Origin of the sequence: Mesorhizobium onobrychidis (assembly GCF_024707545.1) — a bacterium.
GTDB lineage: Bacteria > Pseudomonadota > Alphaproteobacteria > Rhizobiales > Rhizobiaceae > Mesorhizobium > Mesorhizobium onobrychidis.
In genome coordinates, this window is sequence record NZ_CP062229.1 from 4,333,625 (window position 1) to 4,388,489 (window position 54,865).

The window sequence follows — 54,865 nt, forward strand, 5'->3', positions numbered from 1 at the left end:
TTATGCGGGCAGCGGTTTCAAATTGTTAAGCTACGTTCGAATGATTAACCAACGGTTTGCCATATGAGCCGTTCGTGGTCGCGGCGACCGCGACAGCGATACGTCACGCCGCGGCCGCGAAGCCTTTGGCGCCGGCTGGTGGACTATGCACTGACGGTCATCGTCCTCGGTCTGCTGATCCTTCTGGCGGCGCGCCTTGACCGGATCGAGACGCGCAAGACGGAGGGTGCCGCCGTCGTCAATGACGGCGATACGATCACGCTCGGTATCGAGCGCATCCGTATGCGCGGCATTGACGCGCCCGAATATTCGCAGGTCTGCCGCAAGGGCGGCGCCGGCTATCCCTGCGGCAAGCTGGCGCGGCAGTCGCTGGTGCGTCTGATATCAGGCAAACCCGTCTCCTGCACCGGCTGGCAGCGCGATCGCTACGGCCGGCTGCTCGGCGACTGCAACGCCGGCGGCAAGGATCTCAACCGCGCCCAGGTCGAGGCCGGCTGGGCAGTTGCCTATGGCGATTTCGAAACCGAAGAAGCCGCTGCCCGCTCCGGCAAGGCCGGCATCTGGGCCGGCACTTTCGACGAGCCGCACGATTGGCGCGAGAGCCACGATCACGAAGTGACCGAAAGGAAGCACGGCACTTTGGCTTCGATTGGCGATGCCTTGCGAGAAATTTTTCGCTTCCGGTGATGGTCAACCCTATAGTTTGTTGCAACAGACCTGATCAGAGCGACGTGCGTCCATTAGGACGCACAAGGCATGCGCTGGGATTCTTGATTCGCATCATGCTTTCCGGAAATCGATTCCGGTTTTGGGCCGATCCGATAGGAGGAATGGAATGAAACTCTTCGACGGCGGCCGGGCGCCCAATCCACGGCGGGTTCGCGTCTTCCTTGCCGAAAAGGGGCTTGAGGTTCCTCTGGTGCCCGTCGACATGGGCGCGCTGGAGCACAGAAAGCAGCCGGTCAGTTCGCGCAACCCGCTGCAGCGCCTGCCGGTGCTCGAACTCGACGACGGCACCGTCATCACCGAATCCGTCGCCATCTGCCGCTATTTTGAGGAACTGCATCCGGAACCGGCTTTGTTCGGCCGCGGCGCGCTCGGCAAAGCGCTGGTCGAGATGTGGCAAAGACGCATGGAGCTCAACTTGCTCAGTTGCGTCACTGCCGCGTTCCGGCACATCCATCCGGCGATGAAGGATTGGGAGATTCCACAAATCCCCGAATGGGGCGAGGCCAACAAGCCGAAAGCCGTCGGATTCCTGAAACTCCTCGACGACGAGTTGGCGAACCGGGAATTCGTCGCCGGCGAAGCCTATTCGATCGCCGACATCACCGGGCTGATTGCCATCGACTTCATGAAGCCGGCGCGTATCAAGGTGCCGGAAGACTGTGCCAACGTGCTGCGCTGGCATCAGGCGATCTCCAGCCGGCCGAGCGCTGCCGCCTGAGAATGAGTTCCCGAGAATGAGCGAAGAGCTGGAAAACTTCGCGGCGAGGGTACGCGCCTGCCGTATCTGCGTCGAAAACCCGATCGGCCGCCCGTTGCCGCACGAGCCGCGCCCGGTGCTCAGGCCGTCGTCGAGCGCCCGCATCCTGATTGCCAGCCAGGCACCGGGCACCAAGGTGCATATGTCAGGCATGCCGTTCACCGACGCCTCCGGCGATCGGTTGCGGAACTGGCTGGGCGTCAGCAGCGAAGAATTCTACGACACGACAAAATTCGCCATCGTGCCGATGGGCTTTTGCTTTCCCGGCCAGGATGCCAAGGGCGGCGATCTGCCGCCGCGCCGCGAATGTGCACCAGCCTGGCGTGCGCCGCTGATGGCGCTGATGCCGCGCATCGACCTGGTGCTGACGATCGGCAGCTATGCACAATCCTGGCACATGGGCGCCGCGCGCCGGCCCTCGCTGACGGAAACCGTGAAGGATTGGAGCACCATCTGGGATGCGCCCAGCAACCCGAAAGTGCTGCCGCTACCGCATCCGTCGTGGCGCAACACCGGCTGGTTGAAGCGCAATCCGTGGTTTGAAATGGATTTGCTGCCGTTTCTGAGATCGGAAATCCGCTATCGCCTCGGCTGAAGCGTAAGCAAGAAATCACTCGCTTTTGCGCCATCTGGCAGAATTTCTTTCTTGTGAATGGCCTAAATAAGAAGGACTATAGCCAATCTATTCCTAGTCTATCCCCGTGGGAGCACCGAAATGGACCGCCTTGACAGAAAAATCCTCCGCCTCTTGCAGGAGGACGCGACGCTTGCGGTCGCCGATGTCGCCAAGAAAGTCGGACTGTCAACCACCCCCTGCTGGCGGCGCATCCAGAAGCTCGAGGAGGAAGGCGTGATCAAGCGGCGCGTCGCCATCCTCGATCATGAAAAGGTCAATGTGCGCGTCACTGTATTCGTGTCGATCCGCACGAATTCGCACAGCCATGAGTGGCTGCGGCGCTTTTCGGAGGTCATCCAGGAATTTCCGGAAGTGGTCGAGTTCTACCGCATGAGCGGTGACGTCGACTATCTCCTGCGCGTGGTAGTGCCCGATATCGCTGCTTACGACGCCTTCTACAAGCGGCTGATCGCCAAGATAGAGATCCGCGACGTCTCGTCGTCGTTTGCCATGGAGCAGATCAAGTACACCACCGAAATGCCGCTGGACTACATGGTTCTGGACAAGGAATCGGGCGCCCACGCCGCTTGAGGATTTTTTTGATTAGTTCTTCTTTTTGTTGAGAAAACGCCACGGCGAGTTTGCCGGCTGGGTGATGGTGTCCGGCACCACGTCGACATCCGCCACTGCCGCCTTGCGCACCGCGTAGCCCGATTGGATGACGCTGGCGCCGTCGAGGATGAAGAGCTGTGTCTTCTCCATGCCTGGCTCCAATGCGCCGGTCACGGAGACCGGCTGGTAGGCCTCCGACATCCTGTAGGGGTGCGCGGGCGTGACGAGGACGATCTGATTTGGCGGCGGCGTCGGCATGTGGCTGCACGCACCCGTCCAAGGTACCAGCAGGAACTGGTAGACGAGATCGCCGTCGCGATCGACCGGCAGCGCATACCCCGCCAATTGGACGGTCTTGTCTCGCAAATTGAGAGACAGCGTCTCGCCACGGTCAGGCATTTTTGCCGCGACCATCGGCAATCCGACACTTTCGGCAGCGGGCTGGGTCGCCGGGCGCAGGTCCTTCCAGAATATGCGCGCGGTTTCGGCGGAAGCGGTGGCAATGGAAAGGCCCAGTGTCACAGCTAAGGCCGCGCCTGATTTGAGACGATTGTTCATTGGCTTCATTCTTCGCCAGTCCGTGGCTGGATCGGGTAAGCCCGTCGTGATCTCTGAAGTACCGGTAGCGGAGTGATCCACTTGTTATCGCAGAATACAACATCGAGTGCCATGACCGTGGGACCAAACCGTCGTTGGGCCTTCCAGCCACACTGAAGGGCGGAGCGGCGCCGGCGCGGGGAGTTCGATCCGAAGAAATGCAGGGAAATCGCCGAAAGCGTCTTGCCCGTTCGCCTCAGCGACGCAGAATAAGCCGACCAAGCGACGCCAGAAGACAGACCCCATCTTCGAATATCGCCAAAGTCTGGAGAAGTTCAATGCCGGCCAGCCATGATCTCAACGGGCTGATGAAATTCCTCAGCCGTGACGAATGGCGCGAACGTTTCGCGGAAGTGTTCGACGATCATTTCGGCCCGATCCTCGCCGACGGGGACATGGAATTCGAAGAACTCGCCGAAGTCCTCGGTGCCGACAGAGCAATGACCCTTTGGGGCTGCGCCTTCGAGGATTTCCTGACCCAGGATTTCGAGGGCGAACCCAGCAACATCGTCGATGAGTATCTCAAGCGCAGAGGCTGGAAGGAAAATGCGCAAACGAGAGCCTATATGGGCGCGCTGCGTTCCTCCGTCATGAGCTTGTATGAGGTAAGCGACGTCGTTCCGGGACAATCGCTTATGGCGCGCGATCTTCTCCGCGGTGGCGAACCGATCGCCGTCAAAGAGGGCACCGCCACCAAGACGTTGAAGCAGTGGGACAAGATCGCGGCCAGGATCGTGCCTGTCCTCGGGAAGAATATCCTTGCCGGCAGTCTTCTTCACTTCACCCGAGAGGCCACCGAATCCTTGTTTGATGGCCTGTTGGGCGTGTGCGGCAAAAGGAACGCAAGAAAGCTGCCTGCCATCAAGGATGAAGACCTGCGGGCGGTGGCGTCCATGTTCACGCTCGCATGGGTGTTCGACGCCCTTGGTAAGGCGATGGACATGCAGATGCTCCAAAATGCCGAAGGCGACGTATTCATGTTTCATGATGTCCGCTTTCCCTTGGCCGCCGGCGTGACGCAGAAGGACATCGCCGCCCGGCTGAACGGCATAGCGGGCATGTCGCAGGAAAATGCACAGTTCTGGAACTGGCTGGAATACATGCCGCAAGGCGAGGACAGACCTAAAGAGGCGGGCACGCTTTCCCTGGACACCGTGATGGACAACGGTTTGCGCGTGTTGGGCAATGTCGAGTTGAAAGGCGGTTTCCTGTGTCTATCCGCCAATTCCGCCGAGCGGGCGGAAAAAGGGACGGCCCTGATCCGGCGAGCCTTCGGCGATCTGGTCCGAACACCTCTCACGGAAATCCGTACCATACAGCAGATGATGGCCGAACGGCCAGCCAAGGATGGCAAGACGCCCTCATCGGAGATGCCGCCGGAACTCGCTGAACAGGTCATTCACGAATACCTGGATCAACACTATAGGGAAACCCTCGATCAGCCAGTCCGGATGCTTGGGGGTAAGACACCGCGTCAGGCCGTCAAGAGCCAAACCGGCCGGCAAAAGGTCGCCGAGTGGCTCAAATATTTGGAAAACCAGACCGCGAGGCAGCCTGACCGCGCCAATCCCACGGCCGCTTACAGTTTTGAGTGGATGTGGACGGAACTTGGTGTTCACGACCTACGCCGGTAGCGTCTGGCATCCTCAACGCTCCAAGCGCATCACATGCCAGCGAGAGCCCGCCATCTCGCGAAAATCCCATGAAATTGTGGCTCGGCGATGCCTGGTTGACCAGATAGGCCCTTGATCGTCCTGGCGCATTTGGCCAAGGCGTGGTCTATGGCCGCGTCGAGCAGGGCGGCCGCCACGCAAGGCCCTCCGCACGCAGAGATCCCGTCAGCCTTTCCTGGCGAGCCGCTCGAGCGTTTTGGCGTCGGAAAGTTCCCTTGCAGCGTCCTTGCCGATCCAGCGCGCCGTCTTGTCGGTCGAGACGGCCAGCTTTTGTGCCAGGGCAAGGGCAGCGCCGTGCAAATTCAGCGATCGCTTGCCGATCGAACGAAGCGCCCAGTTCACCGCTTTCTTCACAAAATTACGGCCGTCGGTGGCATGCGCTTCGATGATCGAGAGGAAGTCGAGGAAGGTCGCCTCTGGCTCCTTCTTCCGGTGGACCACCGACCAGGCCATCATGGCAAAGGCTGTCCGTCGAACGAATTCCCGTTCGTCGGCTGCGAATTCGGCGATCAGTTCCCTCCAGGAATCCGTATCGACAAAGAGATCGGAGACGCCGTCGACGATATCCCATGAGTCGAAAGTCGCCGCCCATCGTCTTGCATCCGCGGCAGAGAACCGCTTCGGATCGGCCGTGACGGAAGCGATGAACTGCGCTTCCATGATACCTGTCTGCCATAGCTCGAAGGCCCGCTCATGGTTGCGCGTGATTTTCCTGGCAATCTGCCGTTGCACGCCATGCGAGATGCCGAGCGCACGTTCGATCTTGATGCCGTAACGCAACATGCCGACGCGGTTCTCCTCCGAGCCGATCGAGCGCAGATGGTCGATAATTTCCTCGGCGCTGGATTGAGGGGACAGCTCGGCCAAGACGAAACCTACTTTTCCAATCGCGCCAGCAAAGAGGACGTATCCCAGCGTTTGCCGCCCATCCCCTGCACATCCTTGTAGAATTGGTCGACAAGTGCCGTCACCGGCAGCTTGGCGCCGTTGCGGTCGGCCTCCGCCAGGCAGATGCCGAGATCCTTGCGCATCCAGTCGACGGCGAAGCCGAAATCATATTTGCCGGCATTCATCGTCTTGTGGCGGTTCTCCATCTGCCATGAGCCGGCCGCGCCCTTGGAGATCACCTCGATGACTTTTTCGATGTCGAGCCCGGCCTTCTTGCCGAAATGGATGCCCTCGGCCAGCCCTTGGACAAGACCGGCGATGCAGATCTGGTTGATCATCTTGGTGAGCTGGCCGGAGCCGGCCGGACCCATCAGCCCGACCATGCGGGCATAGGCATCGATGACGGGCTTTGCTTTGTCGAAGGCTTTCTGTTCGCCGCCGACCATGACGGTCAGCACGCCGTTTTCGGCGCCGGCCTGACCGCCGGAGACCGGTGCGTCGAGGAACGAGAAACCGCGCACTTGCGCCTTCTCAGCCAGTTCGCGCGCAACTTCAGCCGAGGCCGTGGTGTTGTCGATGAAGATGGCTCCCTTCTTCATCGACTGGAACGCACCCTCGGCTCCAATCGTCACCGCGCGCAGGTCGTCATCATTGCCAACACAGGAAAAGACAAAGTCCTTGCCGTCAGCCGCTTCAGCCGGCGTGTTGGCGACACTCCCGCCATGCTGGGCAACCCATTGCTCGGCCTTTGCCTTGGTGCGGTTATAGACGGTGACGTAGTGGCCGCCCTTGTTCCTGAGATGTCCGGCCATTGGATAGCCCATGACGCCAAGACCGAGAAATGCCACCGATGCCATGTTTTCGAATCCCTTCAAGCCTGTTTTCCGGCCTTCTTAGCGGATCAGGCAAAGCTATGGGAGTCAGCGGTGCAGATGTATGGTAATGCGCCGTTCTATCCACTCGACCGCGTGGCGGAGTATCTCGACAATGATCAGATAGATGATCGCCGCCCAGATATAGGACTGGAAGTCGAAAGTGCGCGAATAGGTGAGCTTCGTAATGCCCATCAGATCATAGACGGTGATGAGGGCCACGATGGCGGAGCCTTTGATCATCAGGATGATCTCGTTGCCATAGGGACGCAGCGCCACGATCAGCGCCTGTGGCAGGATGACCTTGCGCAGTGTTTGCAGTTTGTGCAGGCCAAGCGAGGCAGCGCCTTCCCACTGACCTCTGGGGACGCTCTCGATAGCGCCGCGCAGGATCTCAGCCTGATAGGCTGCTGTATTGAGGGTGAACGAGAAAATGGCGCAGTACCAGGCTTCACGAAAAAAGCCCCACAGGCCGACAGCTTCAAGTGCCGGTCGAAACGAACCCACTCCATAGTAGATAAGAAAGACTTGTGTCAAAAGCGGAGTGCCGCGAAAGAAATAGACATAAGCGTAGGCAACGCTGGACAGGATCCGGTTCCTGGACATCCGCGCGTAGGCGACAGGAACTGAAAGGACGGCTCCCAACACGATCGACACAGCGACAAGCGTGAGCGTCACGCCAAGGCCAGAGATGTAGCCCGGGGCGTATTTTTGGAAGAGTTCGGAATTCCAAGCCTCGACCAAGTATACAATCATGCCGATGCCGAGCACGATCCAGAGACCGACCAACGCATATCCCAATACACGTTGCCGGGACCAGCCGCGCGGGATTGCTGGCGGTTTTTCGACCTTGGTCGCCACGTCGGCCGCTGCCGCACTCATCGTTGCACCTGTTGTCGGCCAACCCTGCGTTCAATGGCATTGATGCCGAAGGACGAGATGACGGCGAGGAGCAGATAGATAAGAGCAGCGACCCCAAAAAACAGGAATGCATGCTTGGTGACGCGGGCGGCGACGCCCGCTTGCCGCAATATGTCGGCAAGACCGATGGCGGATACCAGCGCTGTATCCTTGAGGAGGATGAGCCACAGATTGGCAAGACCCGGCAGGGCAATACGGATAAGCTGCGGCAGCACCACCAGTCGCATCGTCTGCCAGCCCGACAGGCCAACCGAATAGCCGCCCTCATACTGTCCCTTCGGAATGGCGCGGAACGCGGAGAGGAAGACCTCGCTGGCATAGGACGAGAAGACGACGCCGAGCGCGATCATGCCGGAAACAAATGCGTTCACTTCGACCGCAGCGGTCGGGTCATACAGACGCATCAATTGCTGGATGCCGATTTGCGCGCCGTAAAAGATCATGAACAGGGTCAGCAGCTCGGGCAATCCACGAAAGATCGTGGTGTAAATATTGCCGGCCAGCCGCAGCGACGGCTCGTTGGATTGCTTGGCCAGTGCGACCAGGAAGCCGATCACCAGACCGACAGGCAGGGTCGCGGCTGCAAGCGAAACGGTGATGAAAACACCATAGGCGATGTCGTCGAGCCAGCCTTCGGGTCCCCAACTGAGCAGCGTCCAAACGCTTTGCATCCGCCTGCCTGTTCTCCTCTATGGCTTTTTGAGAGCGCGGCGTCGCGCCTCGCGCGCCGCTCCTTGCGCAAACGGCGGGGATGTCCCGCCGTTCGCTGTCAACCCGGAAGGATTAGGACTCGCCGCCGTAGACGTCGTACTTGAAGTACTTGTCGTTGATTTCCTTGTACTTTCCGTTGGCGCGGATGGCGTCGATCGCCTTATTGAATTGATTGACCAGTTCGGTCTCGCCCTTGCGTACCGCGATGCCGGCGCCCGGACCATGGATCTCGATGTCGGGCGTGATCGAACCGATCAGCTTGCAGCAGGCGCCGTCCGGCGTGGCAAGCCAGCCTTCGAGAACAGTGATATCGTCATTGACCGCATCAACGCGGCCATTGGCGAGATCGAGCTGATATTCCTGGGCGGTCGGGTACGGCTTGATTGTACTGTCGGTATAAGCCTTGGTTGAATAATTGAAGTGGGTGGTGGACGCCTGCACGCCGATCGTCTTGCCGGCGAGATCTTCCTTGGTCACGCCCTTGATGTCGCTGTCCTTGGGCGCGGCGATCGCCGGCGGCGTGTTGTAGTATTTGTTGGTGAAGTCGACCTTCTCGGCACGCTCCGGCGTGATCGACATCGAGGCGACGATGGCGTCGAACTTGCCGGCCTGAAGCGCCGGGATAATGCCGTCCCAATCCTGCGCGACGAAAGTGCATTTCACCTTCATCTCGCCGCAAAGCGCCTTGGCGATATCGATATCGAAGCCCACGAGCTGGCCATCAGCGGTCAGGTTGTTGAACGGCGGATAGGCTCCCTCCGTGCCGATCCTCAAAGTTTTCTCCTGAGCCTGGGCAACACCCAATGTCAGCAGCGCGGCCGATGCGGCGAGCGCAATACGCAGTGCAGTACGCATGATGGTCCTCTCTGTATGTTCCCGGCCGTCGTTCCAAACGGCTCTGTGGGCGGTTCTTTTGACCGCCCGCTGGCGCGATACTCCCATTCTTTCCCAAGAAAAAGCAACTGTAAAACCGTTGCTTGCGGGTTTCGCATTCCCAGACAATGCTGACGTTGCGGCAGGCATACCAACGAGGAAATAGGGGGCGGCCGATGCTCCTTCGGCAGTACCCTCAGCGCGTCAAACCTGTCGCGCGCTCGATGAAGTCGGCTATCGATTTCGTGTCGTCGAGATCGAAGACAGGCAGGCTTTCGTCCGCTATGGCGAAGTCGGCGGCGATGGCGACGATATGCGGATCATTTGCCGAAAGCGGTGCCAGGTCCTTAGCCTCCAGACGCCGCGTCTCGATCTTGCTGTGCGCCTCGCGCTTGTAACCTTCGACCAGCACGATGTCGGAGGTGCCGAGCCGCGACAGGATCGCGTCCAGCGTCGGCTCGTCCTCGTCGCGCAATTCGTGCATCAGGGCCCAGCGCCTGTCCGACACGATGGCGACTTCCGTGGCTCCGGCCTGTCGGTGGCGAAAGCTGTCCGCTCCCGGCTTGTCGATGTCGAAATCATGATGGGCGTGTTTCACCGTCGAGACTTTCCAACCACGCCGAACGAGTTCGGCGACCAGCTTTTCGGTTAGTGTCGTCTTGCCGGAATTCTTCCAACCGGTGATACCGAAGACGCGTCTCATCATGGCTCCATGGTCTGCAACAGACGTTCGGCCCGAACAAGGTCGTCTGAAGTATTGATGTTGAAGAAGGGGTCGTGCAGATGGCCTCCCGAGGTCAACATCGGGAATTCCACATCGAAAAAGTCATGCCGGTCGATAAAAGCGGAAACCCGCCTGATATCCTCATCGACCAGAAAACGCCGCAGAGCCTGGTGGAGCCCCAGCGGCCAGAGCGCGAATGTCGGATGCCGTTTGCCGCCGGAACAGGCGACGGCGATCGCGCCGGGACGTTCGTCGACCGCCGCGGCCAGCCGTTCAACCAGATTTTCGGGCAGGAACGGTGTATCGCCCGCAGCCGTGACAAGGGCCTCGCAAGTCGTATTCGCGGCAGCCCATTCGAGGCCGGTCAGGATCCCGGCGAGCGGTCCGGCATGACCTTTCACCGTATCGGCAAACACCGGAAGCCCGACCCCGGCAAACCGTGCCGGGTCGCCATTGGCGCTGAGCACCAGCGGACCGACCTGCGGAGCAAAGCGCGCAACGACATGGTCCAGCAGGCTGCCGCCGCCAAGCGCAAGCAGGCCCTTGTCGCCGCCGCCCATTCGCCGCGACTGGCCACCGGCCAGAATGACGCCGGCAATCTCTTTAGTCATCGTCTATCGTCCATGCGGTCACTCGCCGCGAACGGCAGGCCTATATGCCGTCCGGCGCCATATCAGGTCCAGCGCTTTCGGCGGCTGTCTTTCGCCGGCCGACGATCCGTTCGCGGTAAAGTGCGTAGAGGCCGGAGCCGACGATGACGATGGCGCCGAGGATCATCGGCAGGTCGGGGACGTCGCCGAAGATGAACAGGCCAAGCAGGATCGACCAGAGCAGGGCTGTGTAGCGGAACGGCGCGATGAACGAGATGTCGCCCACCCGCATCGCCATGATGATGAACTGGTAACCGATGACCACGAGCACTGCCGCCAATGCCAGGAACGCCGTGCTTTCACCCGTCATCGGTGTCCACCCGCCCATTGGCAAAAGCAGCGCCGCGCCGAGCATTGTCATGGCGAGTGCCGTGGTGGTCGACACCAGCAATGTCGGAATGGCTTGCGGTATCCGCTTGGTGGCCAGGTCACGCACCGCACAACAGGCGACACAGGCCAGCGCCAGCAGCGAATAGATGCTGAACCCCTCGAAGCCTGGTCGCACGATGATCAGCACGCCGGCAAAACCGATGGCGATGGCCAGCCAGCGCCGCCAGCCGACGCCTTCGTTGAACACAAGTGCTGCGCCCATCGTCACGGCCAGCGGCAGCGCCTGCAGCACGGCCGAGACATTGGCAATCGGCAGATGGGCAAGGGCGATGAGAAACGACACGGTAGCACCGGCTTCGCCGGCGACGCGCACCGCAACCATCGGTTGCAGCATCGAGCCGGGCAGGGCAAGCGCACCGCGTTGCCAGGCAAGCAGGCCCACGAAAAGCGAAGCGAAGGCACCGCGGATCAGCATGACCTGCGCCATGTTCATGGATTCCGACGAGACTTTGGTGATCGCGTCGTTGAGGGTGAAACCAATCATGGCCACCACCATGAACAGCGCGCCGCGAAGATTTGGGGAAAGAAGCAAAGGCGATACCGGTTGTGCTTTTGCATCAAGCCTGTAGCAGCCGGTCATAAGACAGCAACGTTAAAGGGCTGGGCCACAGCCTTTCGCGTGGCCCGTTGCATCCTTCTCGCAAGAGCGGCAGGATTTATTTCGGCGTTGTGACCGAGAAGATCAGCCGCCGGTGACACTCATGTGCCGCGACACCGAGGGACGGTTGGTACGGCGGTCGATGATGAAATCATGGCCCTTGGGCTTGCGGCCAATGGCTTCATCGATGGCGTCGGCGACCAGTTCATTGCCTTCGGATGCACGCAACGGCGCGCGCAGATCGGCGGCATCCTCCTGGCCGAGGCACATATAGAGCGTGCCGGTGCAGGTCAGCCGGACGCGGTTGCAGCTCTCGCAGAAATTATGCGTCATCGGCGTGATGAAGCCGAGCCTGCCACCAGTCTCGGCGACGTGGACGTAGCGGGCCGGACCACCGGTCTTGTAGGGGATATCGGTCAGCGTGAACTGCCGCTCAAGTGCTGCGCGCAGCAGCGACAGCGGCAGATACTGGTCGGTGCGGTCGGCGTCGATCTCGCCCATCGGCATGGTTTCGATGACCGTCAACTCCATGCCGCGGCCGTGCGCCCAGCGCAGCATCTCCGGCAGCTCGGCGTCATTGAAATCCTTCAGCGCCACCGCATTGAGCTTTACCTTCAGCCCCGCTGCCTGCGCGGCGTCGATGCCGTCCATGACCTTGTCGAGATTGCCCCAGCGGGTAATCTGGCGGAATTTTTCCGGGTCCAGCGTGTCGAGCGAGACGTTGATGCGCTTGACCCCGCAATCGGCGAGATCAGCGGCAAAGCGCGAAAGCTGCGAGCCGTTGGTGGTCAGCGTCAGTTCTTCCAGAGCGCCGCTCTCGAGATGACGCGAAATCTGACGCACCAGATGCATGATGTTCTTGCGCACCAGCGGCTCGCCGCCGGTAAGACGCAGTTTCCTGACGCCCTTTTCGATGAAAACCGTGCATAGTCGGTCGAGCTCTTCCAGCGACAGCAGATCCTTCTTGGGAAGGAACGCCATGTCCTCGGCCATGCAATAGGTACAGCGGAAGTCGCAGCGGTCGGTGACCGACACGCGCAGATAGCTGATCGTGCGACCAAAAGGATCGATCATGTCCATGCTGGTGCGTTTCCCGTGGCTGCGAACGGCTTCGTTATATATGGCTATGTGATACGATCCAACCTGCGATTCAAGATAAGAAGTTTCGATCCTAGGCAACATCGCGCCGCCGACAGATCGTGTCGGAAGTTTCGAAGCGGCCTTTTCCCGCTGCGCGAAGCGGCGTAGGGAAAGGACAGATGATGCGGAACTTATCACTATGACGGCGCCGAAGGAACTCAGGGTCTCGAAGGACCGCAGGCTGCTTACCGTGACATTCCCGGACCATCAGCCATTCGAACTGCCGGCGGAGCTGCTGCGGGTGGCCTCGCCATCGGCCGAAGTGCAGGGACATTCGCCCGAACAGCGCGTGACCGTTCCCGGCAAGCGCAACGTTGCGATCCTGAAGATCGAGCCGGTCGGCAACTATGCCGTACGCATCACCTTCGACGATTTTCACGATACCGGCATCTTCACCTGGAATTACCTGCATACGCTGGGTCATGAGAAGGACGCACGCTGGGCCGCCTATCTCGCCGAGCTGGAAGAGAAGGGGCTAAGCCGCGATCGTTGAATGGTTTCCGCGGGACGCTCGGTCAACGCAGGATCGCCAGTATTTCGCTGGTGTCGTAATAAAACGGCGTGCCTTCGATCAGCCGGTCATCCTTGAAGCGCAAGACTTCGGCAAACGGCTGTTTGATGGTTGCACCATTGGCCCGCGATGTCAGCGAAAGTGTGCAGCTCATGAATACCATGTCATCGTTTTGGGCAGCTTGAAGGCTCTCTACGGTCACGTCGCTCCAGATTTCCCGCATCTTGCGGAAAAGGGCGCCAACGCCGTCGAGGCCATTCCAGTCACCGGCATAGGGCAGGGACTGCGGCTCATGCACGACAACTTCCGCGTGAAATGCGCTGGCAAGCATATCGAGGCTCTCCGACCCTGATTGCAGGAAGCGCATTTCAGCCTCGAACATATTTTCAAGAAGTTCCATGGCGACGCGTCGTCCTTGAGGTTTATCCATTTTCGGTTCTCCGTGTTCGGCAGCACGATCAGTATCGTCCTATCAACGCGGCTTGCCCTTAATATTGGTGGTTCGACACCCGTTTCCAGACGGCCGAACTGACGTGCAGCAGGTGTCGTCAAAACGTCACGGATTTGGAGTAGCGCCGGCAAAGGTTCGGAGACGAAAACATGTCCGTCATCACCACGGTCGAACAGCTCGAAGCACTCTATGGCCTGCCCGGCGAGACCTCGTTGGTCAAGGAACTCGACCATGTGATCCCCGAATACGCCGCCTTCATCGAGGCCTCGCCTTTTGCCGCGCTCGCGACCAGCGGGCCGGAAGGGCTGGATTGCTCGCCGCGCGGCGATCTCGCCGGCTTCGTCCGCATCCACGATCCGAAAACCCTGATGATGCCGGACCGGCGCGGCAACAACCGTGCCGATTCGCTAAAAAACATCATTCGCGATCCGCGCGTCGGCCTGTTGTTCCTGGTCCCAGGCTCCGGCACGACGCTACGCGTCAACGGCCGCGCCCACATCACCACGGACGCCGCGCTCTGTGCCTCGTTCGGCGTCGACGGCCGACCGGCGCGTTCGGTCACGGTCATCGATGTCGATTCGGTCTATTTCCAGTGCGCTCGCGCCGTCCATCGGTCGGAACTGTGGAACCCGGCGAGGCATGTCGACCCGAAGTCGCTGCCGACACCTGGAAAAATCCTGGAAATCACCAGCCGGAAAGGCGTTGACGGCGAGGCATACGACAAGGAATGGCCGGAGCGCGCGAAAAAGTCGATGTGGTGAGCGGATCGCTCCACGAGCTCCATCCTTTGTTTGAGCATCGGATTTTCCCAAAACCGGTTTCCACTTTGGGTCCGATGCTCCAGTCACGCTTCCTTGAGCACGTCGGCAATCTTGCGCATCTGCTCGCCGATCATGTCGCATTGCTCCGGCGTCGACTGGCTCATCGCTTTCTCGATCAGCGCCATATGGACCTTCAGCGCCTGCATCAGCAGTTCCGTGCCGGCTTCGGTCAAGATCAGTCGCAGCACCCGCTTGTCTTTCTGATCGCCTTCGCGGCGCAGCAGGCCGCGTGTCTCGAGTTGCGGCAAAAGCATGGTGATGTTGGAGCGGCCGACCAGCAGTCGGCGGGCGAGATCGTGCTGCGACATGCCGGGATGGCGGTACAGGTTCATCAGCACGTCGAGTTGCGCCGGCTTCAAGTCCAGCGGCGCGAGCTTCACCGCCAGCGTGCGCTCCAGCACATGGCAGGCGCGCGCCACCGCGACCCAGTTGCGAAAACGCGGGTTGTCCCAGGGTAGCTCTTGTTTAATGTTCATGTTTGAACTATTATGTTCATGCTTGAACGAATGGATGGATCGCCACTATGGCATCATTTGGATTGAAGGTCATCCGGAGCGTGTTTGCTGCCGCCGAACACGTGGCTCCTCGCCTTACAGGGCGCGCGGCGTTCGAACTGTTCTGCCGCACGCCGAACGCCAACGTTCTCAGCGACGGCGAGCGACGCGCCGTCGACCGCGCCGCCGGCTTCATGGCCGAGGCGCGCCATCATCGGCTGAAGACCAAAAACGGGTGCGTCATGGTGCATGAATTCAGGCCAGAGCCGGGCAGGCGGGCCGCCGGCACGGTGCTCGTCATCCATGGCTGGCGTTCGCGCACCGAATATATGCGCACGCTGATCGAAGCCTATCGTGACGCCGGTTATAAGGTTGTCTCGCTCGACCTGCCGGGCCACGGCCAATCGCAGGGCCGCCGGCTCACACTGGTCAGCGCTGTCGAAGCCGCACGGCTGACCGGCGAATGGTTCGGCCCGTTCGTGGCGGTCGTCGGCCATTCCTTCGGCGGTGCCGTCGCCGCCAATGCCGTCGTCGGTTCGGTCAAGAACATTCCGCCACTGGCGGCCGAGCGGCTGGTGCTGATCGCGGCGCCGAGCTCCCTGCCGGCGATCTTCAATGATTTCAGCCGCATGCTCAGTGTCGGCCCACGCTCGCAGGCCGCAATGGCCGACCGCGTCGAACGCATCGCCGGCCGACCGCTGCACGAATTCACCGGCGACCGCCAGCTTGCCAGCACGCCGGTGCCAACGCTGGTCATCCATGCGCCAGACGACCGCGAAGTGTCCGCCGACCATGCAAGGCTCTATGCCGGCGCCGGCGACCATGTGCGGCTTTACTGGGCCGATGGGCTCGGCCATCGCCGCATTCTCGCCGATAGGGGCGTGGTCGAGCGTGCGATCGGTTTCGTCGCCGAACACCGGGAACCGTCGCTGCTGCATTGACCTGAATATCTTGTTTTTGTCCCGGGCCAACCGGGAGTCCAGCCGCCATAACGGTCGGGGTTGTCATGCCGCGTCCGTGCCGGCCATCACCTTCCACGCCGCCATGGCCCCGGCCACCGTCGCCAGAAGGGCGGTGCGCGATGCGCCGTCGCGCGCCTGGATCGACATGCCGTGCTGGACGGTCGCATAGAAGGTCGCAGCCGTGCGGCAGTCGAAATTTTCCGGCAATTCGCCTTCCGCCACGCCGCGTTTCAGCCGTCTCAGCAAGGCTGCGCGGTTTTCGGCGCGACGGCGGCGCAGGTCGTCGCAGATGGCGCCGCGGCTTGAGTCCTGATGCAGCGCGCCGAGTGCGATCAGACAGCCTTGCGGACGATCGGTTTGCGAATAGGCCTTGGCCGTCTGGCGCAGGAAGCGCTCGACCGCCTGGCGCGCCGTCGGCGACTTTTCCAGTGCGGACCAGATATCGGTGCCTTCGACCTGCGTGTAGAGCTCGACCGCTTCGAGGAAGAGCGCTTCCTTGCTGCCGAACGCGGCGTAGAGGCTGGGCGAGTTGATGCCCATCGCCGCGGTCAGCTCGCTCATCGATGCGCCCTCGTAGCCCTTGGCCCAAAACACCTCCATTGCGCGCCGCAAGGCAGCGGTTCGATCGAAGGTGCGGGGACGGCCTCGTTCGGGCATGGCATCCTTTCTGTGTTGATTGATACATAAATCTGTTGACGCACCCGGGCAAGGCTGGCAGACATTTATGTATCAATCATTACAAAAAAGGAGAAACGAATGTCATCGCAAGGCTTGAACGGCAAGGCTGCGCTCGTCACCGGCGGCAGCCGCGGCATCGGCGCAGCGATTGCGCGAAGGCTCGCGGCCGACGGCGCCAGCGTCGCGCTCACTTACGTGAATGGCGAGGAGCAGGCCCGCGCTGTCGTCGGGGAAATCGAGGCAGCCGGCGGTCGCGCCATTGCCATCAAAGCCGACAATCGCGATGCTGCCGCGATCCAGGAGGCGGTCAGCGAGGCCGTGAAGACCTTCGGGCGACTGGACATCCTCGTCAACAGCGCCGGTATCTGGCGCGCCGCGCCGATCGATGAATTGCCGCTCGCCGACTTCGATGAAACCATGGAGGTCAATGTCAGAGCCCCGTTCGTGGCCTCGAAGGCGGCAGCCGTGCATATGGGCGAGGGTGGCAGGATCATCTCGATCGGCAGCAATCTGGCGGAGCGTGTCACCGACACCAGCCTCAGCGCCTACTCGGCCAGCAAGGCGGCATTGGTCGGCTTGACCAAGGCATTGGCGCGCGACCTCGGTTCGCGCGGCATCACCGCCAACGTCGTTCATCCTGGCTCGACCGATACCGATATGAACCCGGCCAGTGGCCCGCACGCCGAGCACCAGCGACAGAAGATGGCGACGCCTGTCACAAAGCGCCCTTCGGGACCTGCCAGCCAGGCGACCATGCCGGCGATCTCTTCAGCCTTGCCGAAGCGGGGCGCCGCACTGACTATCGACGGCGGCGCCAACGCCTGACCCGTGCACTATTTTCGGGAACCGGAGCGGGCCCAATTCGCTTTGGTTGTCACGGTGTTGTGAAACTGTTCTGCAACAGGAAAGCCGAAATTTATGGAAGCTTAACGAAATCGGTATGAATCGGTGTGGTCGCGTCTTACATCCCGCCGTGCGGTGGGCGAGACCGTCAAGCGATGCGGAACGGGAACCGGTTGCAGCCGGAGCGGGTGATCCATGAAATTCCTCGGAAACAAAGCAACCGTGATGCCGCTTGCGGTTGTCACGGTAATGCTGGCCTTCGGCATGCCGCAGGCGGACGCGCAAGGGCTTTTCGAGAGGCTTTTCGGCGGTGGTATCAGGCGCGCGCCCCAAGGTGATTTCCCTCCGCCGCCGAAGCACAGACCGAGGCCGAAAGAATTCGCTGGTGGTGGCAGCAGGATCAACAGCCCGTCCTACTACACCTATAAGGCCGACCGGCTGGTGCTTGTCGATTTTGCGACACTGATGGCAGCACCACAGCCGGTGGCACCACAGGACGCTGCCTTTGTACCGTCGCTCACCAGCGACGCCTTCCGCGAAGCGATTGCCGGGCTCGGCGACTACGAGCTTTATGCCGAACCTGACATTGCCAAGGCGTTGATCGCCTATTACTCGGCCAATCCGGATTTCATCTGGGTGACCGGGACCGGCCCAAACGGTCGCGCGCAGGATGCGGTGCGGGTGCTTGGCGAGGCGACGAGCTATGGCCTGACGCCGGCCGACTATTCGGTTGAAGTGCCCGCCGCCGGCGCATCGACCGGCGGGGCCGATGCGCGGCTGCAGGAGCTCGTCCGCTTCGAGATGGCGCTGTCGGCGCGCGTCTTGCGCTATGTCCACGACGCGCAAAGCGGCCGCGTCGATCCCAATCGCATCACCGGCTACTATGATTTCCCGGCCAAGCCGCTCGACATGGAAGGCGTGCTGAAAACGCTGGTGCGCACCCAGCAAGTGCGCACCTATCTCGAATCACGGCATCCGCAGAATGCGGAATACCAGGCGCTGCGCGTCGAACTGGAATCACTTCAGGCCAGCGCCGAAGACGAGATCGTCGTTGACCCCAAGCTGTTGCTGAAACCGGGGCAGACCAGCCCCGAACTGCCGAAGCTTCTGGCGAAGATCGCGCGCAATCTCGACGATGAGATGGGCGGCGCCTATGGCGAGATATTGGCCAGGCTCGCCACCAGCGAGGTCTATGATCCGGAACTGGTGCCGGTTATCAAGGCAGTGCAGAAGAAGGCTGGCATGAAGGGCGACAGCGTCATCGGTCCGCGCACCGTCGCGGCGCTGGTCGGGACGTCCAAGGCCGACAAGATTCAAAAGGTGCAGGTCGCGCTGGAGGAGTTGCGTTGGCTGCCATCCGACCTCGGCAGTCCGCGCGTCTTCATCAACCAGCCGGCCTTCACGGCGAGCTACATCGAAAATGGCGAGGAGAAGCTGAAGACCCGCGCCGTCATCGGCAAGACCACCAACCAGACTTCCTTCTTCTACGATCAGGTCGAGCAGGTCGACTTCCATCCCTATTGGGGCGTGCCGCAGTCGATCCTCGTCAACGAGATGCTGCCCCGGCTGCGCAGGGATCCCGGCTATCTCGACCGCGCCGGCTACGAAGTGGTCAACGCGCGCGGCAAGCGCATTCCCTCCTCCTCGGTCAATTGGGGTGCCTATGGCGCGAAAGTACCTTATGGCGTGCGCCAGCTGCCGAGCGAGGCCAATGCGCTGGGCGAACTGAAGATTCTGTTCCCCAACAAGCACGCAATCTACATGCACGATACGCCGCAAAAGTCGTTTTTCCAGCGTGACATGCGCGCGCTCAGCCATGGCTGCGTTCGTCTGCAGAATCCGCGCGGCATGGCGGCGGCCGTGCTCGGCACCTCGGTCGACTACATTGCGGAGAAGCTGAAGCACGGACATTCGACCGAAAAGGTGGCGCGCACGATCCCGATCTATGTCGCCTATTTCACCGCCTGGCCTGATATGTCCGGCAAAGTCGAATATTTCAGCGACGTCTATGACCGCGACACGCGGCTGCAGCAGGCACTCGACAGCACGGAAGCGGTGCGCTCGCCGGCGAGCTGAGGACCCTAACGTAGGGAGAGCGGGCGCCGGAAGCCGGCCTCGCGCCCGGCAATCAGCCAGTAGACCAGACCGGCGACCAGGCCGGCGGCGGCGATGATGCCGATATCGGCCCAGCGCTCGTGGCTCAGGTCCTCCGGCGCGCTCGGCCAGATCAGGAAGAAGCCGGCAGCCGCTGCTGCGGCGCCGAAGACCATATGCAGCCAAAAACTGCGCAGCGAAAACAATTCGGCGATCAGCGCGAAGATCAGCGTCTGCAGGCCGGTCATCATGATCGTCAGGAAATAGATCAACATGCCGAGCGGCGGCACGACCAGCGCCGCGATGGGGGAGATCCCCATGAGATCGAAATACGCCGGTGCATCAGGCAGCGAACTCAATGCACCATACATCGTGGCCACGGCAATCAGCCCGACCAGCACCGCAACGAAATAGCCGGCGAGCATCATCAGAACGCGTTTCGCCACATGCTTTGCCGTCGCCATGCCCACCCCCGTACGGCTCAATGATCACGCCGCAGTCAGCCTTCAAAGGCGCATCGGCGCAAGGGGATGCCGTAAAGCGTGCAGGAAGTCTTAGTGAAGCTACGCCGCCGCCCCCTTCCGAGGGATCGTCCCCAGGCTGCGCTGTAACCTGCCGGAATTATTCCGGGTCCTTCAAGAGAAAGCCGGCCGCACGTATCGGCTGGGGGAAGATGGCCGTGATCTATTTCGGCTCGGCTGTCACCGGATCGTAGGTGATTTCGACCTTCGCCTTGTCGGTCGTGTAATAGGTGACGGTGTACGCGCCGCTGTCCCAGCCGACCTCGTCGACGTAGCGAAAGTCGTCGCGCTGCTCGACCTTGGCGATTATTTCGGACAGTTTCCTGGCATTCTGCGGCGGCAACGGGCTTCCGTCTGCGGCAAGGGCCGGTCCGCCGAGAAGGAGAACTACGACACCCGTCGCCAAAACACGTCTGGACATGGCTTTCCCTCACTCTTCGAGGAGTAGAAACTCGCGGCCATGCAGGTTTGTTCCGGGGTTCTGGAATGGACACTCGCGAATCGCGCCGATGCGTCGCGTTGTCGTTGCTCACGTTTACGGCGTCTGCAGATCGCCCTCCTCGGGGAAGAGATGGGCTAAGGCCGTGTCGAACGTGAGCTCCAGGGCGTCACCCGGTTCAAGGATCTTGTCTTCATCGAAGGCTGCAATGAGCTCGTGATCGTCGCGAAGTGTCAGGTCCACGACCGTCTCGCTGCCCAACCGCTCGGTATGTGCCACGATGCCATGCAGCATGCCTTCTCCAGGCTGCGCCGCCCGGAGGTACTGCGGACGGATACCCAGGATGGCCTTGCCGTCTTTCCGGAAGGAGCGCCTTCTGGTCGCTACCCTGATCGGCTCCAGGGATTGATTGCCAACCATTGCCGCTTCGCCATCGAGGTCGAGGACGTCGACATTCAGGAAATTCATCGACGGGGCTCCTAGAAAACCGGCTACGAACCTGTTGGCCGGCTCGTGATAGAGCTCCATCGGCGCTCCGATCTGCATGACTTGACCGTCCTTGAGGACGACGATCCTGTCAGCCAGCGTCATCGCCTCGACCTGGTCATGGGTGACATAGATCATCGTTGTGCCCAGTTGCCTGCGCAGCCGGCCGATTTCCATACGCATGTCCATGCGCAGTGCGGCGTCGAGGTTGGAGAGCGGCTCGTCAAACAGGAATACAGCCGGTTTCCGCGTGATTGCGCGCCCGATAGCGACTCGCTGGCGCTGGCCGCCCGAAAGCTGACTTGGGCGGCGGTCGAGCAAATGTTCCATTTGCAGAATGCGTGCGGCCTCGGCCACCTTCTGCTGCTTTTCCTGCTTGGTAGCGCCCGCGATCGTAAGACCGAACGCGATATTCTCGCGCACGGTCATGTGCGGAAAGATGGCATAGTTCTGGAACACCATCGCAACACCGCGTTGCTTGGGCTGGAGCTGGTTGACCACCCGGCCTCCGATCTCGAGGGTGCCTTCGGTTATGTCCTCGAGTCCGGCGATCATGCGGAGCAAGGTGGACTTCCCGCAGCCCGACGGTCCGACAAAGACGACGAACTCGCCATCGTTGATGTGGATATCGACGCCTTTGATGACGTCGACGCGACCGAAGGATTTCTTGACGCCCTTGAGTGAGACCTCAGCCATGAGCGATGGCTCCCGTTTCCTGATTCATGTGCGGCAATTCGGGGTCACCGATCGGTCTATCGGCCTTGAGGAATAGCCGTGCCAGCGCTTGCCGTAATGGGCAGACCGGCCGTCCCAGATCCACGGGTGTTCGAGCGCGAACCATGTATTCAGCCCTTCACGCCGGTCGAGGCGATCGACGCGATGAAGGCGCGCTGCAGCAAGAGGTAGAAGATCAGCACCGGGACGGTGATAAGGGTGAGATACGCCATGACTTCGCCCCAGGCGACGTTGAGTTGAAAGAAGTAGCCGAGGCCGACCATGACCGGGCGATAGCTTTCCTGCTGCACCACGATGAGCGGCCAGAGATATTGGTTGTACATGACGAGGAATTTCAGGATGGCGGCAGTCGCCAGAACCGGCCCTGAAAGCGGCATGACGACGCGATAGTAGACCTGCCACCAATTCGCGCCCTCCACCCGGCTTGCCTCGATCAGCTCGCCCGGCAGCCCTTTGAAATACTGCACGAACAGGAAGATCGTCAGCCCGTCGGCGATCCAGGGGATGATCTGCACCCGGTAGGTATTGAGCCAGCCCCAATGCAGCCCATCAAGCCCGATCCAGGGCAATTTCGAGACCAGGAGCAGGAGCGGGATAGCGATGGTCTCGAAAGGGATGATCAGCGTCGCGATGACGATCGAGAGCAGGACATCGCGCCCCTTCCACCGCAGGAAAGCAAAGGAGAATGCGGCCAGCGAACAGATCAGCAACGAGAGAAGGACGGTCGCCCCGGTGACCAGAACCGAGTTTAGGACGAACAGGCCGACAGGCGCCCGCCGGAACGCTCCGAAATAGTTGTTGAGGCTGATGTCCCCGACGGGCAGGAAAGCACGCAGGCTGGAGGTGTCCGCGAGGAGCTGATTGTCGGGCTTGAAGCTCGAGTTGATCATGAACACGAGCGGAAAGATGAAGATCAAGGCGATCAGGCACAGCACCAGATAGCGGACGAAGAGCCTCAGGCCGTAGTTGTCGGGATTAAAGGCCATCTTAACGCTCCCGTGTCAGCCAGCGCTGAGTGAGTGAGATCGCCAGCACGAGCGCGAACAGGATGACCGAGATGGTCGAGCCGCCCGAGATGTCCTGCTTGCCATAGCCGCGCTCGACTGCCTGGAAGACGAGGGTCTGGGTGCTGTCGAGCGGACCGCCATTGGTCATCACGTCGATCTGGGCGAAGAGGGCGAAACCCTGCATGGTGATCACGACAAGGACGAGCACGGCGGTATTGCGCAGGCCCGGCCAGGTGACATAGCGGAAGGTCTGCCATTTCGAAGCACCCTCGATCGCGGCGGCCTCATAGAGCGTGGGACTGATCATCTGCAACCCGGCTAGCCAGATGACCATGTGGAAGCCTACAGCCTGCCAGATCGACATGGCCATGACCGCGGGCAGCGCGGTCGAGGGGTTGCCCAGCCAGTCGACGGGCTGGAAGAGGCCGAAGGTGAGCCCCTGGAGGATGCTGTTCAACAGCCCGTTCTGGCCGTCATAGATGAACCGCCAGAGGAGCGAGACCACGACGATGGAGACCACCACCGGCATGAAGTAGATGGTCCGGAACAGGTTGATGCCCGTGACCTTGTGGTTGATCAGCAAAGCAAGCATCAGCGCGAGGCTGCCCTGCACCGGCGCCACGACCAGGACGAACAGGAAGGTGTTTACCAGCGCCTTCATGAACACAACGTCGCTGGCGATGACAACCATGACGTTCTCGCCGGACTGCCAGCGGAACCACTCGCGCATGCCGCGATACTGGGGATAGGCCTCGCTACGGGTGATCTCACGCAGGCGGGGATACTGGATTTCGCCGGCCTCGTTTCGGACCACTTCGCCAGCATCGTCGCGCTCTGGTTCGAGGGTCACCACCCCAAGGCCCAGGAGCTGACGATAGTTTTCCAACCCGACGAACTGGGTGGCATTCGGTGACAGCAGCCGCTGATTTGTCAATGAGAGACCGATCGCGAAGAAAAACGGCAGGACGATGAATATGACGATGAGTGCGAAACCCGGCAGGGCGAATGTCCAGCCCGTCCGGTTCGACAGGGTTAGTTTCGATGCCATTTGCGATATCCGCCAGAAAGCGTGGAGTCCGCGGCTGGCGGGGACCCCGGCGCGACAGAACTACCGGTGACCGTAGCCGCCGTTGCTTTCGATGTCGGCGTCGATCTCGTCGACCGCAGCATCAAGCGTGTCGGCCACGTCGGCGCCATTGGCGATGTCGGCCAGTGCCTTGGTGAAGACCTTGGCCTGGACCACGTAGCCCGGGGTGACCGGGCGCACCAGAGCTTGTGCTTTGGAGAGGTCGAAGAACACCGCGAGCGGGCCGCCATCCTTGTAGTTCTTCGTCATCTGTGCCGCCGAGGGCGTCGGCGGGATCAGGCCGATGCCGTCGGAAAAGGCGGCCAGGTACTTGTCCTGCGCGGCGAACTTGATGAACTCGGCAGCACCTTCCGGATGCTTGGACTTGGCCGAGACGCCGAACTGCCAGGAGCCCGCGCCGATCTTGTTGCCCGCGCCGAAATCGGGGGCTGGAAGGAAGACAACGTCATCCACGGCTTCCATCGTCGCCACCGCGCGCCAGTTGCCGTTCCACTGGAAGGCGAACTTGCCGTCGATGAAGCCGGTCTGCTGATCGGCGGGGTCCTCGCTGGTGCCAGGCGCATAGCCTCCGTTAAACAGCGATTGCCACCACTTGCCAAAGGCCTGCGCAGCCTCGCCGTTCAGCGCGCCTTCCGCGGTCTTGTAGGTCGAACGGTCGACAATGTCTCCGCCGAAGCTCTGCAGGAACGGCGAGAAGGCATAGGAGTACCACTCGGCTTGGTCGTTCATGCCGAGATCAAGGGCGAATTCATATTTGCCGGAGGCCTTGGCGGCATCAAGCGCGGCCATGAGTTCCTCTCTCGACCAGGGCTTGTCGAGGCTCGGGGTGCGCAGGCCCAGCTCGTCCAGCGTCGATTGGCGTGCAAAAAGCGCCACCGCCGCGTCCCACAGACCGACCGAATAGAGCTTGCCGTCCCACACGCCTTTGGTGCCGGGCAGGAAGTCGGCGAAGTCGCTCTCGTCGATCGGCAGCGGCTGCAGATAGCCGGCCCAGGCCCAATTGGGCATGACGGGCCCGTCCACATCCAAGATGTCGGGCAGGTTGCCCGCCAGGGCCGCCGCCGCGACGGAATCGTTGTAGCTCTTCTCTGGGAAGCTCTCGATGGTCACCGCCCAATCGGACTGGCTGGCGTTGAAGTCGGAGACGATCTGGTTGAGGGTTCGCGACTCCACCTCGTTGCCGGCGCCGTGATACCACATGGTCAACTTCGTCTGCGCCAGCGCGGGCACACACAGACAGGTCGACGCGATCACCACACCGGCAAGGTGTTTTGTCAGGTTCATCGATTATTCCTCCCTTTTGACTTCAAGGTCGCTGGCTGGATTCAAGGTCATCCCCGAGGCCCGCCAGGACACCGGGCCGGAAGACAGCGTCCTGGTTTCGGGCCGGCCGCTACGGGCCATTGATGGGTTCAGCAATGTTTGCGGAAGCCGGAAGCATTTGCAATTGCGTTGTTTCACCTAGTCGGAGCAGGAGGTCGACGGCGATTTCCCCTCGTTAGTTCCCGGGTACCGCCACGGAGATAGCAGCTCACCTAGGACGGTTTTATCGTCCGTCAACTTTCTCCCGGCCGCGTTCAATGTGCAGCTTGAGCGATTCCAAGGGTAGACAGCGCTTAGTGATGTGTACCCAGCTGCCTGGCGAATCGCATGAACCGGGTCATGGCAAACCTAACGATGAGGCGGAAGTTCGAAGCGTAGGCGGCTGCGAAGCGGATGGTAGCTTTGTACCGGAAGCGGGTATTGGTGGGCGATGCAGGGATTGAACCTGCGACCCCACCCGTGTGAAGGGTGTGCTCTCCCGCTGAGCTAATCGCCCGCTCGTTGCCCGAAGGCCAAGCGCGCCGCGATATAAGGGAGGCCGGCCGGGGAAGTCAAGGCGATGTCCGGGCGTTCCGACGAAGACCGAATGCAACTCCGCCGGGAGCGACCCGGTCGCCGTCGTTCAGTGCCCCGCAGCGGCAATCAGGCGTTCGGCCAGACCAAGCGTCAGCGCATCGAAATGCGAGATCACCGCCGACGGTTCGAATTCGCGCACATGGCGGTCGGTGTAGCCGAAATCGACCGCCACCACGGGAATGCCGGCGGCTTTCGCCGTATCGATGTCGGTCTGCGAATCACCCACCATCAGCGCGCGGTGCGGATCGCCGCCGGCCAGCACGATGGTTTCGGTCAGATGGCGCGGGTCGGGCTTGCGGAACGAAAACGTGTCCTGACCGCAAATCGCCGCGAAATGCTTCGCCAGGCCGAGCGCCTCGATCAGCGCCACCGAGTTGGCTTCGTATTTGTTCGTGCAGACGGCCAGGAGATAACCGGCTGCTTCGAATCGGGCGATCGTCTCGACGGCGCCGGGGTAGGGGCGCGATTTACCCGGGATGTTGTCGGTGTAATGATCGAGAAACAGTTTCAGCAAGCGATCATGCTCCTGGGTTTCCAGCGATCTCTGCTGCGCGGCATGCGCGCGCTCGATCATCACCCGTCCACCATGGCCGACGAAGCGCTTGAAGCCAGCCTCATCGACGGCTGCCAGTTCGCTCGCGGCAAGGCTGTGGTTGAGGCTGTCGAGCAGGTCTGGCGCTGTATCGATCAGCGTCCCGTCGAGGTCGAACACGATGATCGGTCGGGTCATGGCCTGTCCTGTGACGATTGCGCTGCCGGCAGGCGATAGCCGCTGCAGCCCATCCAGGCAAGCAGTGCTTGGTCAATCCACAGGGCAAAGTCTTTGACCGGGCGGGCAAAGATGCTAGGAGCGCCGAAACAAATTGGGGCGCGACACACGGCATGGATGCGAGACAATTGAAGGTCGAAGCCGCACGGGCAGCGCTTGCCCATGTGAGCGACGGCATGCGGCTTGGCATCGGCACCGGCTCGACGGCCGAAGAGTTCGTTCGGCTGCTCGCCGAAAAGGTCGCCACCGGCCTCACCATTATCGGCGTGCCGACCTCGGAGCGCACCGCCATCCTTTGCGGCGAGCTTGGCGTGCCGCTGTCGACGCTGGAAAAAACGCCCGAACTCGACCTTACCATCGACGGCGCCGACGAGATCGATCCGGCGCTGACATTGATCAAGGGCGGCGGCGGTGCGCTGCTACGCGAAAAGATCGTAGCGGCGGCTTCCGCTCGCATGATCGTCATTGCCGACCGTTCGAAAATGGTCGAGACGCTCGGCCGTTTTCCACTGCCCATCGAGGTCAACCCGTTCGGCCTGCGTGCCACGGAAATCGCGGTCGCCGCGGCGGCCGAAAGGCTCGGCCTTTCCGGTCCCGTCACATTGAGGATGACGGGGGGCCAGCCTTTTGTTACAGACGGCGGCCATTTTATCCTCGATGCATCTTTTGGCCGCATTCCGGATACAAGAGCGCTTTCGAATGCTCTCCATGCCATTCCGGGCGTGGTCGAGCATGGTCTTTTCATCGGGCTGGCATCAGCGGCCATCATAGCCGGCGACGGCATCCAAACCGTCCATGCCGCCCGAAAACCAGGGAGTTCTATCGATCATGATGTTGCATAACCGGGTTCGCCGTTTTTCTGCCATTCTGGCAGCTTCAGCCGTCTTTGCGTTTTCATCGCCGGCGTTCTCACAGGACGTCACCGACGGGCATCTGAAGGCGGCCCGCGCCGCGGTCGCGGCGATCCACGCGACGGACCCGTTCGACAACATCCTGCCGCAGGCCGCCGCCGCGCTTCAGCAGCAGCTTATCCAAAAGAACCCGGACATGCAGGAACTGATCGGCAGAACGGTCAGCGAAAAGGCTCTGGCGCTGGCCTCGCGCCGCGCCGATCTCGAGAAGGAAGCGGCCATGGCCTATGCCAAGGTATTTTCCGAAAAAGAGCTTACCGAAATCGCCGCTTTCTATAATTCCGATTCCGGCAAAAAGCTGCTCGACAGCGGCCCGGCCGTGACGCGTGACCTGCTCAAGGCCGCCGACATCTGGCAGAACGGCGTCGCTCGCGATCTCGCCCAACAGGTCGGCGAAACGCTGGCCGCGGCAGCAAAGGCCACAGCGCCGGCAAATGCCGCGGCTCCTGCGGCTGGTACGGAGCCGGAAGCACCGAAGAACTGAGTATATTTTCCGGCGGAGTTATCGCTGCTGGACCGGAAAGCCCGGCCTCCGTCGCGCGTCTGACAACATACGCGGCGCGGTGGTCCGGGCTTTTCTTTTGGTGGTTTGCAGCCTACCTGTCTCAAACATTTTGAAGGGCAAGGAGCGGCACCATGGCCGGTTACGACTACGATCTTTTCGTCATCGGCGGCGGCTCCGGTGGGGTGAGGGCGGCGCGCGTGGCGGCGGCACTCGGCAAACGTGTCGGCATTGCCGAGGAATACCGCTATGGCGGCACCTGCGTCATTCGCGGCTGCGTGCCGAAGAAGCTCTATGTCTATGCCTCGCAATTTCCCGAACATTTTGCCGACGCCGCAGGTTATGGCTGGACCGTGCCGCAGGCGAGCTTCGACTGGCAGACATTGGTTGCCAACAAGGATCGCGAGATCAGCCGGCTGGAAGCCATCTACAGGAAGAATGTCCAAGGCGCCGGCGGCGAGACGTTTCAGTCACGCGCCATGCTGGTCGATCCGCATGTGGTGCATCTTCTCGGCGAGGACCGCACCGTCACCGCCGACCAGCTTCTCATCGCCACCGGCGGTCGCCCGGCGCCGCACCCGGCTCTGCCCGGCCATGAGCACTGCTTCTTTTCCAACGAGGCGTTCGATCTCAAGGAATTGCCGAAGGCGATCATGATCGAGGGCGGCGGCTATATTGCCGTCGAATTCGCCAACATCTTTCACGGCCTCGGCGTCGACACAACGCTGGTCTATCGCGGCAAGGAGATTCTCTCCCGCTTCGACATGGATCTCAGGCGCATGCTGCACGAGACGATGGAAAAGAAGGGGATAAAAATCCTCTGCCATGCCGTATCCGAATGGATCAGGAAGCGTCCGGACGGGCGCCTCGACGCTGTCGTCACCGGCGGCAAGGTGCTGACGGTCGATCAGGTCATGCTCGCCATCGGGCGTCTCCCCAACACCGAAAACATGGGTCTTGAGGGCGTCGGCATCGAGATGACCAAGACCGGCGCGATCCATGTCGACCAATATTCGCGCACCAACGTCGACAACATCTGGGCGATTGGTGACGTCACCAACCGCGTGCAATTGACGCCGGTGGCGATCCACGAGGCAATGTGCTTCATCGAGACCGCCTTCAAGGGCAACCCGACCGCGCCCGACCATGATACGATCGCCACCGCGGTCTTCTCGCAGCCCGAGATCGGCACGGTCGGCCTGTCGGAAGACGAGGCCATAAAGCGTTTTTCCGATGTTGAGGTTTACCGCGCCACCTTCCGGCCGATGCGGCACACACTGTCCGGCCGCGACGAAAAGATGCTGATGAAGCTGGTGGTCGACGGCGCCTCGAAAAAAGTGCTCGGCGCCCATATCCTCGGGCCTGATGCCGGCGAGATGGCACAGCTTCTCGGCATTCCGCTGAAAGCGGGGCTGACCAAGGATGACTTCGACCGCACGATGGCCGTGCACCCGACCGCGGCGGAAGAACTCGTCACCATGTACAAGCCGACCTACCGGGTGAAGCACGGCGAGCGCGTCTGACGTTTTGCCCGTGCCGTCGCCAACGGAGCATTCCATGCACGCAAGCGATGGTGCAACTGGCCGGCAGGCCTGACTTGTGCCCTGCTGCCGGCCGTGGCGGGCATGGCAGGATCACTAGCGACGCTGGGCAACGATATTGTGTTCGCCGCTATTTCTGCCTCATGCGGCGAGGGAAGCGCAGCCATCTTTCCTCGACCGGCCTTGGGTGCTCGAGGATTGTGGTGAGCTCCACCGGCAGGCTCGGCGCCAGCGGCTTTTTGGTCGCGACGCCATCTGCGATCGTAACGATGCTGTGGTAGAATTCGGCGCCTGAAAGCGATCTTGGCGGCAAGGCCTCGTGCATGATTGAGATCACCGTGACGTCGGGACAATTGTCCTTGATCGCTTGATGGAAGGCGATCTTCCCTTCGGGATCGAGCGCGCCGGTCGCTTCGTCGAGGAACAGCAGTCCGGGCTGCTGCAGCACGATACGAGCGACAACCAGCTTCTGTTTCTGGCCGCCCGAAAGCACCTGGTCCCAGTTCATTCCCTCGCGGCTTTCATCGGCCATGTGTTCGATGAAATCGCCAAGGCCCGCTCTGTGCAGAGCCGATGCAACCTGCGTGTCGGTGTGATCGCGCTCTGAGCCGGGCAGGCAGACCAGTTGCTTCAGCGAGACCTGCTGCAGCTTGACCTCCTGGGCGGCATAGAAACTTTCGACCCCTTCCGGGAAGACGATGGTACCGCGGCCATAGGGCCACAAGCCGTTGATTGCCTTGATCAGCGATGTCTTGCCGCAACCCGATTCGCCCTTCAGGAACGTCCACTCACCGCGTCGGAAGCGCAAATTCGCAGCGCTCAGGAAGGGCGTGGCGTCCTCGCCCTGATGGGTCAGCTCCAGCTTCTGGATGGTCAAACCGAAAACCGGGTTCTGGCGGTCGTAGCGGAAATCGGAGCAGCCGGTGAGGCTGTAGAATTCCTGCGGGTGCTGGACGTTTTCGATCGCGTTGGCGAGTTCGGTGACGCGTTGGCTGTTGGCCCGCAGAGCCGCAATGGAAGGCATGACATGGATGAACCACGAACACTGACTGATCAGCGAGTTGACCATCTCGGAGCCGGTTATGTAGCCCTTGAGATCGAAACGGTTGTGGATGTAGGGCACGAGGCCGGGCCCGTAGGCGACAATGCGGGCGCCGATGAAATTGTAGACCAACTCGAACGAACGGTAGCCGGTGTTGACAATGTTCAGCCGCGCCCAAGTGCGGTCGATGTCGACATAAAGCCGGTCGTGCATCGTCTTTTGCACGTTCTCGCCCTGTGATGCGGCGACGTGGAAACTGCGACGCAGGAACGTCGTCAACTCGCCGCGATAACTGCCTTCGGACTGCTGCATCCGGATGTTGATCCGCTCCAGCAGTCTGCCGAGCTTCACCGCGATCCAGGTGTTCAGCGGCACGTATATGGCGACCGCCAGGAAAGCCAGGACCGCGCTGCCATAGCTGCCGAGGAACTCCAGCCCTTTCACCTCCGCCGAGGTTTCAAGCAGTTTCCGGCCGACGAAATAAAGCGATGTGGCGACAGCCATGACCCCCATGGCTAGGCCGATGGCTCCGCCGGTCATGTCCTTGATCGATTCCTGAACGCGCTGGTCGATGTTGTCGGGAGCAGCAGTGCCGGAGGAACCATGCTGGGCATGGAAGTGCGTGTGATTGGTGTCGAGAAGCGCTTCGTTGAAACGGCTGTCCAGCCAACCGCGCCATTTGCGATGCAGCGTTGCGGAAACAAAGGTGCGGATGCCGGTAAAGCCCGCGTCCTTGAGCACGACCAGAAGGATGAGCATGCCGGCATTGGTGAGCAGCGATGCGAGCGGCGTGGTGTTCGCGGCATCGTGGTAAAAGGCGATCGAGTTGACCAGTTCCCCGGATGCTTCGGCGAACCAGACGCCGGCTTTGCTGGAGAGCGCGGTAAACAGCGCTATGACCAGCGTCAGCGTCCAGGCCTCCACCCAGCGGTCCGAGAACCAGTAGGCCCGCATCAGTCCCCAGAAGCTGCGCATCGAGGAAACCGGTGTCAGGAGCGGCGGCCTTGCGGCACCGCGGAGCCATTTTTCCGATATTGAATGTCGCTCTGGTCTACCGACCCGAATCACAATCCCGCCCAACCCTCTTTTAGTTTTGTTACAGACAGTAACACCAATTGATCATTTTCCATTATCTTTTCTCGGCCTGCGAAGGATTGATCCGCTCGCCGTTGCCATCAAGCAACAGAATTCAGGACTGCAATGTCATGCCATGTCGTTCCCTAAGGAACGTTATCTTTGTAATTTCAATGGTTTGCTGATCCGTTCGTGCGGGCGCCGGCATCTTCCCTTAGGGAAGCTCTTTCCACAGTTTTGTGAAGGCAAGAGCGAGGCCGATCAGCCGATTTTTATGCTGCGGAAGATGGACGCGCATGAAAAAGTGCCGTCTTCGACACGTCTTTGTTGCCATGTCGGACCTGGCGGCGGCCGGAAAAGTAACCGGAATGGCGTTGGCTGAAGCGCTGCGCGGCGATGCCGCCAAGCTCGCCTACGGAAACAGCTGCAGCAAGGGGTCGCTTTCCTGCAAGGCGTCAACCAAGGGCGCCTGCACCAGCAGCAACGGGCACTGATTTTTCGTCAGCAACGCCAAGATAACGGTGGAGTAGCGCCTCTTCAGTTCGCTTTCTCCAACTCGCCCCGCGCCTTGGCCGCCGCAACCTGGCGAATGGCGTCGGTGAGCGTGTCGGCGTCCTGCGCGCCCATCACCGCATACTTGCCCTCAAGCAGGAAGCACGGCACGCCCGTGATACCCATGCGCGAAGCGGTGGCGATTTCGGTGCGCACCGCCTCGACATCGGCGTCAGTCGGCAAAAGCGTCTCGACCACGGATGCATCCATGCCGGCCTCGCGGGCGGCGTTGATCAGAACGGCATGATCGCCGAGATTGGCGCCTTCCTCGAAATTCAATTGGAACAGACGTCGCACCAGCCGGTTCTGCATGACCTCGCCGGCGGCACCAGCCCAGCGGATGACGCGGTGCGCGTCCAGCGTGTTGGGCGCGACCTTGATGGCGGCGAAGGCGAAGTTGATCCCCTCGGCTTCGCCCAGTGGCTCGATGCGGGCGTGGATCTCGCGGACGCGTTCGTCGCTGCCGAACTTGGCCACCATGTATTCGCGGCGATCCTTGCCTTCGGGCGGGATGGTCGGGTCGAGCTGGAACGGCCGCCAGCGTATGTGCACGTCGACATCGCTTGCCGCGGCGATCGCCTTGTCGAGCCGCTTCTGGCCGATGAAGCACCACGGACAGACGACGTCGGAGACCACATCGACGGTAATCGACTTCTCGTCGCTCATCTTGATCTCCTGTGCCGAAGAGGTCACTTCGGCTTGCGCCACCATGTCGGCAGTCGATAGCCTGATATGGGCGTCTTTTGCGGATGTTCCAGGTAGCTCCAGTAGGCGAGCCATTGCTGCGTGTTGTGCTGCATCGGAACCATGTAGTGGCCGGAGATCAACAACCTGTCGAGGACCCGGACGGCGGCAACATAATCTTCGCGGCTGCGGGCGTCGAGCATCGCCTCTAGTGCGGCATCTATCGCCGGATCGGCGACGCCGGCAAGGTTGAATGACCCTTCGGCATTGGCGGCAGCTGATCCCCAGCGCCCGAGCTGCTCGATGCCCGGCGACAGCGAGTTCTCGAAGCCGCTGGCGCCGATCAGCACATCGAAATCGAAACGTTGCTTGCGCGACTGGATCTGGTCGCCGTCAAGGCTGCGGATGGTGACAGCGATGCCGATCTTCGCCAGCGTGCGCTGGTAGATGGCGGCAAGGCGCTCCTCGTTCTGCGAGGCGGTCAGGATCTCGAAGCCGAAGGGTTTCCCCTCGGGATCGAGCATCACTCCATCCTGCAAGGTATAGCCCGCGCCCTTCAATATGTCGAAGGCAGCTTTCAGCACCTTGCGGTCCTGGCCCGAGCCGTCGGTGACGGGTGGCCGCCAGGTGCCGTCCATGACATCGGCTGGCACACGACCCGGGTAGGGTGCCAGAAGCGCCTTTTCCCTGTCGTCGGCCGGATGGCCGAGCGCGGAAAGATCGGAATTCTGCCAATAGCTCATGGTGCGCATATACTTGCCGCCAAACAAGTTCTTGTTGGCCCATTCGAAGTCGTAGAGCATGCCGAGCGCGCGTCGAACGACCGGATTGGAAAACTTCTGCAGCCGTGTGTTGAACAGGAACCCCGTCACCACTGGCGGGATGCCGGTGTCGAACGTTTCGGCGATCACGTCGCCCTTGTGGAAGGCCGGGAAGTCGAGATCGCGCTCGCGCTTGACCGGATCGCTGTCGTCATCGATGGCGCAGATGCCTTTCTTGAAAGCTTCCAGCTTGGCGTTGGCATTGAGGAAATATTCGATGGTGATCTGGTCGTAATTGTCGAAACCGCGCTTGGCGGGGATGTCCTTGCCCCAATAATTTGGGTTGCGCTTGAACACGATGCGCTGGCCAGGCGCCACGTGCGCCACGGTGTACGGGCCGCTGCCGATCACAGGTTTCAGCGTGGTCCTGTCGAAGGTCTCCTTGTCGAAAGCGTGCTTCGGTACGATTGGCGTCATCGCGATAACCAACGGAGTCTCGCGGTTAGCCTTGTCATTGAATGTAAAGCGCACGCTGCGGTCGCCGATTTTTTCGAGTTTGGCGACCATGCTCATACGGGCGCTGTAGGGTGGCCGGCCTTTCTCGGTAAAGACCTCGTAAGTGAACAGTACGTCTTCCGCAGTCATCGGTTGGCCATCAGACCACTTGGCCCTCGGATCGAGGTGGAATTCGATGCTCTTGCGCTCCGGATCCATGTCGGCAGTGTCGGCAAGCAGGCCATAAAGACTGAAGGCTTCATCGTCATTGCGCTGCATCAACGGCTCGAAGACGAGATTGCCGAAGATCCTATCGATCATGCCGCGTGCCGTCGTGCGCAGGCTTTTCAGGATGAATGGGTTGAGATTGTCGAAGCTGCCGACGACGCAATAGGTGATGCTGCCGCCCTTCGGCGCATCGGGATTGACGTAGTTGAAATGCGTATAGTCGGCCGGCAGCGCCGGCTCGCCTTGCATGGCGATCGCGTGTTTCGGCTCCGATACAGCTGGCTGAAGCGAAAGTGTGATAGACGAGATCGCGGCGATCAGCCAAACAAGAACGCGGCCCATGACCGTCTCCTTACTGGGTCGGCTTGATGATTCGGAGCGCACCCTAGCATGAGCCGGCCGCCTCCCGGTCAATCGCGAGTTCAAGAATTGCGAGTATCGGGCTGGATTCGGCACCGCTGGCAGTGTAACACGCCGTCCGAGTCATTCTGTTGCCTCATTTCAGCAACAGGTAGCTGGACCACACGGCGCGAAGAAGCCGGTCCTGGGATCATTTGAGAGGAAGTTCACGATATGACGAGCCTGAACAGCAACGCGTACCGCCTGTCGGTCCTGGCCGCTGGCGTGGTCGGCTTTCTGGGCACACAACTTCCAGCAGCTCTTGCGCAACAGCAACAGCAGATTCCGCAGGGTTGGTTCAAAGCCTGCACCAAGCAGGAAGACGTCGACATCTGCAATGTCCAGAACATCACCACTGCCGGTAACGGCCAGCTCGTCACCGGCGTCAGCCTGATCGAATTGAAGGGCAAGATAAACCGCAAGGTGTTCCAGGTGACGGTTCCGACCGGTCGCCTGGTTCCTCCCGGCATTGGCCTTCAAATCGATACCGGGAAGGCGCAGAAGCTCGATTATGTGATCTGCTTCCCCGACCGCTGCGTGGCGGAAGTCCCGCTGACCGACCAGCTCGTCGCCTCCTTCAAGAAGGGTTCGAACCTGACGCTGACCTCGGTCAATTTCCAGAACCAGCCGAACCCGATCAAGATCGCGCTGACCGGCTTCAGCGGCGCCTTCGACGGGCCGCCGCTGCAGCAGTCGGACATCGAGGATCGGCAGAAGAAGCTTCAGGATTTCGTTGCCAAGAACAATCAGGACTTCGCCAAGAAGCTCAAGGAAGAGCAGGACAAGGCGAAGACCGCCAACTGATCGCCCCTCGGGGCGAATAAGACAATTTCTCAAGCCAAGGAAAAAGCGGGGTCATGCCCCGCTTTTTTGTTCCGGCCGGCCATTTCTTGAGCCCATCAGGCCCGCAATCCGTCAGGTCAATGTCTTGACTGGCGTCTCGGCTCGTAGCGGCCGTCCGGCCTCTTGTCGAACATCTCGCCGATCTCCGGATGCCGCACCGGTTCGCCAGACTGATCCTCGAGCAAGTTCTGCTCAGACACATAGGCGATGTATTCCGTTTCCGAATTCTCGGCGAGCAAGTGGTAGAAGGGCTGGTCCTTGCGCGGCCGCACATCCGCGGGGATCGCCTCGTACCATTCGTCGGTGTTGGCGAATTGCGGGTCGACATCAAAAATGATGCCGCGGAACGGAAACAGCCGGTGGCGAACCACCTGTCCGATCGAGAATTTGGCTGTTTTCATCATCGTACTCACCACTAAGTCCTAGGAGTGCCGCGCCCTTGGAATGCGCAAAGACTCTCTAAGACTTTGAATTTACGCATTACGCTTCAAAAAATCGAGCCCGACTTATGGCGGATGCCTGACCCTCCTTGACGCAGACGCCGCATCAATTCAATGCCGAAGTGCCTGATCAATGCCGAAGCGCTTGACGGCACGTCAAGCTATGGGCCAGCCCGCCCGAGGGGCGTGCTACCGCCGGACTTGTTTCCATAAGCCACCGGCGAGCGCGGCAAAACCACTGCCGGGCCGCAGCCCCTCGCGCATGAAAAAGGCGCGAAGCGGCGCGAAGCCGCCGAGCACGCCGAGGCCGGCGCTGCGCGCCATCTGTGCCGGCAGCATGTCCGAGAGCAGCGACTTGTTGAGCAGGTTGACCGCGCCGCTGCGTGCCAGAATGTCGGGCCGCCGCCTGAAATCGTAAGCCGCGAGCGCCTTGACGGCACCTGGATCGGTTCTGTTTTCGCAAGCAATCCCAATAAGATCGTCGATATCCCTGATACCAAGGTTGAGACCTTGCGCGCCGATCGGCGGGAACACATGGGCGGCTTCGCCGACAAGTGCCACCCGGTTGCGCGCGAAGCACCGCGGCGTCACGCCCGAAAGCGCGTAGATCTGCCGGCCCGGCTCGACAGACACCCGGCCCAGCATCGATTGCATCCGCTGTTCGACCCGCATCGAAAGCGTCGCATCGTCCAGTGCGACGAGTTCCTTCGCCATTTCCGGTTCTACCACCCAGACAAGGCTGGACCGATTGCCGGGCAGGGGAACCTGGGTGAACGGGCCGGTCTCGGTGTGGAATTCGGTCGAGGTGAAAGCGTGGTCGCTGCGGTGGCCGAAATTGAGAACCAGTGCCGCCTGCGGATAGGACCGGGCGGATGTCGAGATGCCGGCAGCCTCGCGGGCCGGCGACAGGCGCCCGTCGGCAGCGACCGCCAGCGATGCTGCAACCTCGCTGCCGTCAGACAGGATCGCATGGGCATGATCGGCGTCGAGGCGCCAGGTCGCCACCATCGATTTTCGCCATTCGATGCCTGAATGCGCGGCTACCGCCCCGGCAAGTGCGGGATTGAGCGCGCTGTTGGGTAAATTCAGCCCGAACTGCTGCTCGCCGATTTCGCTGGCGCGAAAAATGACCACCGGGCTGCGGATCAGCCGGTTGGTTGCATCGACGATGCGCATAACCTTCAGCGATGCGGCTTTGGACCTCACCTCATCAAGGACGCCCAACCGTCCGAGGATCTTCAGGGCTGGGTTCATCAAGGCCGTCGTTCGGCCGTCTTGGCCATTTGCCTCAGGTCCGACGAGCGTCACCGGAAAGCCGGCATCCGCGAAGCCAAGCGCTGCGATCAGCCCTGCCGGGCCACTGCCGGCAACCAGTATCCGTGCTGTTTGCTGATGGTCCAAGTTCGCTTCCGGATTGTGATGCCAGGCGGTCGGTCCGACCTGATAAGCATATAGGTCAGATCATACGGCTTGATCAACGCGGCGATTCGGCCCATTCGATTGCCATGATCGGCCAAGACCATGATTTCAGCCATCTCGACCGTTTCGGCCGCGCCATGGCGAGCGTCTCGCGCAATCCCCGACTGGCGGTGAGCATCATTTTGGGCGCAGGCGTCCTCCTGGCCTGGCTGCTTCTCGGCGCCATGGCGATTCGCGGCGCCGAAAGCCGGGTTCCGGGCATCGATGTGCCCGGCGACATGATGCTCAGATATCTGCCGCAGCTGCCGCTGCCGGATTTTCTCGAGCGCTTCTTCACCCTTTGTCTTGCACCCGCGCCGCTCGACGGAGGCGTCGGCGCGCAGGCCGGAGCGCTCATCGTCATGTGGTTCCTGATGGCGATCGCCACCATGCTGCCCTCGGCGGCGCCGATGATCCGCACCTATTGCGAGATTGCCGATACTGCGCGGATCAAGGGCGAACCGGTCGTCCATCCGCTGGTCCTGGTCGCCGGTTACCTCAGCGTGTGGTTGGCCGCGTCGGCAGTGTTTGCGGCGCTGACGCTCATCGTCCACGCCTTCGCCTCACCTGTGCAGATGCTCGATCCGGTGGTCGGAGCGACCGGAGCAGTCGCGCTTTTGGTTGCCGGCCTCTACCAGTTCAGCGGCCTGAAGGAAGCCTGCCTGACAAAGTGCAAGAACCCGTTCTCGATCCTGTTTTCGAACTGGAGCGCGAGGCCCGGCCGCATTTTCCGGCTCGGCGTGGAGCAGGGCGTCTGGTGCCTCGGCTGCTGCTGGGCGCTGATGCTGGTGACGTTCGCCGTCGGTGTGATGAACGTGTTCTGGATGGCGCTGATCGGCCTGTTCACCTTGATCGAAAAACAGACGGCGGGCAGGCTGCCAACCCGGATCGCCGGTGCGATACTGCTTGTCTGGGCAACCGCCCTGCTAGTAGTCTCGGCATAGGGAGAGAATTCTATGGCAGATCAAGACTGGGCAATGAAGGGAGAGCTGGTGCTCTCCTGCAATTGCACGGTTTTTTGCCCTTGCGTGCTGTCTCTCGGCAGTCATCCGCCGACCGAGGGCTATTGTCAGACCTGGGCGGGGTTCCGCATCGATGCCGGCCATTTCGGCGAGGTCGACCTATCCGGCCTCAACCTTGGGCTGGTCATGGAAATCCCCGGCTATATGAGCCGCGGCAACTGGACCGCCGGACTGTTCATCGACAAGCGCGCCTCAGTCTACGCGGTAAAGGCGCTGACCAGGATTTTTACCGGCAAGGCTGGCGGAACCACCTCGCTGCTCTCCATCCTGGTCGGAAAGTTCCTCGGCGTCGAGCAAGCGCCGGTCACCTATGAGACGCGCGACAGGACGCGGATCTTCCAGATTCCGAAGATCATCGACGGGGCGGTGACACCGATCCCAGGCAAAGACCGCGACAAGGATACGGTGATCAGCAATTCAGAGTACTGGATCGCACCGGAAATCATCGTCGCCAAGTCCGACAAGAGCAAGATGCGGGCCTTCGGCCGCAACTGGAATTTTGCCGGCCGCTCGGCCGAAATCTGCAAGCTGGACTGGCGGGGCCCGTGAGCAAAAAAACAACGGCCAGGAAAATCACGGACAGGATTCCGAGGCCGAAGAAGAAAGTCACTTGGCCGCAGGCGCGCGCGTTCTCGGTCCATCTGCTGACCGCGTCGGGCTCGTTCCTGGCGTTCCTGTCGCTGGTGGCGGCGAGCGAGCAGCGCTGGACCGCGATGTTCTGGTGGCTGGGACTGGCGCTGTTCGTCGACGGTATCGACGGGCCGATCGCCAGGAAACTCGAGGTCAAGGAAATCCTGCCGACATGGTCGGGCGAACTCCTCGACAACATCATCGACTATGTCACCTACGTGCTGATACCGGCCTTCGCGCTTTACCAGCGCGGCTTCATGGGTGAGGGCCTGTCGTTCCTGTCGGCGGCGATCATCGTCGTGTCGAGCGCGATCTACTATGCCGACACCGGCATGAAGACGAAGGAAAATTTCTTCAAGGGGTTTCCGGTGGTCTGGAACATGGTGGTGTTCACGCTGTTCGTCATCGATCCGGGACAGTGGGTTTCCTTCGCCGTCGTCGTGGTGGCCGGCATTCTGACCTTCGTGCCGATCAATTTCATCCACCCGGTGCGGGTGGTGCGGCTGCGCCCGATCAACCTTGGGATGACGCTGCTATGGTGCGCTTTCGGAGCGCTGGCGCTGGCGCAGGCAGCTCTTGCCGCCTTCTACGACCAGATCGGCGTCTTGGGCGAGCAGGTGAGTGTCTTCACCAAGATCGGCATCACGGTCACCGGACTTTACCTCGCATGCATCGGCGGTATCATGCAGCTCTTTCCAACGCTCGGCGCCAAGAAATCCTGATCCCAACAGAAGTCTGGTCAATGTCCAAAGCAATACGCATCCACGCGAATGGCGGTCCGGAGGTTCTGACCTATGAGGACACCGATCCGGGCCAACCCGGCTCGGGACAAATCCTGGTCAAGCACACGGCGATCGGCCTCAATTTCATCGACGTCTATCATCGCTCCGGCCTTTATCCGCCGCCAGGCGGTTTTCCGCTGATCCCCGGCAGCGAGGCGGCCGGGGTGGTGGTGGAAGTGGGCGCGGATATCGACTGGCTGAAGCCGGGCGATCGCATCGCCTATGCCGTGACGACTGGCGCCTATGCCGAGCAGCGCGTGATCGCCGCCGACCGCGTGGTGAGGGTGCCGGACGGCATCAGCGACGAGCAGGCGGCCGCCATGATGCTGAAAGGGATGACGGCGGAGTATCTGCTGCGCCGTACCTTTAAGGTGAAGGCGGGCGACACGATCCTGTTTCACGCGGCGGCCGGGGGCGTCGGACTGATCCTCGGCCAATGGGCCAAGCACCTTGGCGCAACCGTGATCGGCACCGCCAGCTCCACCGACAAGATCGAGCTCGCCAAGGCGCATGGCTTCGACCATGTCATCAACTACCGCGAGCAGGACTTCGTCGCCGGCGTCCTCGCCATCACCGGCGGCAAGAAATGCGACGTCGTCTATGACTCGGTAGGCAACGACACCTTTCCGGCCTCGCTCGACTGCCTGAAGCCCCTCGGCATGTTCGCCAGCTTCGGTCAATCGTCAGGACCGATCCCGCCGTTCAGCATGTCGTTGCTGGCCCAGAAAGGTTCGCTGTTTGCAACCCGGCCGACGCTGTTCGTCTACAACGCCAAGCGCGAAGACCTGGAGGCGTCCGCCGCCGCGTTGTTCGAAATCGTGCTCAGCGGCGCGGTCGAGATCAAGATCAACCAGCGCTACGCGCTCAAGGATGCCGGCAAGGCGCATTCCGACCTTGAAGGCCGCAGGACGACCGGGACAACCATTCTTATCCCTTGAGCCTTGCTATCCCTTGAGTTTCCGCTGAAATTCTTGAAGCTCTTTCAAGACGGGTGCCGCTTTGCGATGACAGCAGGCCGCGCATACCATGCCTGCGGGAACACAGAACATATCTGGCAAACCAGATGGGAGGCACTGTGAGTGCAAATCAGGACGACGCAAACCTGCTCGAGGTTCGTGGCCTTACCAAGACGTTCGGCACGCTGACCGCGTGCGACCATATCGATCTCAACGTCGCAAAAGGCGAAATCCACGCATTGCTCGGCGAGAACGGCGCCGGCAAGTCGACGCTCGTCAAAATGCTGTTCGGAACATTGGAGCCCAATTCGGGCGAGATTTTCTGGAACGATCAGGCGGTCACGATCACCAATCCCGGCTTTGCGAAGAAGCTCGGCATCGGCATGGTGTTCCAGCATTTTTCGTTGTTCGAGGCACTGACGGCGGCCGAGAACATCGCGTTGTCATTGGACGACGGTTCGCCGATCAGCACGATCGCCGCGAAGGCGAGGGCGCTTTCCTACAGCTACGGCCTGCCGCTCGACCCGCAGTCGCTGGTCGGCGATCTCTCGGTCGGTGAGCGCCAGCGTATCGAGATCATCCGTTGTCTTCTGCAGATGCCGCAGCTCATCATTCTCGACGAGCCGACTTCGGTGCTGACGCCGCAGGAAGCCGACAAGCTGTTCGAAACGCTCGAACGGTTGCGCTCGGAAGGAAAGTCCATCCTCTACATTTCGCACCGGCTGGAAGAGGTCAAGCGCATCTGCGACCGCGCCACCGTGCTGCGCCACGGCAAGGTGGTTGGCCATTGCAACCCGCGCAAGGAAACCGCGGCATCGCTGGCACGCATGATGGTCGGCAACGACGTTCAGGCCGTGGTGCGCGCGCCGGTTCAGGGTATTGAGAGCGCGCAGCCGCTGCTTGAAATTCGCGCACTCAGCCGCAGGCCGGCAACGCCGTTCTCGATCCCGCTCAGGAATATCAACCTGACGGTACGCGCCGGCGAAGTGATCGGCATTGCAGGCGTTGCCGGCAACGGCCAGGGCGAGTTCTTCGAATCCGTTTCCGGCGAGGTGCCGCAGCAGGATGCCGCCTCGGTGCGCATACGCGGCAAGGATGCCGGCGGCCTCAGCATCACCGGCAGGCGGCTGATGGGCGCTGCCTTCGTGCCGGAAGAGCGGCTCGGCCACGGTGCAGCACCCCGCATGAAGCTTTCGGAAAACCTGCTTCTGTCGCGCCATGCCACCGACGGCAAGGTGTTTGTCGGCGCCGGCGGAATGGTCAAAAGCGATGCGATCTATGCCGCTGCCCAGCGCATCATCAAGGCGATGGATGTGCGCAAGAGCGCTCCGGACCCGGAGGCGGCAGCGCTTTCAGGCGGCAATCTGCAGAAATTCATTGTCGGCCGCGAACTCGACCGCAGGCCAAGTGTCATGGTCGTCAATCAGCCGACATGGGGCGTCGACGCCGGTGCCGCCGCCCACATTCGCCAGACGCTGATCGAATTGGCGCGCAGCGGCTCGGCAGTGCTGGTCATCAGTCAGGATCTCGACGAATTGTTCGAGATATCCGACGCGATCGCGGTGATGCACAATGGCGAATTGTCGAAGCCTTTGCCGAGCGCCGAGGCCACGTTCGAAAAGATAGGACTGCTGATGGGCGGGGCCGAGCCAGGCCACGCCGAACACGCTCTGGAGACGTCATGATGCGCCTCGAACTCGTCAAACGGCCACAGCGCTCAATGCTGTTCTCGGCGCTGTCGCCCTTCATTGCATTCGTGTTGACGATCATTGCCGGCGCGATCCTGTTCGCACTGCTTGGCGTCAATCCTTTGAAGGCGTTCCAAATTTACTTCCTCGAGCCGGTCAGTCAGGTCTGGCAGCTGCATGAGCTGGCGATCAAGGCGGCACCGCTCATCCTGATCGGGGTCGGCCTGTCGGTTTGCTACAGGGCCAACATCTGGAACATCGGCGCGGAAGGCCAATTCATCCTGGGCGGCATCGTCGGCTCGAGCATTCCGGTGCTGTTTCCGCAGTTTGAAGGGCCGCTGGTGCTGCCGCTTATGCTGCTGTTCGGCATGGTCGGCGGTGCCGCCTACGCCGCCATTCCCGCCTTGCTCAAGACGCGCTTCAACACCAACGAGATTCTGACCAGCCTGATGCTGGTCTATGTCGCGCAGCTGTTCCTCGACTGGCTGGTGCGCGGGCCGTGGCGCGATCCGAAGGGTTTTAATTTCCCGCAGACGATACAGTTCAACGACTCGGCCATATTGCCGGAACTGATGCCGGCCTCCGGCCGTGCCAATTGGGGTTTCGTGTTCGCGCTGGTCGCGGCGGTGCTGGTATGGATCCTGATGAGCCGCATGCTGAAAGGCTTTGAGGTTCGCGTGCTCGGCTCAAGCCCCAGGGCAGGGCGCTTCGCCGGCTTCGGTATCAACCGGATGGTGTTCTTCGCCTTCATGCTGTCTGGTGCACTGGCCGGACTTGCCGGCATCTCGGAAGTCTCCGGCGCTATCGGCCAGCTGCAGCCGGTGATTTCACCCGGCTACGGCTTTGCCGCCATCATCGTGGCGTTCCTCGGCCGGCTCAATCCACTAGGCATCGTTGCGGCGGGCCTGGTGCTGGCGCTGACCTATCTCGGCGGCGAAGCGGTGCAAAGCGCGCTCGGCATCTCCGACAAGGTGGCGCGCGTGTTCCAGGGCATGCTCCTGTTCTTCGTGCTCGGCTGCGACACCCTCATTCACTACCGTATTCGTCTGATCGGCTTTGCCGCGCCGAAGCTTGAATCCGCGCCGAAGCTGGAGGAGGCCCGCTGATGGACATCACCGTCAACATTCTTTTGACCATCGCAACCGCGGCGACGCCTTTGCTGATCGCGGCAATCGGCGAGTTGGTGGTCGAACGTTCCGGCGTGCTCAATCTCGGTGTCGAAGGCATGATGATCATGGGGGCGGTCGGCGGTTTCGGCGCCGGCTATCTCACCGGATCGCCGTGGATCGGGTTGTTGGCGGCGATCGCCTTGGGTGCGGTGTTTTCGCTGCTGTTCGCCGTCATGACGCTGTCGCTGGCCACCAACCAGGTGGCGACCGGCCTGTCGCTGACATTGCTCGGCCTCGGACTTTCCGGCATGATGGGCACCAGCTTTGTCGGCCAGCCCGGCGCGAGGCTGCCAAACCTCGACATTCCCGGCCTGACAGCGATCCCCGTCATCGGCAGGTTGTTGTTCGGCCAGGACCCGATCTTCTACATCTCGATCGCATTGACCGCCGCCGTCATGTGGTTCCTGTTCAAGACCCGCACCGGGCTCACGCTGCGTTCGATCGGCGACAGCCACACATCGGCCCATGCGCTTGGCATCGAGGTCATCCGCTACCGCTATCTGGCGGTGATTTTCGGCGGCGCCTGTGCAGGCCTTGCCGGAGGCCACCTGTCGCTGGTCTATACGCCGCAATGGGTGGAGAACATGACCGCCGGACGCGGCTGGATCGCGCTGGCGCTGGTCGTGTTCGCATCATGGCGGCCATGGCGGGTGCTGGCTGGCGCCTATATCTTCGGCGCGGTATGGATCGGCCAACTTCATGCACAGGCTTTTGGCATTCCGGTTCCCTCGCAACTGCTTTCTTCGTTGCCCTATCTGGCAACCATCGTGGTTCTCGTTCTAATCTCGCGCAACAAGCGTTTGACGATGATGAACACACCGGCTTCCTTGGGGCAGCCATTCGTTCCGGATCGTTGAGAATAAAAGACAAACGGGAAGCTCCAAGGCTTAACTCAGAGAGGTAACACGATGAAAAAACTGCTTATTGCGCTGATGGCCACGGCGGTAGCATTGTCGCTGGCGGCGACCGCCGAAGCGCAGGAAAAGCTGAAAGCCTGTTGGGTCTATACCGGCCCGATTGGTGATTTCGGTTATTCGTACCAGCATGACCAGGGCCGCCTGGACGTAGAGAAGGCACTCGGCGACAAGGTCGAGACTGCGTATCTGGAGAACGTCTCCGAGGGTCCCGATGCCGATCGTGCCTTCGAGCGCCTGGCGCGCGAAGGCTGCAAGATCATTTTCGGCACGTCCTTCGGCTTCATGGACCCCGAAGTGAAGGTCGCCAAGAAGTTCCCCGACGTGATGTTCGAGCACGCGACCGGCTACAAGACGGCTGAAAATCTCGGCATCTACAACGCACGTTTCTACGAAGGCCGCTACATCCTCGGCCAGATCGCCGCCAAGCAATCGAAGTCGGGCGTCGCCGGCTACATCGTTTCGTTCCCGATTCCCGAGGTGGTCATGGGCATCAATTCCTTCATGCTCGGCGCCCAGTCAATCAAGCCGGATTTCAAGGCGAAGATCGTCTGGGTCAATTCATGGTTCGATCCGGGCAAGGAAGCCGATGCCGCCAAGGCTCTGTTCGACCAGGGCGCCGACATCATCGTCCAGCACACCGACTCGACCGCTCCCCTGCAAGTCGCCGAAGAGCGCGGACTGCAGGGCTTCGGCCAGTCTTCGGACATGATCAAGTTCGCTCCCAAGGCACAGTTGACCTCGATCGTCGACGATTGGGGGCCGTATTATATCGGCCGGGTGAAGGCTGCACTCGACGGCACCTGGAAGCCCGGCAATGTCTGGCTGGGTATCAAGGACGGCGCCGTTAAGATGGCCCCTTACACCAACATGCCCGACGACGTGAAGGCGATGGCGGAAGCCACCGAGAAGAAGATTATCGACGGATGGAATCCTTTCACCGGGCCGATTGCCAAGCAGGACGGAACGCCGTGGCTGAAGGACGGCGAAGTCGCCGACGACGCCACGCTGCTCGGCATGAACTTCTACGTCAAGGGCGTCGACGACAAGCTGCCGCAGTAAGCGCAAGCCTTGGCTCGGCCGGCTTTCGCCGGAACAGGAGAGGCGCCTTTGGGCGCCTCTTTTCATCTGCAGAGCTTCGAAGGTTAACCTGCCCGGCTGCGAATCCCATTCACGAAAGTTCAGCGGGTGTGAACGCCCGTAGGCAGCCTGATACGATCCGATGTGGGAGCGAGCGCCGGGCGCCCATCCGTCGTGATCTGCCATATCTCGACGGCGCCGCCAAGCGGCGCTTCCTCATTGCGGTAACGGTTCACGCCAACGAAGAGCTTTTGTCCCGTGCGATCAAAAGCGAGTCCTTGCGGCAGCACGCCTGCGAGCGGCCATTCGCCGTGCGGCGATAGCCGTCCTGTTTCAGAGTCCAGCTGATAGAGGCTGAGCGACGCGTGCTCCGTCCAGTCGCGCGAGCCATCTTGCTTACCGGTGCCGCGAAGATTGGACGTGACAAGAAAGCGGCCGTCGGGGCTGAAGGCGATCGTCTCGGCGCCCCAGCCACCAAGCGCGATGTGAGGCACGGTGTGCCTTGCTGCGTCGCCCGTCGTCCCGACATCGGCAAGCCGGACTGTGGTGAGAATGCCCTCCTGAACGCCATAGAAACCAGCCGTATCGATTCCCCATTGAACATCGGAGGTGATGTAGTAGCGGCCGTCCGGCGAAAAGCGGCCGACAAAGGGGAACTTGTTCGTCTGGATGCGATTGCCCCAGGGACGAATAGCAGAAACCGCTCCGTCCTCTCCGCGCAGCACCTCGTAGAAGGCAACCTGACCACGGTCGACGAGATTGACCCCGACATACCGGCCGCTTGGATGCCACTGCACCCAGGTCGCCTTCAATGGAATGAAACCCGTTGACGGCTCAAGACCGAGACCGAAGCTGGATGCTTGGCCGAACCGACCCTCCCTGACCGGAACGAAAGTGAGTTCGTGTTCGGCGTCGGCAGTAATTGCGGCGATGAGATCGCCAGCAGGATTGAGATGGATCGCCTGCGGCTGGATTCCGATCCTCACGCTGTCGGCCACCGCCGAGTGGCCGCCATCGAACTGGAGCGATCGGATCGTGTCGCCTTGCTGCAACTCGTCGAGGCGGGTCGCCCGTTCGGAGCGTTGACGGAAGGTTTCGGCGACGAAAACGAACTGGCCATCCAGGGAGACGTCTAGTGCTCCGGGCGGCCCATAGGTCGAATTCGAAACCTCCTTCAGCGCAACAGAGCGAGACCGCTCTGTCGGCGAGGTGATGATGGACAGCGTATCCCGATAGTGAGGATCTGGAGGCCCGAGCTCGCCCGTCTCGTAGACGGTCGGCACCATATCGACATCCGACAACGCGAAGACGGTCCCTCCGCGACTTTCGGCCGGCTGAGCGCTTGAGAGGTTCGGCATCAGGAATAGAACAATAGCAGCGAGAGAACAGCGTCGCATCGATGTCGCCATATCGATTGAAGGCGCCTATTTTCGGGGTTCGCTTTCAGTCGTCAAATCGATATTTGACATCTCAATATTCCTCTCAGTAATAAGATCTCGGAGGTCCAGCATGAATCTGGCTTCGATCGATCTGAACCTGCTTGTCGCCTTCGACGCTCTGCTCAGTGAAGGCAGCGTGAGCGGGGCGGCAGCCCGTATCGGGCTCAGCCAGCCAGCGATGAGCAAGCGCCTCGCCCATCTGCGTCGGCTTTTCGCCGATGATCTTTTCTTCCGTCATGCCGATGGCGTGCGGCCGACCGAAAAGGCGCTCGACCTCGCCGATCCGATCCGGGCCGCGCTACGGCAGATCCAGGATGCGCTGGGAGGGTTCGGCCAGTTCTCGCCGGAGCGATCGGGTCGCATCTTCAGGATCGCGACCACCGATCACATCGCGGCGACTTTAATGCCCAGACTGATGCCGGTGCTCCGTTCAGCGGCGCCGAGAATTTCGATCGTCCTGCGCAGCCTACACCGACAGGAAATCGTCGATTGTCTCGAGAAGGGCTCGATAGACCTTGCGATCACTATCCTGCCCGATGCGCCGACGACGATCAAACGTGCATCACTCTTCCACGTGAACTGGCTATCGATCGTCTCGGCCGAGCATCCTGAGATCCGCGACGCGATGACGCTCGAACTCTTTCTGAAGTATCCGCACTTGCTGGTCACTCATGTCGGCGACCTGAAGGGCTACATTGATCGCCTTCTGGACGACCGCGGCCTGAAGCGGACCGTTGCAATGAGCCTGCCTTATGCGCTCGCCGTGCCGGCGATCATCGCCCAGACGGACATGATCTGCACCTTGTCGGCAAACGTGATCCGGCTGACGAATTGGCCGCGCGTGCGCTCCTTTCCGCTGCCCTTCGACTACTTCGGTTATCAGGAAACTCTGCTATGGCATCGGAGGAACGACAGCGACCCCGGTCACGCTTGGCTCAGGCGGATGCTTATCCGTGCAAGCGAAACAGTCACGTCCTAGAGCGCTTTGCGTTTTTGGTCGAACCAAAACCGCGCTCTAACTCTCTATTTTAACGCATTTTGTCGGACGCCAAACGAAGACGTTTGGCTGCAAAATGCTCTAGCAGAAGGGGTCTTCGCCCCGCCGGCGATCAGACCGCCGAACCGTAGAGATCGTAGGCGTCGGCGCGGTCGATCTTGACCGTGACGATGTCGCCGGCACGCAATGGGCGCCGCGACTGGATATGCACCGAGCCATCGATTTCGGGTGCGTCGTATTTGGTTCGGCCCTTCGCCGAGGTACCATGGGCCTCGTCGATCAGGACTGGCAGGCGCTTGCCGACCTTCCTTGCGAGCTGCGTCGCCGAGATCTTCTGCTGGCGCTGCATGAAGCGGTGCCAGCGCGCTTCCTTGATCTCCTGCGGTACCTGTTCGAGGCCGAGATCATTGGAGCGGGCGCCCCTGACCGGCTCGTATTTGAAACAGCCGGCGCGATCGATCTTGGCTTCGTCCAGCCAGTCGAGCAGCATCTCGAAATCGTCGTCCGTCTCGCCGGGAAAGCCGACGATGAAGGTGGAGCGGATGGCAAGATCCGGACAGATTTCGCGCCAGCCGCGAATGCGGTCGAGCGTCTTTTCGCCATGGGCGGGCCGACGCATGTTCTTCAGCACCTGCGGCGAGGCGTGCTGGAACGGGATGTCGAGATAGGGAAGGATCTTTCCTTCGGCCATCAGCGGGATGACATCGGCGACATGCGGGTAGGGGTAGACGTAGTGCATGCGTACCCAGACGCCGAGCTTGCCGAGTTCCTCCGACAGATCGAGGAATTTCGCCCGCACTTCGCGATCGCCGAACATGCTGCTCTGGTACTTGATGTCGATGCCGTAGGCGCTGGTGTCCTGCGAAATGACCAGGATTTCCTTGACGCCGGCCTTGGCCAGTTTCTCGGCCTCGCGCAGCACGTCGGCCGCCGGCCGCGAGACGAGATCGCCGCGCAGCGCCGGGATGATGCAGAAGGTGCAGCGGTTGTTGCAGCCTTCCGAAATCTTGAGATAGGCATAGTGGCGCGGCGTGAGCTTGACGCCTTGCGGCGGCAACAGGTCGACATAGGGATCGTGGCTCGGGGGCGCGGCCTCATGCACTGCAGCCATCACGCTCTCGTAAGCCTGGGGACCGGTGATGGCGAGAACGTTGGGATGTTTTTCGCGGATGACGTGCGGTTCGGCGCCGAGACAGCCGGTGACGATGACCCTGCCGTTCTCCGAAAGGGCGGAGCCGATGGCAGTGAGCGATTCATCGCGAGCCGAATCGAGAAAGCCGCAGGTGTTGACGACGACCAGATCGGCGCCGTCATGCTTGCGCGCGATCTCATAGCCCTCGGCGCGCAGGCGCGTGATGATGCGCTCCGAATCCACGAGGGCTTTCGGGCATCCAAGGCTGACGAAGCTGACGCGAGGAGCGGACATAAAGGTTTTCCGGCTTTTCGGGATTGGCGGCGCAGTACCACACTTATTGCGGCATTGGTATGGGCCCGCGGCAACCGCGACGAAACGCACGATGAATGTATCGGTGCCGACGACGGAAGCGGCGGGACAGGCGGCGTTAGCTCACCGCGTTGTTCAGATGTGGCCAGACTTCCAGCGCGCCTCGATAGACCATATCGAGCGCGACATACAGGATGATCAGCAGGCCGATATAGGCAATCCAGCGGTGGCGGTGCAACAGCCTGGCGATAAAGCTCGCGGCCAGACCCATCAATGCAATCGACAGCACGAGGCCGATGATCAGCACGGAGAAATGGTCGCGTGCGGCACCAGCGACCGCCAGCACATTGTCGAGCGACATCGAAACGTCGGCGACGACGATCTGCAGTGCTGCCTGGCCAAGCGTCTTGCGCGGCGACTTGCCAGCCACGGCATTGTCATTGTCGAGATCGGCATTCGCCAGCGCCTCGGTCGCTTCCAGCTCGTCGGCATGCGAGGTGCGCAGTTCGCGCCACATCTTCCAGCAAACCCACAAAAGCAGGATGCCACCAGCCAGCAGCAGACCGACGATCAAGAGCAGTTGAACGGTTACTGCTGCAAAACATATGCGCAGCACGGTCGCCGCCAGCACGCCAATGAGGATGGCTTTCTTGCGCTGTTCGGCCGGCAGGCCGGCCGCAGCGAGGCCGATGACGATGGCGTTGTCGCCTGCAAGTACGAGGTCGATGGCGATAACCTGGAGCAGGGCCGAGAAGCCTGCGGCGGTAAAAATTTCCATCAGCTGGAATTTCCTTGCTTGGTCGCCAATCGTTCGTGCCCGGACGCCCTAACGTGTATGGTTCCCGCGCGTCAAGAGACGGCTTGAGAACAAGGCCGGCAAACCGCCTGATCGGAGTGGAAATCGCCGTGATCGAGATACGTTAGTGCATGATCCCGGAAACCGAAGACCGGTCTCCGAAAAGGATCATGGCCGATGTCGCGGGCGCCGACATTGTTGACGAAGTATCGAGCCGGCCGCGGATCATTGCGGATATCAGCGACCACGGTGCGGCCGGCGGAACCACAACTGGGGTTGAAGCACGCCGCCGTCGCAATAGATTTCGGGGGCCGAACAGTACGATGCCTGCGTACGATGCCTGCGAAAGTGCTCCTCACAGGAGAGGCTCGTGACGTCTGACGACAACACACCCGTCCTTTCCGGGGCGCCAATCCTTTCCGGGGCGATTGGGGAATACCGCGAGTTCGATCCTCCGGCCGCACTCGAAGGGCATTTCCAGTGTGTCTGGTCCAATACATTGCGCCCGGACGCGGGGAGCTTGTCGGCCGTGGTCCCCGACGGCTGCGTCGACATCACCTGGATCGACGGCGATCTGGTCGTAGCAGGCCCCGACGTGGCGGTTGCCCTGTCTGCGCTGACACCCGGCTCTACTGTGATAGGCACCCGGTTCCGACCGGGGGCGGCAAGCCGATGGCTCGGCCTGCCGATGTCGGAGATCGTTGGCGGCCGCGTGGCACTCAGCCACTTCTGGGGAGCACTGGCGCGCGAAATCGCCCAGAGAATTGGCGATGCGTCCTCCACGACGGAGCGGATGCGGGCGATGCAAGCCGCATTCTCCAGTCTTGCGCCCGATGTCGAGCCGCCGCCTCCGGACATGGGATTTGCCTTCAACGCGCTGAAAACGGAATCCGCCGGTCCGGGAATGGCGGTGATCCTCGACCGGCTCGACGTTAGCCCGCGAACGCTTCGCCGCCGCTGCCAGGAGGCTTTCGGCTATGGCCCGAAGACGCTCGACCGCATTCTCCGCTTCCAGCGGTTTCTGAACCTGGCGCGGCAGTCCGCCGAGCCGCGCCTGGCCGATCTTGCGTTCGAGGCGGGTTATTCCGACCAGGCGCATCTCACGCGCGAGGTGCGGCGCCTGTCGGGATTCTCGCCCGCGACGGTTCTGCGACAGCTCGGCGCCTGAGCTGGCCGTTTCGTTCAATACGCCACCGCCAACTCCGCCTAGTCTGCCTTCGTTGAAAGGAGGCAGATATGACGATCTACAAATCCCGCATCATCACCGTGTCCATCGACCGGGACTGGCGCGAAGTCTATGACTTCGCCTCCATCCCGGAGAATTTCCAGCGCTGGGCGGCAGGCCTCGGCAGGCGCTTCGAAAGATCGGGCGAGGAGTGGACCGCGGAGGATCCCGACGGCCGGTCCATCCGCATCCGCTTCTCCCGGCCCAACGAACTCGGTGTCCTCGATCACATCGTCTTTGCCGAGGGCAAGGAAACCCGCAATGCGGTGCGCGTGGTTCCCAACGGGACCGGCGCGGAGGTCATGTTCGTGCTCTTGAGGACGCCGGACATGACGGAGGGGACATTCGCTGACGACGCCGAAGCGGTGCAGCGCGACCTCAACACCCTGAAGGCAATGCTCGAACGCTGAGCTTCCAAAGACCCCGAAAGGAGAAGATCATGGCCAAATCCAGCAACGACAAGCGCATCGACTATGTCGAGTTTTCCGTCGGCGACATCGCGCGTTCGCGCGGCTTCTACGGCAAGGCCTTCGGCTGGTCCTTCAAGGACTATGGGCCGAGCTATTGCGAGTTCAACGACGGCCGCCTGACCGGCGGCTTCGCTCTCGGCGGCCAGAGCAAGGCGGCAGGCGGGCCGCTGGTGATCCTCTATGCCGACACGCTCGACGAGACCCAGCGCCGCGTCGAGGAGGCCGGCGGGAAGATCGTCAAGCCCGCCTATTCCTTCCCGGGCGGCCGCCGCTTCCACTTCTCCGATCCGGACGGCTACGAGCTGGCGGTGTGGTCGGACAAGTGAGGAAGCTGAAAGAGGCGCCGAGCCAAGCCCGGCGCCTCTTTCGCATGGTTTGCGCGGGGCCAGGGGGACTAATGCCGCTCCTAGCGCCAGGAGCGAATATTGAACACTGACTAGGCGAGCCACCAAGGTCCGATTGCGCGGCTGGTCGTCCCTGCACTGAACCACCTTAAGATGACAGCGCTACTGTTTAAACGATGTAACAATTATTGTCCGATGGCGTAGCTCGCATCGTATAAGGCTGGCTTGAGGACCATCGCATACCGCACCGCGCATGACGGAACAGACACGAACGACAGTACGGCAAAGGCTGTATGCTTTTTTGATTGCAGGCCTGGGCGGGCTGGCCGCATCGGCAATCTCGTTTTCGATGACGCTCTACGAAGCTGCCCATCCGCCAAAGGTGCCGGTTGTGCAAGCGGGCCAGCAGATCGATACCGGTCGCTGGTTTGTGACGTTGCGAACGGCACGTGTCGGAACAGTGCCGCCGACAGGCGTTCCCACATCGCAACCCGTACAGCTTGTGATGGTGGATCTGGATGTGGTGAACCGTTCCGCCACACCGAACAACGTGCTCTACCGCGTCGTCACGCTCAGCGCGCCGGCGCAAAAGCTGCCGATGCCGACGGTTTATCTCGATCGCGACAAGTATCTGGCGGGATACTTCAATCCCAACATGCCGGAACGCCTGACGATGGCCTGGGAGTGGCCGGCCGGTGTGCCCGTGCCGGACAAGGTGACGGTCACCGTCACCGGCCAGATCTACAAGCTGCGCGACAATCTTTACGGCGCAAGCGGGTGGTACGACCGTGATCCCGTTGCGACGGTCGATCTGCCGGTGGAGAAGGCGCTATGATGCGCATAGTGCGTTCGGCGCTTGCGCTACTGTTCGCTGCCGCCGTGCTCTACGGCATGCAGCATACGCGTCCGCTGTACAGCGACATTACATCGCCGATCGTCTCTTCGGGCGGCATGAACAAGCGTGTGGAGGCCAGCGCCTTCGCGCTTTCGCTGGACAGCGCCAGGGTGGCGCGTGTTCTCAACGTCGAGACCTTCGGGAAGTCAAAGACCTACACGACTTCCGGCGTATGGATTGTGGCCGAAGGCGAGGCCGAGGCGAAATTCGAGTCCTTGGGTCTCACATCGGGCGAGTGGCTGAGCCGCGGCGGCGTCCGTTATGTCCTGACCGACCGGGTGCCGGCGACGATCGAATTGATGCCGGGCGATGTCTACCAGCCCGGCCTCCCACGCCGCGTCCTTCTGGTGTTCGAAGTGCCGGAGGATGCCGTCGCCGGCGGGACCGTCGTGGTCGCACGCACAAAATTGCTGCCGCTCGACGATGAGATCCGCGTCACCACCAACGTTTCCGGTAAAGACATCGAGCCCGCGGTCACCATCCGCCGCAACGAAGAAAGGCCGCCATGGACAGTTCTCCCGCCAAGGTGACAACGCGGCGAGGCTATTGGCTAAGCATGATGGCGCTGGCGGTTGCACTGCCTGCCGCGCTCACCGCGCAGACGTGGGGAAGCATCAAGGACTGGCGCTCCCAACATTTGCGCCAGCCGGTATCTGGGATGTTGGGGCGACCGATCGATTATGCCGGCGCAAGCTGGACCGTGACGCGCCTCACCAGACTGGCAGGCAGCGAGGGGAGCGCCGTCGTCCTTGCCGAATTCGAAGCTCTCGCTGCTGACCCGAAAGCGCTCGGCGCCGTTCCATGCGAGGTGCGGCTTTCCGACGGAAGCGGTCGCGAATGGCGGCCAACCCTATTTGCCGATCCGGTGGTCAGGAAGCAATATCCGGAGGCCCAACAACGGTCCCTGTGTGGCGGCATGGCGTTCGCGGCGACCGAACCCGGCAAACCGGCACGGATGGCTGCCAGCTTTTCGATCCCGCCTGCGGCGAGCAGCCTCACGCTATCGATTGCCCTCTACTCGGCGCTGCCGAATTTTCTCAGCGTCAGCGAGCCGCGGACCTGATGCCACGCGCCTCGCCGGCCATGGCGACTGCAGTCTCGAGCACGGCCGCAAGCAGCGCGACCCGGACCGCGTCGAGCAGGATTCCTCCGTCGAGTTCGCTTGGGCTGCCGATGAACAGGCTGATGGTATCGGCGAAGATCTGCCCGGTCCCGAGATCATGCGCTCCGATCAGCCTTGTCAGGCCATACCATATCCAGGCGCCGGCCCACGAGATGGCCTGATAGGCGATGACGAAGGTGACAAGCGTGGCAAGTCCGGCACTGAGCGTCAGCTTGAGGCAAGTCCAGACCGGCGAGTAGCGGCTGCGGTAGCCGCCAACGAAGTGAGCCGTGAAATCCTTGAGCCACTTCCGCCAGGAGGTCGCGCGCGAGGGCGCAGGACCGGGAGCGGCCGGCGCGGAAAGTTCATAGCCGTTGATGATCGCCGCCATCACCAGCCAGACAATCGGCAGCAACGCGAAAAAGAAAAGATTC

The 54,865-nt window shown here is 61.4% G+C and carries 59 protein-coding genes and 1 tRNA gene (1 of these 60 only partly in view); 30 read left to right on the forward strand and 30 right to left on the reverse strand.

Translation table 11 applies throughout. The features are described 5' to 3' along the window. Positions 1–63 precede the first annotated feature (63 nt). From IHQ72_RS21485 to IHQ72_RS21500, 4 genes are all read left to right on the forward strand, one after another. Complete coding sequence (locus IHQ72_RS21485) at positions 64–687, forward strand: thermonuclease family protein (RefSeq protein WP_258117085.1); 624 nt, start codon at positions 64–66, stop codon at positions 685–687. Between the two features lie 148 nt (positions 688–835). Then, positions 836–1,447, forward strand: a complete 612-nt coding sequence (locus IHQ72_RS21490) for a glutathione S-transferase (RefSeq protein ID WP_258117086.1) — start codon at positions 836–838, stop codon at positions 1,445–1,447. Between the two features lie 16 nt (positions 1,448–1,463). Beyond that, positions 1,464–2,081 carry a uracil-DNA glycosylase family protein gene (locus tag IHQ72_RS21495; protein WP_258117087.1) on the forward strand — a complete coding sequence of 206 codons (618 nt, stop codon included), beginning with the start codon at positions 1,464–1,466 and terminating at the stop codon, positions 2,079–2,081. 120 nt (positions 2,082–2,201) lie between these two features. Further along, positions 2,202–2,693 carry an Lrp/AsnC family transcriptional regulator gene (locus IHQ72_RS21500; RefSeq protein ID WP_258117089.1) on the forward strand — a complete coding sequence of 164 codons (492 nt, stop codon included), beginning with the start codon at positions 2,202–2,204 and terminating at the stop codon, positions 2,691–2,693. Positions 2,694–2,705: 12 nt separating this feature from the next. Here the strand turns inward: IHQ72_RS21500 and IHQ72_RS21505 are convergent, their stop codons facing one another. Beyond that, positions 2,706–3,272, reverse strand: a complete 567-nt coding sequence (locus IHQ72_RS21505; protein ID WP_258117091.1) for a DUF3299 domain-containing protein — start codon at positions 3,270–3,272, stop codon at positions 2,706–2,708. Positions 3,273–3,589: 317 nt separating this feature from the next. Between IHQ72_RS21505 and IHQ72_RS21510 the strand changes: the two genes are divergently transcribed. Beyond that, a complete protein-coding gene (locus tag IHQ72_RS21510) occupies positions 3,590–4,945 on the forward strand; it encodes a DUF7986 domain-containing protein (protein WP_258117093.1) in 1,356 nt (451 codons plus the stop codon). Between the two features lie 204 nt (positions 4,946–5,149). Here the strand turns inward: IHQ72_RS21510 and IHQ72_RS21515 are convergent, their stop codons facing one another. From IHQ72_RS21515 to moaA, 9 genes are all read right to left on the reverse strand, one after another. Then, a complete protein-coding gene (locus IHQ72_RS21515; protein WP_258117094.1) occupies positions 5,150–5,851 on the reverse strand; it encodes a DNA alkylation repair protein in 702 nt (233 codons plus the stop codon). A gap of 8 nt (positions 5,852–5,859) precedes the next feature. Next, the gene (locus IHQ72_RS21520; RefSeq protein ID WP_258123901.1) at positions 5,860–6,729 is read right to left on the reverse strand and encodes an NAD(P)-dependent oxidoreductase; all 870 of its coding nucleotides are present in this window, start codon (positions 6,727–6,729) and stop codon (positions 5,860–5,862) included. A 63-nt stretch (positions 6,730–6,792) separates the two neighbouring features. Further along, entirely contained in the window at positions 6,793–7,626 is an 834-nt protein-coding gene (locus tag IHQ72_RS21525) for an ABC transporter permease (protein WP_258117096.1), read from the reverse strand. After that, a complete protein-coding gene (locus tag IHQ72_RS21530) occupies positions 7,623–8,336 on the reverse strand; it encodes an ABC transporter permease (RefSeq protein WP_258117098.1) in 714 nt (237 codons plus the stop codon). The genes IHQ72_RS21525 and IHQ72_RS21530 overlap by 4 nt, the downstream gene beginning before the upstream one ends. A gap of 112 nt (positions 8,337–8,448) precedes the next feature. Beyond that, on the reverse strand, positions 8,449–9,231 hold the full coding sequence (locus tag IHQ72_RS21535; RefSeq protein ID WP_258117100.1) for an ABC transporter substrate-binding protein: 783 nt from the start codon (positions 9,229–9,231) through the stop codon (positions 8,449–8,451). 214 nt (positions 9,232–9,445) lie between these two features. Then, positions 9,446–9,955, reverse strand: a complete 510-nt coding sequence (gene mobB, locus IHQ72_RS21540; RefSeq protein WP_258117101.1) for a molybdopterin-guanine dinucleotide biosynthesis protein B — start codon at positions 9,953–9,955, stop codon at positions 9,446–9,448. Next, positions 9,952–10,584, reverse strand: a complete 633-nt coding sequence (mobA, locus tag IHQ72_RS21545; RefSeq protein ID WP_258117102.1) for a molybdenum cofactor guanylyltransferase MobA — start codon at positions 10,582–10,584, stop codon at positions 9,952–9,954. The genes mobB and mobA overlap by 4 nt, the downstream gene beginning before the upstream one ends. A 40-nt stretch (positions 10,585–10,624) precedes the next feature. After that, positions 10,625–11,545, reverse strand: a complete 921-nt coding sequence (locus tag IHQ72_RS21550) for a DMT family transporter (protein ID WP_192359874.1) — start codon at positions 11,543–11,545, stop codon at positions 10,625–10,627. A gap of 150 nt (positions 11,546–11,695) precedes the next feature. After that, positions 11,696–12,691, reverse strand: coding sequence for a GTP 3',8-cyclase MoaA (moaA, locus tag IHQ72_RS21555; RefSeq protein WP_258117103.1), 996 nt, complete (start codon positions 12,689–12,691; stop codon positions 11,696–11,698). Positions 12,692–12,890: 199 nt separating this feature from the next. Between moaA and IHQ72_RS21560 the strand changes: the two genes are divergently transcribed. Continuing rightward, positions 12,891–13,244: a gamma-butyrobetaine hydroxylase family protein gene (locus tag IHQ72_RS21560; RefSeq protein WP_095492986.1), complete on the forward strand. Its 354-nt coding sequence runs from the start codon at positions 12,891–12,893 to the stop codon at positions 13,242–13,244. 22 nt (positions 13,245–13,266) lie between these two features. Here the strand turns inward: IHQ72_RS21560 and IHQ72_RS21565 are convergent, their stop codons facing one another. After that, positions 13,267–13,692, reverse strand: a complete 426-nt coding sequence (locus IHQ72_RS21565) for a nuclear transport factor 2 family protein (protein ID WP_258117104.1) — start codon at positions 13,690–13,692, stop codon at positions 13,267–13,269. Positions 13,693–13,862: 170 nt separating this feature from the next. On the opposite strand from IHQ72_RS21565, the gene IHQ72_RS21570 reads away from it, so the two are divergent. Next, complete coding sequence (locus tag IHQ72_RS21570) at positions 13,863–14,474, forward strand: pyridoxamine 5'-phosphate oxidase family protein (RefSeq protein ID WP_258117106.1); 612 nt, start codon at positions 13,863–13,865, stop codon at positions 14,472–14,474. Between the two features lie 83 nt (positions 14,475–14,557). Here the strand turns inward: IHQ72_RS21570 and IHQ72_RS21575 are convergent, their stop codons facing one another. Next, entirely contained in the window at positions 14,558–15,010 is a 453-nt protein-coding gene (locus tag IHQ72_RS21575) for a MarR family winged helix-turn-helix transcriptional regulator (RefSeq protein ID WP_258117107.1), read from the reverse strand. 47 nt (positions 15,011–15,057) lie between these two features. Between IHQ72_RS21575 and IHQ72_RS21580 the strand changes: the two genes are divergently transcribed. After that, on the forward strand, positions 15,058–15,969 hold the full coding sequence (locus IHQ72_RS21580; RefSeq protein WP_258117108.1) for an alpha/beta hydrolase: 912 nt from the start codon (positions 15,058–15,060) through the stop codon (positions 15,967–15,969). A gap of 63 nt (positions 15,970–16,032) precedes the next feature. On the opposite strand, the gene IHQ72_RS21585 is transcribed toward IHQ72_RS21580, so the two are convergent. Beyond that, entirely contained in the window at positions 16,033–16,647 is a 615-nt protein-coding gene (locus IHQ72_RS21585) for a TetR/AcrR family transcriptional regulator (protein ID WP_258117109.1), read from the reverse strand. 99 nt (positions 16,648–16,746) lie between these two features. Here IHQ72_RS21585 and IHQ72_RS21590 point away from each other — a divergent pair, with 99 nt between their 5' ends. Further along, positions 16,747–17,493 (forward strand): SDR family NAD(P)-dependent oxidoreductase, encoded by a 747-nt coding sequence (locus tag IHQ72_RS21590; protein ID WP_258117110.1) that lies wholly within the window; start codon positions 16,747–16,749, stop codon positions 17,491–17,493. A gap of 213 nt (positions 17,494–17,706) precedes the next feature. Further along, positions 17,707–19,587, forward strand: coding sequence for a L,D-transpeptidase family protein (locus IHQ72_RS21595; protein ID WP_258117111.1), 1,881 nt, complete (start codon positions 17,707–17,709; stop codon positions 19,585–19,587). Between the two features lie 5 nt (positions 19,588–19,592). On the opposite strand, the gene IHQ72_RS21600 is transcribed toward IHQ72_RS21595, so the two are convergent. The 8 genes from IHQ72_RS21600 to IHQ72_RS21635 form a co-directional block, all read right to left on the reverse strand. Continuing rightward, positions 19,593–20,069, reverse strand: a complete 477-nt coding sequence (locus IHQ72_RS21600; protein ID WP_258117113.1) for a hypothetical protein — start codon at positions 20,067–20,069, stop codon at positions 19,593–19,595. 220 nt (positions 20,070–20,289) lie between these two features. Continuing rightward, entirely contained in the window at positions 20,290–20,547 is a 258-nt protein-coding gene (locus IHQ72_RS21605; protein WP_095492994.1) for a PepSY domain-containing protein, read from the reverse strand. 114 nt (positions 20,548–20,661) lie between these two features. Continuing rightward, entirely contained in the window at positions 20,662–21,747 is a 1,086-nt protein-coding gene (locus IHQ72_RS21610; protein WP_258117115.1) for an ABC transporter ATP-binding protein, read from the reverse strand. A gap of 149 nt (positions 21,748–21,896) precedes the next feature. Further along, positions 21,897–22,772 carry a carbohydrate ABC transporter permease gene (locus IHQ72_RS21615; protein ID WP_258117117.1) on the reverse strand — a complete coding sequence of 292 codons (876 nt, stop codon included), beginning with the start codon at positions 22,770–22,772 and terminating at the stop codon, positions 21,897–21,899. Position 22,773: 1 nt separating this feature from the next. Then, on the reverse strand, positions 22,774–23,841 hold the full coding sequence (locus IHQ72_RS21620) for a carbohydrate ABC transporter permease (RefSeq protein WP_258117119.1): 1,068 nt from the start codon (positions 23,839–23,841) through the stop codon (positions 22,774–22,776). A gap of 60 nt (positions 23,842–23,901) precedes the next feature. Continuing rightward, positions 23,902–25,134, reverse strand: a complete 1,233-nt coding sequence (locus tag IHQ72_RS21625) for an ABC transporter substrate-binding protein (RefSeq protein WP_258117121.1) — start codon at positions 25,132–25,134, stop codon at positions 23,902–23,904. A 490-nt stretch (positions 25,135–25,624) separates the two neighbouring features. Beyond that, positions 25,625–25,699 (reverse strand) — tRNA-Val (locus IHQ72_RS21630). A 126-nt stretch (positions 25,700–25,825) separates the two neighbouring features. Further along, on the reverse strand, positions 25,826–26,509 hold the full coding sequence (locus IHQ72_RS21635) for a phosphoglycolate phosphatase (RefSeq protein WP_258117122.1): 684 nt from the start codon (positions 26,507–26,509) through the stop codon (positions 25,826–25,828). Between the two features lie 152 nt (positions 26,510–26,661). On the opposite strand from IHQ72_RS21635, the gene rpiA reads away from it, so the two are divergent. The 3 genes from rpiA (at position 26,662) to gor (ending at position 29,484) form a co-directional block, all read left to right on the forward strand. Then, positions 26,662–27,390 (forward strand): ribose-5-phosphate isomerase RpiA, encoded by a 729-nt coding sequence (rpiA, locus tag IHQ72_RS21640; RefSeq protein WP_123151354.1) that lies wholly within the window; start codon positions 26,662–26,664, stop codon positions 27,388–27,390. After that, the gene (locus IHQ72_RS21645; RefSeq protein WP_095493001.1) at positions 27,377–27,943 is read left to right on the forward strand and encodes a DUF2059 domain-containing protein; all 567 of its coding nucleotides are present in this window, start codon (positions 27,377–27,379) and stop codon (positions 27,941–27,943) included. The genes rpiA and IHQ72_RS21645 overlap by 14 nt, the downstream gene beginning before the upstream one ends. A 152-nt stretch (positions 27,944–28,095) precedes the next feature. Continuing rightward, a complete protein-coding gene (gor, locus tag IHQ72_RS21650; RefSeq protein WP_258117123.1) occupies positions 28,096–29,484 on the forward strand; it encodes a glutathione-disulfide reductase in 1,389 nt (462 codons plus the stop codon). 148 nt (positions 29,485–29,632) lie between these two features. Here gor and IHQ72_RS21655 read toward each other — a convergent pair whose 3' ends face one another. After that, positions 29,633–31,519 (reverse strand): ABC transporter ATP-binding protein/permease, encoded by a 1,887-nt coding sequence (locus IHQ72_RS21655; protein WP_258117125.1) that lies wholly within the window; start codon positions 31,517–31,519, stop codon positions 29,633–29,635. Positions 31,520–31,914: 395 nt separating this feature from the next. Between IHQ72_RS21655 and IHQ72_RS21660 the strand changes: the two genes are divergently transcribed. Continuing rightward, the gene (locus IHQ72_RS21660) at positions 31,915–32,112 is read left to right on the forward strand and encodes a hypothetical protein (RefSeq protein WP_258117127.1); all 198 of its coding nucleotides are present in this window, start codon (positions 31,915–31,917) and stop codon (positions 32,110–32,112) included. Between the two features lie 43 nt (positions 32,113–32,155). Here IHQ72_RS21660 and IHQ72_RS21665 read toward each other — a convergent pair whose 3' ends face one another. After that, positions 32,156–32,836 (reverse strand): DsbA family oxidoreductase, encoded by a 681-nt coding sequence (locus tag IHQ72_RS21665; RefSeq protein WP_123151511.1) that lies wholly within the window; start codon positions 32,834–32,836, stop codon positions 32,156–32,158. 23 nt (positions 32,837–32,859) lie between these two features. After that, positions 32,860–34,680 (reverse strand): extracellular solute-binding protein, encoded by a 1,821-nt coding sequence (locus tag IHQ72_RS21670; RefSeq protein ID WP_258117130.1) that lies wholly within the window; start codon positions 34,678–34,680, stop codon positions 32,860–32,862. 231 nt (positions 34,681–34,911) lie between these two features. Here IHQ72_RS21670 and IHQ72_RS21675 point away from each other — a divergent pair, with 231 nt between their 5' ends. Continuing rightward, the gene (locus IHQ72_RS21675; RefSeq protein ID WP_258117131.1) at positions 34,912–35,541 is read left to right on the forward strand and encodes an invasion associated locus B family protein; all 630 of its coding nucleotides are present in this window, start codon (positions 34,912–34,914) and stop codon (positions 35,539–35,541) included. A 116-nt stretch (positions 35,542–35,657) separates the two neighbouring features. Here IHQ72_RS21675 and hspQ read toward each other — a convergent pair whose 3' ends face one another. Together hspQ and IHQ72_RS21685 are read right to left on the reverse strand one after the other, a co-directional pair. Further along, positions 35,658–35,981, reverse strand: a complete 324-nt coding sequence (hspQ, locus tag IHQ72_RS21680) for a heat shock protein HspQ (RefSeq protein ID WP_029352484.1) — start codon at positions 35,979–35,981, stop codon at positions 35,658–35,660. Positions 35,982–36,209: 228 nt separating this feature from the next. Further along, the gene (locus IHQ72_RS21685) at positions 36,210–37,421 is read right to left on the reverse strand and encodes a UbiH/UbiF family hydroxylase (RefSeq protein WP_258117133.1); all 1,212 of its coding nucleotides are present in this window, start codon (positions 37,419–37,421) and stop codon (positions 36,210–36,212) included. A gap of 104 nt (positions 37,422–37,525) precedes the next feature. Here IHQ72_RS21685 and IHQ72_RS21690 point away from each other — a divergent pair, with 104 nt between their 5' ends. The 8 genes from IHQ72_RS21690 to IHQ72_RS21725 all read left to right on the forward strand — a co-directional run bounded on the left by IHQ72_RS21690 (position 37,526) and on the right by IHQ72_RS21725 (position 45,701). Continuing rightward, a complete protein-coding gene (locus tag IHQ72_RS21690) occupies positions 37,526–38,422 on the forward strand; it encodes a DUF2182 domain-containing protein (protein WP_258117134.1) in 897 nt (298 codons plus the stop codon). 12 nt (positions 38,423–38,434) lie between these two features. Beyond that, a complete protein-coding gene (locus IHQ72_RS21695) occupies positions 38,435–39,049 on the forward strand; it encodes a DUF1326 domain-containing protein (RefSeq protein ID WP_258117135.1) in 615 nt (204 codons plus the stop codon). Between the two features lie 35 nt (positions 39,050–39,084). Next, positions 39,085–39,852, forward strand: coding sequence for a phosphatidylcholine synthase (gene pcsA, locus IHQ72_RS21700; protein WP_374120402.1), 768 nt, complete (start codon positions 39,085–39,087; stop codon positions 39,850–39,852). Between the two features lie 20 nt (positions 39,853–39,872). Next, on the forward strand, positions 39,873–40,850 hold the full coding sequence (locus IHQ72_RS21705) for a quinone oxidoreductase family protein (protein ID WP_258117139.1): 978 nt from the start codon (positions 39,873–39,875) through the stop codon (positions 40,848–40,850). Between the two features lie 125 nt (positions 40,851–40,975). Then, positions 40,976–42,553, forward strand: coding sequence for an ABC transporter ATP-binding protein (locus IHQ72_RS21710; protein ID WP_258117140.1), 1,578 nt, complete (start codon positions 40,976–40,978; stop codon positions 42,551–42,553). Then, positions 42,550–43,662, forward strand: coding sequence for an ABC transporter permease (locus IHQ72_RS21715; RefSeq protein WP_065010037.1), 1,113 nt, complete (start codon positions 42,550–42,552; stop codon positions 43,660–43,662). The genes IHQ72_RS21710 and IHQ72_RS21715 overlap by 4 nt, the downstream gene beginning before the upstream one ends. Further along, positions 43,662–44,582, forward strand: coding sequence for an ABC transporter permease (locus IHQ72_RS21720; protein ID WP_258117141.1), 921 nt, complete (start codon positions 43,662–43,664; stop codon positions 44,580–44,582). Before IHQ72_RS21715 ends, IHQ72_RS21720 begins: the two co-directional genes overlap by 1 nt. Positions 44,583–44,633: 51 nt before the next feature. Further along, entirely contained in the window at positions 44,634–45,701 is a 1,068-nt protein-coding gene (locus IHQ72_RS21725; RefSeq protein ID WP_258117142.1) for a BMP family ABC transporter substrate-binding protein, read from the forward strand. Positions 45,702–45,820: 119 nt separating this feature from the next. Here the strand turns inward: IHQ72_RS21725 and IHQ72_RS21730 are convergent, their stop codons facing one another. Next, positions 45,821–47,020, reverse strand: coding sequence for a beta-propeller fold lactonase family protein (locus tag IHQ72_RS21730; RefSeq protein WP_258117143.1), 1,200 nt, complete (start codon positions 47,018–47,020; stop codon positions 45,821–45,823). Between the two features lie 208 nt (positions 47,021–47,228). On the opposite strand from IHQ72_RS21730, the gene IHQ72_RS21735 reads away from it, so the two are divergent. Then, positions 47,229–48,137 carry a LysR family transcriptional regulator gene (locus tag IHQ72_RS21735; protein ID WP_258117144.1) on the forward strand — a complete coding sequence of 303 codons (909 nt, stop codon included), beginning with the start codon at positions 47,229–47,231 and terminating at the stop codon, positions 48,135–48,137. Between the two features lie 130 nt (positions 48,138–48,267). Here IHQ72_RS21735 and rimO read toward each other — a convergent pair whose 3' ends face one another. Both rimO and IHQ72_RS21745 read right to left on the reverse strand, forming a co-directional pair. Then, positions 48,268–49,581: a 30S ribosomal protein S12 methylthiotransferase RimO gene (gene rimO, locus IHQ72_RS21740; RefSeq protein WP_258117146.1), complete on the reverse strand. Its 1,314-nt coding sequence runs from the start codon at positions 49,579–49,581 to the stop codon at positions 48,268–48,270. A 136-nt stretch (positions 49,582–49,717) separates the two neighbouring features. Further along, positions 49,718–50,377, reverse strand: coding sequence for a TerC family protein (locus tag IHQ72_RS21745; RefSeq protein WP_258117148.1), 660 nt, complete (start codon positions 50,375–50,377; stop codon positions 49,718–49,720). 388 nt (positions 50,378–50,765) lie between these two features. On the opposite strand from IHQ72_RS21745, the gene IHQ72_RS21750 reads away from it, so the two are divergent. From IHQ72_RS21750 to IHQ72_RS21775, 6 genes are all read left to right on the forward strand, one after another. Next, positions 50,766–51,563, forward strand: coding sequence for a helix-turn-helix domain-containing protein (locus IHQ72_RS21750; protein WP_258117150.1), 798 nt, complete (start codon positions 50,766–50,768; stop codon positions 51,561–51,563). 68 nt (positions 51,564–51,631) lie between these two features. Further along, on the forward strand, positions 51,632–52,030 hold the full coding sequence (locus tag IHQ72_RS21755) for an SRPBCC family protein (RefSeq protein WP_258117152.1): 399 nt from the start codon (positions 51,632–51,634) through the stop codon (positions 52,028–52,030). A gap of 29 nt (positions 52,031–52,059) precedes the next feature. Continuing rightward, positions 52,060–52,416 (forward strand): VOC family protein, encoded by a 357-nt coding sequence (locus IHQ72_RS21760; protein ID WP_258117153.1) that lies wholly within the window; start codon positions 52,060–52,062, stop codon positions 52,414–52,416. 319 nt (positions 52,417–52,735) lie between these two features. Then, positions 52,736–53,269 (forward strand): hypothetical protein, encoded by a 534-nt coding sequence (locus tag IHQ72_RS21765; protein WP_258117154.1) that lies wholly within the window; start codon positions 52,736–52,738, stop codon positions 53,267–53,269. Beyond that, positions 53,266–53,859: a hypothetical protein gene (locus tag IHQ72_RS21770; protein ID WP_258117155.1), complete on the forward strand. Its 594-nt coding sequence runs from the start codon at positions 53,266–53,268 to the stop codon at positions 53,857–53,859. The genes IHQ72_RS21765 and IHQ72_RS21770 overlap by 4 nt, the downstream gene beginning before the upstream one ends. After that, positions 53,835–54,392: a hypothetical protein gene (locus tag IHQ72_RS21775; protein WP_258117156.1), complete on the forward strand. Its 558-nt coding sequence runs from the start codon at positions 53,835–53,837 to the stop codon at positions 54,390–54,392. Before IHQ72_RS21770 ends, IHQ72_RS21775 begins: the two co-directional genes overlap by 25 nt. Here the strand turns inward: IHQ72_RS21775 and IHQ72_RS21780 are convergent. Further along, positions 54,373–54,865: the 3' portion of a hypothetical protein gene (locus IHQ72_RS21780; protein WP_258117157.1), read on the reverse strand. 758 nt of this gene lie beyond the right edge of the window; only the last 493 of its 1,251 coding nucleotides appear in the window; the start codon falls outside the window, past its right edge; its stop codon occupies positions 54,373–54,375. The two genes, IHQ72_RS21775 and IHQ72_RS21780, sit on opposite strands and share 20 nt — an antisense overlap.

Excerpts from the sequence above, each read along its gene's own strand:
- IHQ72_RS21485 (WP_258117085.1), top strand. The coding sequence starts at position 64 with ATGAGCCGTTCGTGGTCGCGGCGACCGCGACAGCGATACGTCACGCCG.
- IHQ72_RS21490 (WP_258117086.1), top strand. The coding sequence starts at position 836 with ATGAAACTCTTCGACGGCGGCCGGGCGCCCAATCCACGGCGGGTTCGC.
- IHQ72_RS21495 (WP_258117087.1), top strand. The coding sequence starts at position 1,464 with ATGAGCGAAGAGCTGGAAAACTTCGCGGCGAGGGTACGCGCCTGCCGT.
- IHQ72_RS21500 (WP_258117089.1), top strand. The coding sequence starts at position 2,202 with ATGGACCGCCTTGACAGAAAAATCCTCCGCCTCTTGCAGGAGGACGCG.
- IHQ72_RS21505 (WP_258117091.1), bottom strand. The coding sequence starts at position 3,272 with ATGAACAATCGTCTCAAATCAGGCGCGGCCTTAGCTGTGACACTGGGC.
- IHQ72_RS21510 (WP_258117093.1), top strand. The coding sequence starts at position 3,590 with ATGCCGGCCAGCCATGATCTCAACGGGCTGATGAAATTCCTCAGCCGT.
- IHQ72_RS21520 (WP_258123901.1), bottom strand. The coding sequence starts at position 6,729 with ATGGCATCGGTGGCATTTCTCGGTCTTGGCGTCATGGGCTATCCAATG.
- IHQ72_RS21525 (WP_258117096.1), bottom strand. The coding sequence starts at position 7,626 with ATGAGTGCGGCAGCGGCCGACGTGGCGACCAAGGTCGAAAAACCGCCA.
- IHQ72_RS21530 (WP_258117098.1), bottom strand. The coding sequence starts at position 8,336 with ATGCAAAGCGTTTGGACGCTGCTCAGTTGGGGACCCGAAGGCTGGCTC.
- IHQ72_RS21535 (WP_258117100.1), bottom strand. The coding sequence starts at position 9,231 with ATGCGTACTGCACTGCGTATTGCGCTCGCCGCATCGGCCGCGCTGCTG.
- mobB (WP_258117101.1), bottom strand. The coding sequence starts at position 9,955 with ATGATGAGACGCGTCTTCGGTATCACCGGTTGGAAGAATTCCGGCAAG.
- mobA (WP_258117102.1), bottom strand. The coding sequence starts at position 10,584 with ATGACTAAAGAGATTGCCGGCGTCATTCTGGCCGGTGGCCAGTCGCGG.
- moaA (WP_258117103.1), bottom strand. The coding sequence starts at position 12,691 with ATGGACATGATCGATCCTTTTGGTCGCACGATCAGCTATCTGCGCGTG.
- IHQ72_RS21560 (WP_095492986.1), top strand. The coding sequence starts at position 12,891 with ATGACGGCGCCGAAGGAACTCAGGGTCTCGAAGGACCGCAGGCTGCTT.
- IHQ72_RS21565 (WP_258117104.1), bottom strand. The coding sequence starts at position 13,692 with ATGGATAAACCTCAAGGACGACGCGTCGCCATGGAACTTCTTGAAAAT.
- IHQ72_RS21570 (WP_258117106.1), top strand. The coding sequence starts at position 13,863 with ATGTCCGTCATCACCACGGTCGAACAGCTCGAAGCACTCTATGGCCTG.
- IHQ72_RS21575 (WP_258117107.1), bottom strand. The coding sequence starts at position 15,010 with ATGAACATTAAACAAGAGCTACCCTGGGACAACCCGCGTTTTCGCAAC.
- IHQ72_RS21580 (WP_258117108.1), top strand. The coding sequence starts at position 15,058 with ATGGCATCATTTGGATTGAAGGTCATCCGGAGCGTGTTTGCTGCCGCC.
- IHQ72_RS21585 (WP_258117109.1), bottom strand. The coding sequence starts at position 16,647 with ATGCCCGAACGAGGCCGTCCCCGCACCTTCGATCGAACCGCTGCCTTG.
- IHQ72_RS21590 (WP_258117110.1), top strand. The coding sequence starts at position 16,747 with ATGTCATCGCAAGGCTTGAACGGCAAGGCTGCGCTCGTCACCGGCGGC.
- IHQ72_RS21595 (WP_258117111.1), top strand. The coding sequence starts at position 17,707 with ATGAAATTCCTCGGAAACAAAGCAACCGTGATGCCGCTTGCGGTTGTC.
- IHQ72_RS21600 (WP_258117113.1), bottom strand. The coding sequence starts at position 20,069 with ATGGCGACGGCAAAGCATGTGGCGAAACGCGTTCTGATGATGCTCGCC.
- IHQ72_RS21605 (WP_095492994.1), bottom strand. The coding sequence starts at position 20,547 with ATGTCCAGACGTGTTTTGGCGACGGGTGTCGTAGTTCTCCTTCTCGGC.
- IHQ72_RS21610 (WP_258117115.1), bottom strand. The coding sequence starts at position 21,747 with ATGGCTGAGGTCTCACTCAAGGGCGTCAAGAAATCCTTCGGTCGCGTC.
- IHQ72_RS21615 (WP_258117117.1), bottom strand. The coding sequence starts at position 22,772 with ATGGCCTTTAATCCCGACAACTACGGCCTGAGGCTCTTCGTCCGCTAT.
- IHQ72_RS21620 (WP_258117119.1), bottom strand. The coding sequence starts at position 23,841 with ATGGCATCGAAACTAACCCTGTCGAACCGGACGGGCTGGACATTCGCC.
- IHQ72_RS21635 (WP_258117122.1), bottom strand. The coding sequence starts at position 26,509 with ATGACCCGACCGATCATCGTGTTCGACCTCGACGGGACGCTGATCGAT.
- rpiA (WP_123151354.1), top strand. The coding sequence starts at position 26,662 with ATGGATGCGAGACAATTGAAGGTCGAAGCCGCACGGGCAGCGCTTGCC.
- IHQ72_RS21645 (WP_095493001.1), top strand. The coding sequence starts at position 27,377 with ATGATGTTGCATAACCGGGTTCGCCGTTTTTCTGCCATTCTGGCAGCT.
- gor (WP_258117123.1), top strand. The coding sequence starts at position 28,096 with ATGGCCGGTTACGACTACGATCTTTTCGTCATCGGCGGCGGCTCCGGT.
- IHQ72_RS21655 (WP_258117125.1), bottom strand. The coding sequence starts at position 31,519 with ATGCGCAGCTTCTGGGGACTGATGCGGGCCTACTGGTTCTCGGACCGC.
- IHQ72_RS21660 (WP_258117127.1), top strand. The coding sequence starts at position 31,915 with ATGAAAAAGTGCCGTCTTCGACACGTCTTTGTTGCCATGTCGGACCTG.
- IHQ72_RS21665 (WP_123151511.1), bottom strand. The coding sequence starts at position 32,836 with ATGAGCGACGAGAAGTCGATTACCGTCGATGTGGTCTCCGACGTCGTC.
- IHQ72_RS21670 (WP_258117130.1), bottom strand. The coding sequence starts at position 34,680 with ATGGGCCGCGTTCTTGTTTGGCTGATCGCCGCGATCTCGTCTATCACA.
- IHQ72_RS21675 (WP_258117131.1), top strand. The coding sequence starts at position 34,912 with ATGACGAGCCTGAACAGCAACGCGTACCGCCTGTCGGTCCTGGCCGCT.
- hspQ (WP_029352484.1), bottom strand. The coding sequence starts at position 35,981 with ATGAAAACAGCCAAATTCTCGATCGGACAGGTGGTTCGCCACCGGCTG.
- IHQ72_RS21690 (WP_258117134.1), top strand. The coding sequence starts at position 37,526 with ATGATCGGCCAAGACCATGATTTCAGCCATCTCGACCGTTTCGGCCGC.
- IHQ72_RS21695 (WP_258117135.1), top strand. The coding sequence starts at position 38,435 with ATGGCAGATCAAGACTGGGCAATGAAGGGAGAGCTGGTGCTCTCCTGC.
- IHQ72_RS21705 (WP_258117139.1), top strand. The coding sequence starts at position 39,873 with ATGTCCAAAGCAATACGCATCCACGCGAATGGCGGTCCGGAGGTTCTG.
- IHQ72_RS21710 (WP_258117140.1), top strand. The coding sequence starts at position 40,976 with ATGGGAGGCACTGTGAGTGCAAATCAGGACGACGCAAACCTGCTCGAG.
- IHQ72_RS21715 (WP_065010037.1), top strand. The coding sequence starts at position 42,550 with ATGATGCGCCTCGAACTCGTCAAACGGCCACAGCGCTCAATGCTGTTC.
- IHQ72_RS21720 (WP_258117141.1), top strand. The coding sequence starts at position 43,662 with ATGGACATCACCGTCAACATTCTTTTGACCATCGCAACCGCGGCGACG.
- IHQ72_RS21725 (WP_258117142.1), top strand. The coding sequence starts at position 44,634 with ATGAAAAAACTGCTTATTGCGCTGATGGCCACGGCGGTAGCATTGTCG.
- IHQ72_RS21735 (WP_258117144.1), top strand. The coding sequence starts at position 47,229 with ATGAATCTGGCTTCGATCGATCTGAACCTGCTTGTCGCCTTCGACGCT.
- rimO (WP_258117146.1), bottom strand. The coding sequence starts at position 49,581 with ATGTCCGCTCCTCGCGTCAGCTTCGTCAGCCTTGGATGCCCGAAAGCC.
- IHQ72_RS21745 (WP_258117148.1), bottom strand. The coding sequence starts at position 50,377 with ATGGAAATTTTTACCGCCGCAGGCTTCTCGGCCCTGCTCCAGGTTATC.
- IHQ72_RS21755 (WP_258117152.1), top strand. The coding sequence starts at position 51,632 with ATGACGATCTACAAATCCCGCATCATCACCGTGTCCATCGACCGGGAC.
- IHQ72_RS21760 (WP_258117153.1), top strand. The coding sequence starts at position 52,060 with ATGGCCAAATCCAGCAACGACAAGCGCATCGACTATGTCGAGTTTTCC.
- IHQ72_RS21770 (WP_258117155.1), top strand. The coding sequence starts at position 53,266 with ATGATGCGCATAGTGCGTTCGGCGCTTGCGCTACTGTTCGCTGCCGCC.
- IHQ72_RS21775 (WP_258117156.1), top strand. The coding sequence starts at position 53,835 with ATGGACAGTTCTCCCGCCAAGGTGACAACGCGGCGAGGCTATTGGCTA.